The organism is Paraburkholderia bryophila, from assembly GCF_003269035.1.
In the GTDB taxonomy this organism is placed as follows: Bacteria; Pseudomonadota; Gammaproteobacteria; order Burkholderiales; family Burkholderiaceae; genus Paraburkholderia; species Paraburkholderia bryophila.
This window is the reverse complement of the sequence record NZ_QLTK01000006.1, coordinates 57,672-115,342: the sequence shown is the minus strand read 5'-3', so window position 1 is coordinate 115,342 and position 57,671 is coordinate 57,672. Positions and strand designations below refer to the sequence as shown.

Genomic DNA, 57,671 nt, shown 5'->3' with positions numbered 1-57,671 from the left:
AACTCGGTCGACTGGATACGCTCGCCGTTGAGCGCCTGCTGCGACGCAAGGCGGCTGCGCTTGAGCGAGGCATCGGCCGCGTCGTACGCGTTGTCGATCCCGCGCGCGCCGCGCTCGCGCAGCACAGCGTCGACGTGGTCCGCGGCCTGTTGCTTTTGCAACAGGATTTCCTGCATCGCGAATGCGCGGTCGAGTTCACAGTAGAGCGTCACCAATGCGACTGTCAGCGTGAGGCGCGCCTGTTCCGCGTCGATGCGAGCGGCGTCGCGCGTGGATAACAGACTGCGTGTCAGCGCGGCATTCTTGCCCCACAGATCGAGCTGATAACTCAACCCGGCGATCACCGCAGACGGCGACACCGTCGAATCGTTGAACAGTTGCACCGGAATCTGCTGGCCGCCGACCGACACGTTGGCCACGTTGTCCGGCTGCGGCAGCCGGGTTTTGCTGACCGACGCCACTGCCGTGCCGGTCAAGCCGGTCAGCGACGCGAACTGCTCCAGCTGCGCCTGCGCTCCGCCGACTCGCGCCCTGGCGATCTGTAGATCGGGATTGTTCTGCAACGCTTCGGCGACGAGTTGGTTCAGTTGCGGATCGTTGTAGCGCCTGACCCAATCGGGCGCGGGCCACGCGCCGTTCGCGCCGGGGCCTACGGTGTGCGCGAGCGCATCGGCGGACGGTGTGAGCGGCGCCACGTTCGTGTGCAGGCCGCTATCGCTCACGCAGCCGTAGAGCGCCGCGGCAAGCAGCAGCGGCAACGCATTTCGCGTGAAGACGAGGTTTCGCAAGCGTGGGCTCATGTCGTGCGTCTCGCGGCGCGTCAGGAATGGCGCGGCTGGTGCAACGCGCGCTCGCTCGCGGCCGGTGTAAGCGCAGCGCGCGCCCGCGCCGCCTTGGCCGCGAGCCGTGGACGCGTTTGTTCGAGCGGTCCCATGTGCCCGAACAGACCGTCCCACAGGCCTAATGCAATCGCATCGAGCTTCGCCAGCTTGTCGTGCTCGGCCAGCACGATCTGTACGATCTGCCACAACGTCAGCAGATTCGGCACGACGGCAACGGGCAAACGCAGTCCGTATTGCAGCGCCAGTTGCATCGCGTTGCGCGCGCTGTAATAGCGGCGAAAGCCGGGATGATTCATCGTCGTCATTTCGAATGCGCCCAGTTTGTGACGGCGCCGCGCGCCGATCCGATGCGACAGCACCAGTTGCGGCACCACGTACAGAGGCACGTTGCGCAACAACGCGCGCAGACAGTATTCGGTATCGACATGGTCGATGAACAGCGCCTCGTCGAAACGGCCAAGGCGCGAGAACGCATCACGCGAAATCACGCAGCCCGACGAGATCAGAAACGCGCAGCGTTGCAAGGCGGCGTCGGCGCGCACCGACAGCCGTTCGACCGCGAGGCCGCTGGTGGCGAGTTCGGGCAGGAAGCGCTGGTCGTTTTCGTCGAAGATACGCGGGCCCAATAAATACGCGTGGCCGCCGAGCAGCGCGCAACGTTCGCGCATCACCGTGAAATAGTCGGCGGGGGTCTCCGAGTCCTGATCGAACAGTGCGACCGCATCCACGCCTTGCTCGAACAGCGCGTGCAGGCCGCCATTGAAGGCTCCGGCGATACCGTGGCGGTTGCCATGGTGCAACAGCGCGACGCCCACCTCTTTCAGCAACGACGCCGCGCGCGGATCGGGCTGCGGCGAGTTGTCGACCACCAGCAAGCGATCGCACAGGTGACGCATGGCCACAGCGCGCGCGAGTTGCTCGTCGCTCGGATGAAACAGCACGATCAGTGCGCCCAGCGTCGTCATCGCGATCTCCTCAGTGCCCCATGGTCATGGCCGCACCCCGCTTCGGGCGGGTGAGCCACATCATCGCGGCGAGCACGAGACAGGTGACGCTCGCCATCTGGAACATATCGCCGGTCGCCATCATGTAGGCCTGTTGCTGCACTACGTGATGCAAGGTGGCGAGTTCGCGCGCACCGTCGATCCCCATGCCGTGCAGGCTCTGCACGAAACGCTGCGTATTGCCCGACGCTTTCGTCACGGACTGCGCGACGACGTCGTAGTGATACAGCGCGCGGTTGTCCCATAGCGTGACGCTCATCGCCGTGCCGAACGCCGCCGATAGCGTCCGCAAAAAGTTCGACAGGCTGGAGGCGGCGGCGAGTTTGTCGTCGGAGACACGCGACAGCGTCGCGGCCGTGAGCGGAATGAAGAAGCACGGCAGACCGATGCCCTGGATCAGGCCCGGCGTGATGATCTGCGTGAACGTCATGGTCAGTGTGAAATGCGCGTCCCACCACAGCACGGCCGCAAACACGAGAAAGCCGAACGTGGCGAGCACGCGGGCGTCGAAACGCGCCGCGTAGATGCCGACCAGTATCGAGAACACCAACGCCAGCACACCGAGCGGCGCGGTGGCGAGCCCCGCCTGATACGCGGTATAGCCCATCACGGCCTGCAGCCACAGCGGAAAGATCACGCCGACCACGGAAAAGCTCATCATGCCGAGCGAGATGATCAACACGCAAAACGAAAACGTGCGATCGCGAAACAGGCTCAGATCGATCACCGGGTGCCGTTCGCCCGCTTCCCAGATCAGCAGCGACACGATTGCCAGCGCGGCGACGATCGCCAGCGTCAGGATCAACGGCGAATCGAACCAGCCACGGTCGTGGCCGAGGTCGAGCACCACTTGCAACGACCCGACGCCAATGATCAGCAGCACGATACCCGGCAGATCGATCGGCGCGGCACGGGCGGCGCCGGGGTTGCGCGCGTCGACGCGCAGCAGCGTCGTGCACACCGCGAACGAGAAGATGCCGATCGGCAGATTGATCAGGAAGATCCACGGCCACGAGAAGTTATCGATAATCCAGCCGCCGACCACCGGACCGAAAATCGGCGCGAGCAGTACCGTCATCGCCCACAGTGCCAGCGCCACGATCCGCTTGTCGGGTGGGAAGGTGCGTAACAGAATGGTTTGCGACAGCGGCACCATCGGCCCCGAAAAGAGTCCTTGCAACGCGCGACACACCACCAGCAGGTGAAAGTCGCCGGCCACGCCGCAAAGCAGCGAGGTCAGCGTGAACAGAATCACGGCCGCGAGAAACAGCCGCGTTTCGCCGAGTCGTCGCGAGAGCCAACCGGTCAATGGCACTGCAATCGCAGCGGCCACCGAGTACGAACTGATCACCCAGGTGCCCTGGCTGTTGGACACGCCCAGACCGCCGGAAATGGCGGGCACCGCGACGTTGGTCACGGTCGAATCCAGCACTTCGATAAAGGTCGCTAGTGAAAGCGCGAAGGTCAGTAACGCGAGCCGCGCGCCGTGCAAGCGAGGCGCGCTGCCTGCATCGCCTACGTTGCCCGGCATGCGGTCCGGTTTCCGCTCCGCGTCAAGCCAGCGCGAGCCTTGCGGCCTCGACGTGGCCGCGCTCATACGACGTGCCCGCTCGCCGCCATGGCGAAAGAGGACACACGCTCGCGACCCGGCACGCGCGCACCGCCGCGCATGAACCCTTCGACAAAGCGCGCGGCAGCCTCGCAGCCGTCCGGTGACGCGGCCAGGTGATCCTGCATACGCCCGCATTGCGTCGCGATCGACGGATCGCCGAGCACCTGCTTCAAGACGCGCGCGAGCGCTTGTGCGTGCAACGGTCCGTCGAGCCGCACGCCGCAACCGCTCGCCACCACCCGCTGCGCGTTATCGAACTGATCGTGCGCGAACGGCGTGACGACCTGAGCGATACCCGCGGCATACGCCAGCGCCGCCGTGCCGATGCCGCCGTGATGCACCAATGCCCGGCAGCGCGGCAGAAGCGTCTGCAAGGGCACGTAGCGCCGCTTCAGAAGCACGGTCGGCGCGGACTGCGCGTCGTTCGGCGCCGGTGCTTGCGGCGTCAGGAGCACGCCGCGCAGTCCGCTTTCACGCAGTGCGCTACGCACGGCGTCTTCGTAGCGCTCATGGTCGATCAGCGTCGAGCCGGGCGTGAACACCACGGGGCGCTCGCCCGCGCCGGCAGCCAGAAATTCGTCCAGCTGCGAATCGGGTGGCGGCTCGCCGGTATCGTTGAAGAGCGGAAAACCGCTCAGCCGATGAGGCGTCGGCCAGTCCGGCTGCGGCCGCGCGAACCACTCGGGAAAAAGGCACAGCACGCCGTCGGTGGAGTGAAGCCACTGGCCGAAAATGCGGGTGGCCGGTGCCAGCCTCAGTTGCGCGCGCAACGTATTCAGCGCCGGCCCGCAGACCCTGTCGAGCACCTGCCGCTCGATCACGCGCAGCAGCGCCGCCTTCACGACGAGCGGCAGACCGCGCGGAATGGTTAGACGCGGATGCGTCGGCGGCGCATGCGCGGACAGCAAGGTGGACGGCGACACCTGCACCGACACCAGCGGCACACGATACAACTCCTGCATCAGCCGCGCGGAGAACGCCCACAGCGTGCCGACCAGAATCGTGTCGTCGTCGGTCAGGGACACGAGCGTCTGGAAATGCGGCTGCAAGGTCGGTGCAATCACCGCCCACAACGTGCGGAACGAGGTGCGCGGATTCCATAGCGCCGGGTTCGCCATGGCCGCCGCGTATTCGTCCGCTGTGCCGATCGGCCTGAACGCGAAACCTTGCCGCCGTGCCGCCGCCTCGAAGGGCGGATGGCTGCAGAAAACGATCTCGTGCCCGCGCGTTGCGAGAGCCGCGCCGATACCGAGCAGCGGATGAACGTCGCCCGCCGAGCCGATCGCGGTAATGATGACTCTGGTCATACCGGCAACTCAGAAGAGACCGGGAATCAGGGCGGCCACATCGCGGCGATACTGAGCGTATGCTCCGCCGAAATGACCGGTCAACCAGCGCTCCTCGACGCGAACCTTGTACGCCAGCGACGCGAAGATCAGCAACAGCCCCGCCGCGCCGCGCCATTGCATGCCGATGATGGCCGCGCCGACGAGCGCCAGCAGACAGCCCGTATAGATCGGATGACGCACCAACGCATAGGGCCCGCTGCGCACCAGTTCGTGCCCCTCCTTCAGCGTGACCGATACGCTCCAGTTGGTGCCGAGATGCAGCCGCGCCCACACGGAAAATGCCAGACCGGCCAACAGCACGGCCAGACCCGCGAGTTGCACGCCGCCGATCGACTGCGGATCGAACCACCACGCCGCGCGATTGAAGTCCGGCAGCACGATCAGCGCGCCGCCTGCAATCAGCGGAATCGACTGCAATGTGCGCGAGCGCGAGGCCTCCTTGCGCGCGGTCGCCTTGACGCGATTCGACGTCGCGATCCAATACACGACCCACGCCGTCCACGGCATGACAATGGCAATGCTCTGAGCGAGATTCATGGCAGTTCGACCTGTTGGAACGAGTGATCGGCGCTTGTCTGCAACGCCGCGTTGCCGATGTTGGCCATGCCGGTCACGTTAGCCACGGGGGCCAGCGTCACCGGCAAAAGGGACGATCGTGCGGCAAGCGTCTCGAAGCAATCGAGCGCGCGCTGCACCGGCGGCGGGCCGAAGTAGTCGAGAATCGCCGCGCGCACCTGGCGCAGCGCCGGCTTGCCTTCGAGGTCGAGAAAGTGGCCGGCCTGTCCGATCGTCGCGAACTCGGCGCGCTTCAGATGCATGCTCAACGAACGGGCGTCCTCGGGCGTGGTGTATTCGTCGAGATCGCCGTTGATGAACTTCAGCCCGCAATCGATATTGCGGAATTCATGCAGATACTGCTCGGGACGAATCGCCAGAATCTGCTCGACGTGAAACGCCACCTGTTCCTGCTCTTCGCGCGGCAATGTCGTCAGATAGCGGTAGTTGTAGAGCTTCATGATGCGCGACAGATGCTTGCCCACCGTGTCGTTGAGCAGTTGCGCGGCCTTCAGGTTTTCGCCGGCCGCTATGTAGTCGCGCGCGGCGGTGACATAGGCGGTCATCGCCTCGTTCAGGCGCGGCGAGAACGAAGCGATCACCGCGCGCCTCACACTGGTGCGTTCCCGCGACAGCGCCAGCAACGAGGCCACGCCGCCCCAGGAAACCGATAACAGAAAACTCGGTTCAAATAAGCGTATTAGATAAAGCAGAATGTCGACTTCGTCGTCTTTAGATAGAACGAAGCTGCATTTATTATGCGTTTTCGATTGCCCGGCATAAGGCAAATCAAAACAGATAGGGTTATAGCGTTCGCCGAGATATTTGATTGTCTGACCGAACGAGGCTGTGGTAGCCAGCGCACCGTTGATCAGAATGACACTCTCGAAGGCCGGATCGAATACGTGACGTTCAACGTAGACTTTCAGGCCCGCCGGCAGCGGAACAAGGAGTTTTTCGATGGGCATGGCGTATTCGCATGCACTTGCGTCGAAGCAAATGCGTACCGATACCGCGCCCGCGCTCGCGGACGCCTTGCGGCCGTGCCACCGCGGATCAGGCCCATGCGACTTGCCTTTACGCCGGCAAGTCTGATCCGCGACGACCGCTCCTGCACCGACGCCGTAGCTTGCGGTGCCTCGTGAACTATCTTATATGCACTAATTGAATGCACGCCAGAAACGCCCAACCGTGCTATTCATTGAATACCAGTCTGTCGCTTCTGCGTTAAGACTTGATGTCAATATACGATAGCAAACCGATTTTTAAAACAATTTCAAAACTATTTTTTCATAAAAGCTAATTCATGCAGACGGCATGAGAAATGCGATGTTTAGGCGAATGTAGTCTATTTGTCAGAGTTGCGTATCCAGTAACGGGATGCATTTCTCGATGAGCTTCTCGGTGAGGGGCCGGTGCTTCCAGGCTTCGAACGTGATCTGTTGCGACTGCTTGAGGTCGTCGGCGAACACCGCTGTCTGCTGCTTCGCGAAGTCGCGGTCGTAGATATTCAGATTCGCTTCGTCGTTGAGCTTGAACGAACGGCTGTCGAAATTGGTCGAGCCGACCGACACCAGGTACTCGTCCACCACCAGCAACTTGCAATGGAACATGGTGGGCTGATATTCGAAGATTTCGACACCCGCTTCGAGCAGATCGCCCCAACACGCGCGCGATGCCTCGCGAACCGTGTGCGTGTCGATGCGCTTGCCCGGCGTGATGATCTGCACTTTCACACCGCGTTTCGCGGCCTCGACGATCGCATTGATGGTGAGCTTGTCGGGCACGAAGTAAGCGCTCGCCAGATGAATGCTGTGGGTGGCCGCGGTGATGGCCATCAGGTACATCAACTGCATGTCGTCGCTGCCGCCCGACGGCGAGCTGCTGAACATATGCGCGAGACCTTCGCCGACGTCTTCCACTTCCGGAAAGTAGTCCTCGCCGTGCAGTACCTTGCCCGACGCTTTGACCCAGTTGTCCATGAACACGGCTTGCATGTGACCGACCACGGGTCCGGCCACGCGGAAATGCGTGTCGCGCCAATGCTTTTCATCCTGCGCGTGTCCGGTCCATTCCGGAGCGATGCCCACACCGCCGGTGAAACCGATGCGTCCGTCGATCACCAGCAGTTTGCGGTGCGTGCGATCGTTCATACGACCCAGGCCGGTCCAATGCGGCTTGTGATACTGAATGACTTCGGCGCCGCCGTCGCGCAGCAGATCCAGATAGCGCTTGTCCATTTTCGACGAGCCGACCCAATCGAGCAGAACATGCACCGCGACGCCTTCGCGTGCTTTATCGGCCAGCGCGTGGGCGATCTGCTCGCCTATTTCGCCGGACCAGTAAATGAACGTCTCGAAGGTGATGGTGTGGCGCGCGGCGCGAATGCCTTCGAGCATCGACGGAAAAATACGGTCGCCGTTGAGCAGCATCTCGAAGCGATTGCCCGAAATAACTGGAGGGCCCAGCAACAGCCCCATGGATCGCAGGAATTGCGGATCGTCGCTCCCATAACGGCGTGCAATTTTGTGTTCGATCTTCTTCTCGCCAGTCGAAAGATTGGCAATCAGCAAAACGATAATGAGCGTGACGAACGCGGTGATAGGAATTGTCAGCATGCGTGGCCTCGATGCTCACCGGCGAGGCGTGCCGAATGCGCGCCCTACGGTTCGATGAATAGACGCGGACCCGAACGGCCCGGTTTTTATCACGAACGCAGGACGCATTGCGCGTGCCCGTTGCAGGCCCGCGCCTTGCTACCCAATTGCTTTATCTGACGAGCGAGAAAGCCTCGCGGCTGGCAATTTCACCGGCGCCATAGACACCGACCACCGTATAGTCCGACGCCACGCACTCGAATGTGGATTCGTTGAACGTGATGACGAAATGCCGCTGCGCGGGAATGGGCGACTCGACTGCCGAAATCTCGGCCGCGAGCGACGAGTTCATGACTTCATGAACCGACCAGCCCGCCAAACCTTGCGAGGCGAGCGGATGAATCTCCAGATCGACCTCGCCAGGCGGTCCCAGCCGATGAAATACCGCGTCTGGAAAGAGCACCGTACAGTGGGGATCGTCGTCGGGATCGAATGGCCCGAAGCGTTCAAAGTCGGCTTCCGCGATTGGATAAGCCAGAATCACCCGGCGGGCACTCGCGACAATGAAGGGTTCGGCGGCGTCCGCCGCAGGCTGAGGAACCGAATCCAGCAGGACGACGTGGTCTTCCTGCTGGGGTGATGCAAGCGTGCTGGTCATCTACTTCGCGACTCCGTGGCGCTTATGCGCCGGCTTGCACAGTTGAGGCTTGCGGCGCGGCGGCGGCCGAAGCGGCTGCCTTTGCGGCGGGTTTGCGACCCGGCGCTTTTCTCGCTACGCGGGTTGCAGCGGCTTTCTTCGCTGCGGGTTTCGCTGCTGCTGTTTTTCTGCTCGCCGCGCTCACCTTCTTTGCGGCGGTCTTTTTGGCAGCCGTCGCTTTCTTGGCTACGACTTTCTTTGCCGCTGCCTTCTTGCTCACCGCGCCGGTTGCCGTTGCTTTTGCTTTACCGGCCGTTTTCACCACGGCCTTGCCTGCGTCTTTCGCTCCGGCTGCCGCGCTGTCGATCAGGAATTTGCTCCGGTCTTTAACCGTTGCCAGCCATGCCGGCGCCGGGCCGCGCCCACTCCAGGTCGCGCCGGTTTTCGGGTTGTGGTACTTGGGCGGCTGCGCGCCTTTAGGCTGACCTTTACCGCCTTTCGCGTGCGCGACCGCCGCTTTCGCCACCGACTTCAATTCGCCCGCGCCTTCAATCAGATATTGCGTGCGGTCTTTGACGTTGGCAATCCAACCCGGCGCGCGACCATGACCGGTCCAGGTTGCACCGGTTTTATGATCGCGATACTTGGCCGGCTTACCGCCCGTTACAGCTTTTACCTTACCGTTTCCGCCATGACCGTTCAGGCCTCTTGCCGCGCGTCGCGCTTTTGCTTTGGCTTCGATATCGGTTGTAGTCAGGCCATGCTTGAGCATCAAACCGCGAATCTGGTCGACCGCGTCTTGTGCCTTTCTGGCAATAAGGACGTCGGCTTGCGCCTGGAGCTTCTTAAGCTTTGCTTGGATTTGCTCTAACGAAGGCATGTGATTGCTCCTTATATGTTGATCGATCGAACTATGCCACGAATAACAGGAGAAAGGCAGATCTATGTGGCTATAAAGCAGCAGCTTTATCCGATCATGCATGCCGTGGAGTCCGAACCTTTCGGGTTCTCTACTCGTTACAACTCGATAGCCATCCTTTTATTTCCCTTCCCCTTACCTTGCCTGTTGCCTTTTCCTTTACTTCCGATCAATTTTTCCGAACCACTCAAGCAGGCGTAAACACTACCGCCTGGCGATCGGCAATGTACCTCACGCTGCGAATGAAGCGGTACTGCTGTTCGTCGGCGGTAATCCGGTTGAGTCCCAGGCGGGTCAGCGCCAGCATGTCGTCGGCCAGAGTGGCGGCCACCACACCGTGATCCGTCAATTGCTCCAGTGCGCCGGATGGATCGCCGATATAAACGCTGCGCACGTGCGTACCGATTCGCATCAGGACCACGCTTTCTCCTTCGTCGAGCGCCAGTTCGAGAAAGCCGGCAAGCGTTCGCAACGACTCCGGTGTGCAAGTCCGAGACTGATAGATTGCAGCGTTCGATAACATGATTGGCGTTTCCCCGTGTCACGCGTCAACCGCAGGCAGCCGCCGCGCGCGGCGGCAATAGTCGCTTCTACTATAGGCAAGCATTCGAAGATTCAAAGGAGAGCGGGCGCTTTTTTATCGTTTGGGTGGGTTTGCACGCTGAACGGCTTTAGAAAATCCCATTGCGCGCGAGCCGGGTTGCTGAACGGACTATTGAAATAGCGCTGCCTGTCGCCACCTTGGGACAACTCAACAGAACGGTACTTTCAGATGAAAGCGGGTTACATCAAAACGGCCTTCGCGTCGGTGGCACTGACGTTGGCGGCGGTCGGCACGGCGAATGCCGCCGGTTGTTTCAAGGGGGCAGTCGTGGGCGGGGTGGCGGGGCACTACGCCGGGCATCATGCGGTAGTGGGCGCGGTGGGCGGCTGTATCGTCGGACACCATCTGGCCAAAAAACACGCGCAGGAACAGGCCGCGCAGCGCCAACAACAGATGCGGGCGGAATAGCCGCAAAGTACTGAAAAGCGGGTGCGGCGGCGGCAATTTACCCGGCCGCACCCGCGAGCGGGACAAGGGACGAGTAGCACGCGCGAGCGCGATTACGCTATCCGCACGCCATGAGCCGGCAGAATCTCCTGCGTCGTCACGAAGCGGTGTTCTTTGACCGCGTCATGAAATAGACGGTAGTCGCTTTTCTCAAACGCATCCGTCCACTGCGGCTTGTCGCCCGTGTCGTCATCGAACTGCAATCCGGTGGCGTTGCACTTCCAGGAACCGGGGCCTTTGGCCACATACTGGGGAATCGACTCCTGCAGACCCGGAATGCCGCCTCTACTCACCACGTCGCAAATCGTCTTCAGCCGCTGGTTATCGTCCAGATTCCGATTGGTATCGAGAAGCTCGGTGAGTGCCTCTTTCACGTTCGCCGGCAAACCGGGTTGCGTTTCAAAGTCTTCCCGCTCAGCGACATAGGCACGCACCGCGCGGCAAGCCATCTCGGCCGCCTGCACGAACTCCGGCAAATTGTGTCTTTCAACGAACGCGTTTCTGCCGTCGATGTAATGCCATTTGGCCCACGGCTGGTCGGGATAGTGCAATGCGGCGCCGTGACCGACCGGCAGCGCTATTGTCAAAACGTCTTCTTCGGCGTGTTCGATCAGATGCTGGGTAGCGAGCTTCAATCTGGCAAACCAGCCTTTACGCGTGCAATCTTGCGACTCCAGTAAATGCACCCGGTTAGCGGGACTCTCGATACCGGAGAATCCCTGGTGCGCCCAGGTATCGACGTAGGTATGAAGCGTCACGCCCAGGCGATGCAACGCCGTTTCGGCGCCCCGCTGCCGGATCGCCCGGCGCACCATTTCGCGCGCTACCACGCTATCCGGACGGCACACGGCTTTTTCCTGCAGCGTGTCGCCCTCGCCCGCCGGCAGAAAGTGAAACGGCGCCCACACGAGACGGTTCTGGTCATTCTCCGTGTTGGCATAGTCGAACATCTTGTGCGCAGTGGCGAAGCGCTCGAACGTCTCGCCCCCTTCGAAGCGCAGTATCCCGGCCGTCGTCGCATCGTCGACATACTGGCAGGCATGCGCGACGGTGAGCGCGTCGCCGGCCGCCATACCGCCAATGCGACTCGCGATATAGACCACGCCATAGTGAAAGTCGATATTCATGGCAGGCACTCCAGACACGCGGCAAATGACAGTGGGATCGTTCAGATTGGTGCGGCTTGGCAGAATCCGCGTCGGCGCACGGGTAGAGAGTAAACGAAGAAGTCCCGCCGGACTTTAAATAACGCCTTCTCGCGTCGACACGTTTCAGACGCGCGCACTGCGCCGAATGAAAAAAGCCCCGCTGCGAGTTCCGCAGCGGGGCTTTTTCCTGGCGCGCATCGCGCTTTATTGCTTGACGATGTCGACCAGCTCGACTTCGAACGTCAGGTCGCTATTCGGCGGAATCACGCCGACGCCACGATCGCCATAAGCGGTCGCCGCCGGGCAGGTCAGCTTCGCCTTACCGCCCACTTTCATCTTCTGCACGCCTTGCGTCCAGCACGGAATCACACGGTTCAGCGGGAACGTAGCCGGGCCGCCGTGGCTCGCGGAACTATCGAACTCGGTACCGTTGGCCAGCGTGCCACGGTAGTTGACCTTGACGACGTCGGTCGCGGCCGGTTGGGCGCCGGTACCCTGCTTCAGTTGTTCGACGATCACGCCGGAAGGCAGTTTTTCGGTGGTGGGCGCGGCGGCCATTGCCGTTGAAGACAACAAGGCTGCGGCGACCAAAGCAACGATAGATTTCAAAGCGAGTCTCCAGGTGAAGGGTGCGCCTCATTGTAACGGATCGCCTCGCGCGTACCCCGGGCCGGGTAGTCGACGTCATGCCTGGTTGCCAGTCGATTCCGTGAGAGCGCCAAAGAGATCCATGTTCTGGCAGCGCTTTCACCAGCGTGAATCTATTCGGTGTCGGCGTCTTCGTTTTCGTCGTTGTCAGGCAGCGGACCGCTTTTCGCCATTTCACGCTGATTCAATAACAACGCCTGTTGTTCCATCCGTTTGAGCAGTCCGTCGAGAAGAACCGCTTCTTCATCACTCAGACAGGCGGCGAACTCGGTGTTATAGCGTTGCCCGCTCTTTCGTGCGTGCTCGTAGACCTGACGGCCGGCTTCGGTCAGCGCGAGTACGGTCACCCTCTTGTTCTCGGGCAGGCGCGTTTTCGCAATCAGGCCTTTATTGACCATGTTCGCGACGCAGCGGCTCGCCACCACCATATCGAGCGCCGCCTGTTCGGCGAGCCGGGTCAGACTCGCATCCGGGTATTTACCGACGAAAGCGAGAATGCGCCAGTCACGCCGGGTAATACCGAGTTCTCGACGGAACATCAGGCCGGCACCCTGAACCGCCACTCTCGCCAGGTTATGCAACCGGTACAGCAGGAATTCGTCGATGTGCTCGGGATGCTTCAGCACAGGCGGCAATGAAGGATCGGACACGGTGAATGTAGGGAAATTGTTGGCTCGCCGGCCATTATGACGCGCTTTTCCCGCAGCAGCCCGGCCCTATTGTGCATCCGCACATATATTTGATTAGGTCAATCGTCGCGTTCGTTTCTAGCATCGAACATCTTTCCGGTTCGTTACCGCTTCTTCTCTCTATTCTATTAGGCCGCAAGGCCGCAGACGGTGCTTACAGATGGCGGACACCCGCAACGTTCTCTTTATCATGTGCGATCAGTTACGCCGCGATCATCTCGGCTGTTACGGGCACCCTTACCTGCGAACCCGGCATATCGACGCACTCGCTTCGCGCGGTGTGCGCTTCGACAATGCCTTCGTCAGCTCCGGCGTTTGCGGCCCATCGCGCATGTCGTATTACACCGGCCGCACGATGAGCAGTCACGGCGCCAACTGGAACCGTGTGCCCCTCTCGATCGGTGAAATGACGCTCGGCGAGTACTTGCGGCTCAATGGCCGCTCGCTCGCGCTGGCCGGCAAAACTCACGTCATGGCCGACGCCCACGGCATGGAAAGGCTCGATATCGCCCGGCAAAGTCCGCTCGGCCAACGCCTCTCGACGGGCTCGTTCGACGAACTCGATCGTTACGACGGTCACCACGAGCCCGGCAAGGAAAGCGGCTATCCGGCCTTTCTTCGCGAGCACGGTTACGTGAGCGACAAGCCGTGGAGCGATTTCGCGATCAGCGTGGAAGACGATAGCGGCGCGGTGCGCTCCGGCTGGAAAATGCGCAATGTTCGCTGGCCCGCGCGCGTGGCTGAAGCGCATTCCGAAACCGCGTACATGACCCATCAGGCAATCCGCTATATCGAGCAACAAGGCGACGAGCCGTGGGCCCTGCATTTGTCGTACGTAAAACCGCATTGGCCTTATGTCGCGCCGCGCCCGTATCACAACCTTTATTCACTCGATCAATGTCTGCCGCTCGAGCGCCGGGCCGCCGAATTCGACAACGCGCATCCGGTCGTCGCCGCGTACCGCACCCAGGAAGAGTGCGTCAATTTCGCGCGAGAAGAAGTCTCGAACACAGTGCGGCCGGTGTACCAGGGTTTGATCCAGCAGATCGACGATCATCTCGGCCAATTGTGGGAAACACTCGAACGCCTTGGCCGCTGGGAAGACACGTTGATCGTGTTCACCGCCGATCACGGCGATTTTCTCGGCGACCATTGGCTCGGCGAAAAAGAACTGTTCTACGACACCGTGCAGCGCGTGCCGATGATCGTCTACGATCCGTCCGCCCAGGCCGACGCAACGCGTGGCAGCGTCGAAACACGCTTTATGTCCGGGATCGACGTCGTGCCGACCGTACTCGACGCCCTCGGTCTACCAGCATACGAAGAGCGTATCGAAGGACGCTCGGTGTTGCCGCTCACCCGCAATGAAGCGGCCGGCGCGCAGGGCTGGCGCGACTACGTGGTCGCCGAACTCGACTACAGTTTCCGCGGCGCGCGACTCGCGCTCGGACGTCGAGCCGACGAATGCCGCGGCTGGATGGTGCGCGACTCGCGCTGGAAGTACGTTCACTGGCTCGGCTACCGGCCGCAACTGTTCGACCTGGCGAACGATCCGCACGAATACGCCGATCTCGGTGCCGATGCCGCTCATGCCGCGATTCGCGAGCGGATGCATGCAAAACTGGCGGACTGGTACGGCTCGTTGAAGCAGCGCGTCACGATCGACAATCCGAGCGTGGAGAGCAAGACCAACACGCACAAGGATTGGGGCGTTTTCTTTGGCGAATGGTAGACCGTAATACGAAGTAAGCGGCAATAACAACGAACCCAGTCCGCCTATATGATCACACCGCAGGCGTGCCGCCTGATCCGGCCGGCACGTCAGGAGACACATGATGCAGCGTTCGTCAGACCTCGGGCCCGAAGACGCGATCTATCGCAAGATCGCGCGGCGCATCGTGCCGTTTCTGTTCATGTGCTACGTCGTCAATTTCATCGACCGCGTCAACATCGGCTTCGCGAAGTTGCAGTTCCTGCAAGACCTCAAACTCGACGACGCCGTGTTCGGCCTCGCGGCGGGCATGTTTTTCGTCGGCTATCTGGTGTTTGAGTTACCGAGCAATCTGCTGCTGGAGAAGGTCGGCGTGCGCAAGACGCTGTTGCGCATCATGGTGCTGTGGGGCAGCCTGACGGTACTGCTGATGTTCGTGAAGAGCGCGAATATGCTGTATCTGCTGCGCTTTCTGCTGGGCGCCGCCGAAGCCGGCTTCTTTCCCGGCATCATTCTGTACCTCACCTACTGGTTTCCCGACCGGCAACGCGGACGTATCACGAGTCTGTTCATCATGGCGGTGCCGCTCGCGGGCATTATCGGCGGCCCGCTGTCGGGCTGGATCATGGTGCATTTCCACGACATGCTCGGCTTGCGCGGCTGGCAGTGGCTGTTTCTGATTGAAGGCGTACCGGCTATCGCGCTCGGCATCATGGCCCTGCTCTACCTGGACGATCGTCCCGCGAACGCAAGATGGTTGAGCGACGCCGAAAAGGCCCAGGTGAACGCCGCCCTGGAAGCGGACCGCAAACAACGTGGCATCTATCATGCGCCGCCGGCACGGCTCGCGGATGTACTGCGCAATCCGCGCATCTATCTGCTCTCGGCGATCTATTTCTGCGTGTTCATGGGACTCAACGCGATCGGTTTCTGGATTCCGACGCTGCTACGGCACGTTGGCGTGCAGCAACTCGGTCATATCGGCTGGCTGAGTGGTGGGATCTCGGTGTGTACGGCAATCGGCATTGTCGCGATCGGCCATAGCTCGGATCGTCGCGCGGAGCGGCGCTGGCATGTCGCGGGGTGCGGCTTCGCGGTGGCCGGCAGCTTTTTGTTGCTGCCCCTCGCCGCGCATAGCGTGCCGTTTACGGTTGCGTTGCTGGTGATCGCGTCGATCTGCATTTATGCGACGCTCAGCATCTTCTGGACGATCCCCACCGCGTATCTCGACGGCGGCGCCGCGGCAGCCGGCATTGCGACGATTACCGCGATCGGCGCCATTGGCGGCGCCGTGAGCCCTTCGCTGATCGGCATGCTGAAGACACAGACCGGCAGTGTCTATGCCGGTTTTGCGGTGGTCGCCGTACTGCTGATTGCGGGCATGATTGCGTTGCTGTGGGCCGTGCCCGCACCGCAATCAAAACCATCTGGCGTGGTGCGAGCCGCCGTTTCAAAGTAACTTTCGACGTCACTTCGAAATAACCGCAACGACCGCCCGTGCGTCAGTCCAGGGTGTGCACCGTATAGCTGACAGCCGCCGCTACGTCGCGCGCATTGAAGTCCGCAAGCACCGTTTCGCGTTCGCGGACGTCGGCCAGCACGGCCGGATCGAGTAGCGCGGTAATCACGTCGTCGCGATCGCGGCTCGCTTCCACCACGACCTCGCCGTACGGGCTCCAGACTGCGCTCGCGCCACAGGTCTGCCAGCCGCCGGTCGTGCCGATGTGATTCGACAGCAGGACATACATCGTATTGTCGAATGCGCGCGCCGGGAACCAGATGCGCGACTGATGGTAGCCACTCTTCATGCTGAAGAGCGCGCTCACCAGATAAGCATGCGCGCCGTTCATCGCCGCGAGTCTCGCGTGCTCTGGAAACCCCGAGTCGTAGCACACGCCGAGGGCTAGCCGCCAGCCGTCGAGTTCCAGCATGCAGCCTTGCGTGCCGGGCTGATAAACGGTCGTCTCGCTGCTATAGAGATATTGCTTGTGATACGGCTCGATCTGCTCGCCGGACCGGTTGAATACGAGCGACGAAATATGCAGGGCGTCCGCATGGCGAGTCGCCGCGCCGACGATCACGGCGATCTCACGCCGACGGCACACCTCGCGGATCGGTTCAAGACGCGCGTCGTGGGCTTCGAAAGCGTATTTCGCGGGGTCGCCGGCAATCAGGTCCGGTTCGTAGCCGCTCAGGAATTTCTCGGGAAAAACCACCAGTTTCGCGCCACGATCGGCGGCGAGACCGGTCAGTTCGACTGTTCTGGCGATGTTGGCGGCGACGTCGCCGGATACCGGTTGCGCTTGCGCAGCGGCGATCCGCAGGGACGTTTGCGGCAGCGATGCCTGGTTACGATTCAACGCGAACTCCGTTTTGAGTGGATGACTGGTTGCAGGTTGTCCGCCCGCTTTCTGTGTTGGACATCCGGCGCGCGAGGCCCCAGGCATTTAAACACGGCAATCGGGCCGGCGTCAGTGGGAGGGTAGGATGATGAACTTGCGGCGCGTTCCCTGTGTCCACAGAGAACCTATACCGCGAGGCATTCGTCACGCCGCGAATCCCATGCTAAAGAGCGCTTTCGATGATCGAGCCGGCTGATCCCGACGAGCCCGAGGCTTCCGGGCCCGACGTGCTACCCCAAAGGCGCCGTGCGCCCAGATCCCGCCGCATTCCACGCAGCCGCGAGCAGCAGGCACGGCTCGACGCGCGCGAACCGGCTTTCGAAACGATTCCCTTGGTACTGGACGAGGCGGCCGCGCGCCGCCCCTTCGCCGATAAGCTCGACGCGTGGTTCGAGGCGCGCCGCTGGCAGCCGTTCGAATTTCAACGCGAGGTCTGGCGCGAGATTGGCCGCGGCGCTAGCGGGTTATTGCATGCGACTACGGGTGCCGGTAAAACCTGGGCGGTGTGGTTTGGTGCGCTTGCAACTTTTTCGGGTGCGGGTTTGGAGAACGGCTCAGATACTGCGTCAGGTGCGATTGGGTCCGTTGCGGGATCTGCTGTCAGGTCCTCTATCCGGCGCAGGCCGACACTCACGCAGCCTGTCCCTCTCACCGTACTCTGGATCACGCCGATGCGCGCGCTCGCCGCCGACACCGCTCGTGCCCTGCAAAGCTCGGCGCTCGAACTGGCCGTGCCGTGGAGCGTCGGGCTGCGCACCGGCGACACCTCGTCGGCCGAACGCGCGCGGCAGAACCGGCGCATGCCGTCGGCCCTGGTCACCACGCCCGAGAGCCTGTCGCTGATGCTCACACGACCCGACGCGCGCGTCGTGCTCGCGCAGGTACGTCTGGTGGTGGTCGATGAATGGCATGAACTGCTCGGCAACAAACGCGGTACGCAGACTCAACTCGCACTTGCGCGTCTCGCGCATTGGCGGCCCGAATTGCAGGTGTGGGGCCTGTCGGCCACGCTAGGCAACCTGCCTTTCGCTGCCGACGTTTTACTTGCGCCTGTCAAAACGGCCCGCGTCGATGTGCACGGCGCGCTGCCCAAGGCGCTGATTGTCGATACGGTCATTCCCGACACCATCGAACGGTTTCCTTGGGGCGGCCATGTCGGCATGCGCCAGGTCGGCGCGGTAGCCGACGCGATCGGCGACGCGCAGACCTCGCTCGTTTTCACCAACACCCGCTCGCAATGCGAAGTCTGGTACCAGGCGCTGCTCGAGGCACGGCCCGAATGGGCCGGCCTGATCGCGTTGCATCACGGCTCGCTCGATCAGGACGTGCGCGAATGGGTCGAGCGCGGCCTGAAAAGCGGCTTGCTGAAAGTGGTGGTGTGTACATCGAGTCTCGATCTCGGGGTCGATTTCTTGCCGGTGGAGCGCGTATTTCAGATCGGCTCGCCGAAAGGCGTCGCGCGGCTGATGCAGCGTGCGGGACGCTCCGGGCATGCGCCCGGCAGGCCCTCGCGCGTGACGATCGTGCCGACCCATGCGCTCGAACTGGTCGAAGCGGCCGCCGCCCGCGAGGCCGTCGCGAAACGTCAGATCGAAGGCCGCGACACACCCGACCAACCGTTCGATGTGCTGGTCCAACATCTGGTGACCGTGGCGATCGGCGGCGGGTTCGACCCGCACGAACTGATTGGCGAGATTCGCAGCACGTACGCGTACCGGCATTTGACCCAGGCCGAGTTCGATTGGGCGCTCGGCTTCGTGGAAGGCGGCGGCACCGCGTTACGCGCCTATCCCGACTACCATCGCGTGATGCGCGACAGCGACGGCGTGTACCGTGTGCCGCGCGACGATCTGGTGCGCCGCCATCGCAACAACATCGGGACAATCGTCGCGAACGGCACCTTGCATGTCGCTTATCTATCGGGTGGCAGAATCGGCGCGATCGAAGAGTCGTTCATTTCGAGGCTGAAACCGGGCGATATCTTTACCTTCGGCGGCCGCGCGCTCGAATTGATCCGCGTGCAGGACACGACCGCGTGGGTGCGTCGCGCGACTTCGTCACGCGGTGCGATGCCGCAATGGGCCGGCAGCCGGATGCCGTTGTCGTCCGAACTCGCCGATGCGACGCTGACGATGCTGGCGCGCGCTGCCGCCGGCGTCTACGACGAACCGGAAATGCGCGCGGTACGGCCGCTTCTCGAGTTGCAACAGAAGTGGTCGGCGTTGCCCGAGCCGGGCGTGCTGGTGGTGGAGTTGCTGAAATCGCGCGAGGGACACCATTTCTTTTGTTATCCGTTTGCGGGGCGCACGGCCCATATTGGGCTCGGTGCATTGTTAGCGTGGCGAGTTGCGCGTGAGCAGCCCGGCACGTTTTCGATTTCAATGAACGACTACGGTTTCGAGCTGTTGTCCGCGCAACCATTCGATTGGGCCGCGCAACTCGAAAGCGGCTTGCTCTCTCTCGATGAGCTCGACCATGACATTCTCGCGAGCCTGAATTCGTCGGAACTCTCGATGCGGCGTTTTCGTGAAATTGCACGCGTGTCGGGACTGGTATTTCAAGGGCACCCTGGACAGCAGAAAAGCGCGCGGCAATTGCAGGCGTCGAGTGGTCTGTTCTATGAGATCTTCCGTAGTCACGATAGTGGCAATCTGCTGCTGAATCAGGCCGATGCCGAGGTGCTGCTGCAGGAGCTCGACGCGCAGCGCATTCGCGTCGCGCTCGAACGGATGAATGCCAGCCGCGTGATTGTGATGCGGCCGAAAAAGCCGACGCCGTTTGCGTTTCCGTTGATCGTCGGACGCTTGCGTGAGAAGGTCAGTACGGAAAAACTCGCGGATCGCGTCGAGCGGATGTTGGCGGAGCTCGAGAAGGCGGCTCGTGTATGAAGACGGCTTCGTTGAAGGTGGAGATTGCCGGACACACTCTCATGCTGTCGAGCTTGCGTGCGATTTTCGATCCCGCGCTGCGGTGTTTGTTCGTCGCCGATGCGCATTTCGGCAAGGACGCGGTGTTTCGAGCGCGCGGCATTCCCGTGCCGGTTGGCGCGACTGCGGACAATCTGCAGCGGCTCGATCTTTTGATTGGCGAGTTCGAACCGGTGACGCTCGTTTTTCTCGGCGATCTGCTGCATGCGCGTGAGGCGCATTCCGCCGAGACACTGAACGCATTGCATGGCTGGCGCGCACAACATGCCGGGCTGCAGGTAGTGCTGGTCGAAGGGAATCACGATCGGCATGCCGGTGCATTGCCGGTTTCGATGAATGTTCAATGTGTGCAGGAGCCGTGGCGGATCGGGCCTTGGGCAGCTTGCCACTTCCCGCAGACGGTGCGAGGTGCGTATGCGCTCGCGGGGCATGTGCATCCGGTTTATCGGCTGACGACGCGAGTCGATTCGGTGCGGGTGCCTTGCTTTCGGTTTGGGGCGGGGTGCGGGGTACTGCCGGCGTTTGGGAGTTTTACCGGTGGGGCGCGGGCACATGAGCCGGTGGCGGGGGAGAAGGTTTTTCTGGTGGTGGAAGAAAGGGTGATGGCTGTGGGGAGGTGAGGGAATCGGGGTTGGTCGACAAGGAGCGGACGGTGAGTTGTCCGCTCTTTTTTGTTTGGACGGCCGGGGGTGCCGGCCGTCGCGCGCTGAAGGCGTGCAGGTGAGTTAGTGACCGCGGCCGTGGCCGCCGGAGCCGGAGCTGCTGCTGGAACTGCTGTGGCCGCTGTTGCCGTGGCCGCTGTTGCCGTGACCGCTGTCGCCGTGGCCGCTATCGCCGTGGCCGCTGTCGCCGTGGCCGCTGTCACCGTGACCGCCGTCGCCGTGACCACTGTCGCCATGACCGCTGCTGCCGTGACCGCCGTCACCGTGACCGCCGTCGCCGTGACCGCTGTCGCCGTGACCGCTGCTGCCGTGGCCGCTGTCACCATGACCGCCATCTCCGTGGCCGCCATCGCCGTGGCCGCCATCGCCGTGGCCACCATCGCCGTGGCCGCCATCGCCGTGGCCACCATCTCCATGACCGCCGTCGCCGTGGCCACCATCTCCATGACCGCCATCTCCGTGGCCACCATCGCCGTGGCCGCCATCTCCATGACCGCCGTCGCCGTGGCCACCATCTCCATGACCGCCATCGCCGTGGCCACCATCGCCGTGGCCGCCATCTCCATGACCGCCGTCGCCGTGGCCACCATCTCCATGACCGCCATCTCCGTGGCCACCATCTCCATGACCGCCATCTCCATGACCGCCATCTCCATGACCGCCATCTCCGTGGCCGCCATCGCCATGACCGCCATCTCCGTGGCCGCCATCTCCGTGGCCGCCATCTCCATGGCCGCCGTCGCCGTGGCCACCATCGCCGTGGCCACCATCTCCGTGGCCGCCATCTCCATGACCGCCATCGCCGTGGCCACCATCGCCGTGGCCACCATCTCCATGGCCGCCGTCGCCGTGGCCACCGTCTCCATGGCCGCTTCCGCCCCCCGTCCCGCCACTGCCTGTCCCACCGCTTCCCGTACCACCGCTTCCTGTTCCACCGCTTCCTGTTCCGCCACTTCCTGTCCCGCCGCTTCCTGTCCCGCCACTTCCCGTCCCACCACTTCCTGTCCCACCACTTCCTGCACCGCCACTTCCCGCCCCACCACTTCCTGTCCCACCACTTCCTGTCCCGCCACTTCCTGTCCCACCACTTCCTGTTCCACCACTTCCTGTCCCGCCACTTCCCGTCCCGCCAGTCCCACCCTTCCCGCCATTTCCACTTCCACTGCCATTGCCGCTGCCACTACCACCGTTCCCGCTCCCACCCACCGCCGCCCCGGACCCAAGCCCCGCAGCTGCGCCGTTACCCGAACCACCACCGCTGCCATTCGCACCGCTATCGCCCGTTCCTCCCGACGCGGCCCCGTTGCCGCTACCGCCGCTGCTCTGTGCCCCGGTAGCCGACGTCGCCCCCAAACCGGCCGCTGCCGCGACGCCAACCCCGCCGGTCGTCAGCAAACCACTGCTCTCACGCTTGCAGCCCAGCGTATCGAACGACGGGCAGTCGATCGGCAACGTCTGCGCGACCACCAGCTTCGACGCGCCACCCGACGGCGTGCCCGGCGCCGGCGAGGTCGTTTGCGCACCCGCCATCGTCGCGTACAGACTCACCGCCACCGCCAATACCGCCAGGCGCGATCCAGGAATACGCGCGTCTCCATTGTGTTTTTTCATTTCAGCCTCCTAACTAAATACCTCGAAAGACCGGCCCGAATAACAGATGAATCTGCGTTCACTGTTAAAGATTGAAAATTCAAAGCCCAGTCGGCATTGCCTGGTGTCACGCCGAAACGGCGTCACGAAAGCTATCTCTCTCGCGGAAAATCCCGGTCCGATTCGACGTGATCCGAGAGAAACGACTGGCTGCGCCATAAAATCTGAAATGGCACAGCAGGGCCTGATGGAGGTTCAAGTTATGCGCAGCATCACCCAGCGACCGTGCGCTAGCCCACGCAATGCGAAATCAGCGTGATTTTTTCGATTCAATACGCGATTTAACTGTTAAGAATCGTTAATTACCGAATCTATAAAGACATCGGAAATTTCATCCATTACATATATAGTCCTAACTATTTTTGTTACTTCATCAGATGAATCTGACCGGCAAATAACCTAAGTGTTAATCCGGAGATAAAAGAGCAGCAGCTGCGGCCACAGTGAGCGTCACCATACAGACATCGAATCGGCCAACTCGACGTTGCCGCACGCCCGCTGCGTCACGCAAACCCGGCATCAGCCCTGAATCAGGTGACAATAGGAACATCGTCACTTCATAGACAACAGGGAAACAGATGCTTCTATCCGAACAATGGGTCCTGGTAACGGGCGGCGCCCGTGGACTGGGTGCGGCGATCACGCGCGCGCTGATACGCGAGGGTGCGGGTGTGGTCGTGAATTACCACAAGAGCGAAACGTTGGCGCTCGCATTGAAGGAAGAACTCGGCGACCGCGTGCTGCCGCTGCAGGCCGACATCACCGACAAAGCCGCGGTCGCGCGCCTCTTCGAGCGGGCGCAGACGCAAACCGGGCAACCCATCGTGTCGGTGGTCAACAACGCGCTGGCCGACTTCCGCTTCGACGGCGACGCACGCCCAACGATCGACTCCATCGACTGGACACGCTTGCAACAGCAACTCGACGGCTCGCTGAAGGGCTCGCTCAATACGATTCAGGCGGCCGTTGCGGGTATGCGTTCGCGCGGCTTCGGCCGTATCGTCAACGTCGGCACCAACCTGTTTCAGAACCCGGTGGTCCCCTATCACGACTACACGGCGGCCAAAGCCGCGCTGCTGTCGCTGACGCGCACGGCCGCTCACGATCTTGGCCCCGACGGCATCACGGTGAACATGGTATCGGGCGGCCTGCTGCGCACCACGGACGCCAGCGCGGCCACGCCGGAATTCGTTTTCGACCTGATCGCGAGTTCAACGCCGGTACGGCGCGTCACCACGCCGGAAGAATTCGCCGACGCCGTGTTGTTCTTCCTGTCGCCCTGGTCGCGCGCCGTGACCGGCCAGAATCTGATCGTCGACGGCGGTTTGGTGAAAGGCTAGTCAAACTCGGCGCGCGCCACGGAATACGAGAGCACGACACGGCCATTCGGCCCGCTCACCAAGCAACTCCGATTCATGCGCCGAGGTCAGGCACGCGAAATGCTGGTTAGCAAGCGACGTAGGCTATTGTTGACGTCACGGCACAACCGCTCGCTCGCAGGGCGGCAACAACGACAGCATATAAAGCAAACACAAACTCAATAACGTAAAGGAAACCATCATGCGCAGACGACAATTCATCCTTACCGGCAGCGCCGCTCTCGCTACCGCTGGCCTCAGCCTCGCCGGCTGCACGACGACGTCGCCGTCCTCGAGCGCGTCGCCATCGGCGAACGCGGGCAAACGCGACACGATCAACGCAGGCATCGACTCGACGTTGTCGCGGCTCTATGCCAACGTCGGCGGTTCGCGTGAGCTGGTTGGCAAAGCGCGTGGCGTGCTGGTGTTCCCGTCGGTGATTTCAGCGGGGTTCTGGGTCGGCGGCCAATATGGCGAAGGCGCGCTGCGTGTGGGCGGCCGCACGTCCGGCTATTACAGCACCGTTGCGGGTTCGTTCGGCTTGCAGATCGGCGCGCAATCCAAGGCGCTCGTGTTTCTGTTCATGACGCAGGACGCGCTCGACAAATTCCTCGGCAGCCAGGGCTGGGCAGCCGGTGCGGACGCAACGGTCGCCGTGCTGAAAGTCGGCGCGAACGGTGCGGTCGATACGTCGACGGCCACGAGCCCCGTTGAAGCTTTCGTGTTGACGAACGGTGGTCTGATGGCCGGCGTCTCGCTCGAGGGCACCAAGGTTTCGCGCTTGATGATCTGAGTCTGAGCATCGTGCCACGCAACCGCCAGGCGGCTGCGTGGCCCCCTTCCCGGCCCGCTCAGGCCGCGCGCCATGAAGCGCAAGCCCTGCACAAAACCCGGCGAAGGTAAATTCTCCCGAAGCCTTTTCTTTTTTACGTCATTAGAAATTAGAACCGCAGGCATGCAGCGGAATGCAGCGGACGCAAAAACATCGCGCCGCACGCTGATTGAACGAGCCTGCTAGAAGCCCGGCCCGCCCCGGTCCCGGATGACGAAGTCACCCGCACCTCGAACGCCGAATACCGCACTCAGCGCGGGAGCGGCAACGAGAACACCGCGATCGCATCGGCCAGTTGCCCGGTCTGCGTTTTCAGCACCTCGGCGGAAGCGCTCGCTTCCTCGACCAGCGCCGCGTTTTGCTGGGTCGTCTGATCCATGCTCGCCACCGCGATGTTGACCTGCTCGATGCCGGAGCTTTGCTCGACCGACGCCGCGCTGATCTCGCCCATGATGTCGGTGACGCGGCGCACCGCATGCACGACTTCCTGCATGGTTTCACCGGCGCGCCCCACGTACTGCGAGCCGCCTTCGATCTGCGCCGCGGACTCTTCGATCAACGTCTTGATCTCCTTCGCCGCCGCCGCGCTGCGTTGCGCGAGGCTGCGCACTTCGCCGGCCACCACCGCGAAACCACGGCCCTCTTCGCCGGCTCGCGCCGCTTCGACCGCCGCGTTGAGCGCGAGAATATTAGTCTGAAACGCGATCCCCTCGATCACACCGATGATGTCGCCGATCCGATGCGACGACTGCGAAATTCCGCGCATCGTCTCGACCACCTGACCCACCACTTCGCCCCCACGCGCCGCCGTCTCGGACGCGTTGTGCGCGAGCTGGCTCGCCTGCTTCGCGTTGTCGGCATTCTGTTTGACGGTCGCGGTGATCTGCTCCATGCTCGACGCCGTTTCACCCAGCGCGCTAGCCTGCTGCTCGGTACGCCGCGACAGGTCGGCGTTGCCCGCCGCGATCTCGTGCGACACCGAGGAAATCAGCGTCGCGCCGCTGCGAATCTGCGTAATCGCGTGCGCGAGACGATGCTGCATACGCTGCATCGCGGCGAGCAGGCTGGTTTCGTCACCGGGTTTCGTGTCGACCACGAGATCGAGTTCGCCGTCGGCGATACGCGCGGCAATCTGCGCCGCGTACGCGGGTTCGCCACCGAGTTGCCGCAGGATGCTGCGCAGAATCACACCGATCACCAGCGATACCGCCAGACACAAAATCAACGCCGCGCCCACGTATTGCAGCAGCGTCGAGTAGAACGCGGCGTCGATATCGTCGGTGAAAACGCCGGTCACGATCGTCCAGTCCCACGGTTTATAAAGCCGCACGTAGTTGATCTTCGGCGCCATCTGGTTGGAGCCCGGCTTGAGGAATTGCAGATGGATGAACCCTTCGCCGTCGCGTTCGGCGAGATCCGAACCGTCCTTGAACACGTGACGCCCCTGCGGATCGGTGAAGCCGCTCATGTCCTTGCCCTCGAGGTCGGCGCGCACGCCGTGCATCAGGACCCGGGCGTGCGCGTCTTCGATCACGAGGTAGCCGCCGGCGCCGTCGTAGCGCATGGCGCGCAGGTCGGCCATTGCCGTGCGTTGCGCGTCGGCGAGCGGCATCGTGCCGGCCGCGACGAGGCCGTTGTAGCGGTCGAGCACGCTGTAAGCGACGCTGACCACGCTCTTCAATTCAGCCTGGCGGTCGGCGATCATCGTGTCGCGCGTTTTGAACGCCCCCCATAGGCCGATCGCCAGAATGCCCATGCACATTACCGCTAGCGCGAGCCAGAGCCGCACTTTCAGGCGAAACCGTTCCATCTCCGTGTCCCTTGTCCTTATGATCGCCGCGCGAGGCGGACGCCCCGGCGGTGCATGTCACTCTCCGGATTAACGGCGGAACGGGGAAAAACTTCAGGCTGGGTCGACGGACGCTCTGGCCGCCGCCTTCAGGCGACGGCGTACCGCCCGGAAATCAAGGCGCGCTTCACCTGCCGGCAAGGCATTGTCCATTTTGATTGCGCGTGCAACGATCTGCCAGGCGTCACTCCGCCGGCAGCGTGAGCGCGGCCACTTCGCAGCGCGGCCATTGCCGCAAGACGTCCGGCGCCAGCAGCAGCTTGGCGGCCCGCACACCGGCACCCATGACGATCCGCGAGCGCGCCATTACCTCGGCGTCGACCAGCACGCGCCAATCGTCAGGCAAACCGAACGCCGTGATACCGCCGAATTCCATGCCGCTGTGCTCGACCGCGGCCTCGCGTTTGGCGAACGAAAGCCGTTGCGCGCCAAGCGCGGCCTTCACCGCACCGTTGATGTCGAGCCGCAGCGATCCGAGCGAGACCAGCGCCGCGTAATGCTCGCCGCCGTCTTTCTTATAACGGACCACGATCGTGTTCGCGCAGTCTTCGAGGCCAAAGCCGTACCGCGCGCTGAATGCGGCGGTGTCCGAAGCGTCGTCGCTGACGGCAAAAACCGTCACGCCTTCAGCGGGCAGTTGCTCGACGACACGCGCGGGCAAATGGGCATTCAATTGCCCGAAAGGAATGACGTCGAGCCGTGGGTCGAGTTCGTGCGAGTGCATAGTGATCGATGTGAGTGAGCGTGCCCCGGCATTCTAACCAAGGGGTGCGTTTGCGGTGCATCGCGGCGGCGGCGTGCGCTTGCCGCGCTTGTTATAGTGACAGGCACAAGGTTTGCGGAAGACTTCGATGCGAACCCCGCGTCGAGGCGACCTCAGCGGCTTCTCGCATCCGGCCGTCGCGGCGCCGGAACCCCATTGAGAAACACGATCATGGACATCGATACGCTCTCCACCGAGAACCTTCAACACGTGGCCCGCAGGCAGGCGAATTGGGCCATCGGCGCGTTCAAACAGTTTTCCGACGACCGCTGCGCGGCCATGGCCGCCAGCATCGCGTTCTATGCCGCGTTTTCGCTCGCGCCCACGCTGGTCATGGTGATCGCGGTCGCGGGCTGGTTCTTCGGCGCCGAAGCCGCGCGCGGCGAACTGTTCAATCATATTCATGGCCTGCTCGGCGACCAGGCCGCCGCGGGTGTGCAGACCATCGTCGAGAACGCACATCACAGCGGCAGCGCCGGCGGCGTCGCGGCCATCATTTCGTTCACCATGCTGGCGATTGGCGCGTCGGCCACCTTCTCGTCGCTCAATAGCGCACTCAATATAGTGTGGCCCTACAGCGGGCCGCGTTCGTCGAGCGTGATCGCGCTGGTGCGGGTCCGCCTGATCTCGTTCGGGCTGGTGCTCGGCGTGGCGTTTCTGCTGATCGTTTCGCTGGTGCTAGATACGGTCATCACGTTCATCGGCAAGTGGTTGTGGGGCAATTCGCCGTATGTGGTGATCGGCAACCTGATGCAACTTGCCGTCGGCCTGCTGGTGCTTGCGTTCGCGTTCGCCGGCCTGCTCAAGTTCTTGCCGGACGACAAGGTGCGCTGGCGCGATGCCCTGGTCGGCGGAATCGTCGCGGCTGTTCTGTTTTCGGCGGGCAAGAAGCTCTTTGCGCTCTACATCGCGCACGCCGGCATGGCCAGTTCGTTCGGCGCGGCCGGCTCGCTCGCCGTGCTGCTGATGTGGCTGTACTTTTCGGCGGCCGTGTTGCTGCTCGGCGCGGAATTCTCGGCGGCGCGCGGGCGCATGCACGATCCGCGCGGCGGCTGGGGCATGCAGGACAACATGCCGCCGGGCAGCCGCGCGAAACTGGCTTCGGTGCTGGCGGCGTCGACCGTTTCGGCGAATGCGGCGCCGCATGACGATGAACCCGCAATCCATGACGCGGCGGCCAGACCCGCGACGCGCGCGGCAGCGGCAAGCGCGGCCGCCCTGACCGGTGCAACAGTGCCGCCGACTGCAACTTCCGCGTCGGTATTCCGGGTGAAGCCGCGCACCAGGGCTTCCGCACGTGCCGCCGCGCTGAAGGTGGGACGCACCGTGGTGCAGGCGGAAGCGCAGGCCACCCGCATTGCCGCCGTCACGCTCATCGAGGCAAGCCGCACGGCGGTGGCGGCCGATCGTTACGTCAGGCGGCACCCATGGACCTCCGTGCTCTTCGCCGCTGTCGCGGGACTCGCCGCCGCCACCATGGCGCGCCGCAACGACAACGCCGACGACACCACGCGCGCCCCTTAACGCGCAAGAAGTGCAACCGCGAAGGTTGCACCAGGCGGTCCCCCGAGTTGCTCCTGCTCACACCGCACTACGTCTGTCTAGCGTCCGGTCGAGAGCGCCTATTTAGTTTTTATACGATCGCTACAAAGCGCTCGCGACGACTAGACGACTAACTTACAAAAACCCTCCAAACAAGTGCCAAAAGTGCGAGTACCGGCGCACTCATTGTCTACAAAACAACAATAATGCTTGCTCGATGAATAAATATTGCAAAAATAGAAATAATCGTTAACAGGCTTTAAATACAAGGCTTTGCGTGTTTTGTCAGTTTTTGGAGACAGTCTTTTTTTTCCAGTTCTTGTGGGCAGAGCGCCTGCGCTATTCTCCGTTTCGCAACAACGAAACTAATCATCTGCGTGGAGAAATGGATGAAACGAATCGCACTGTCTACCCTCTCGCTGGCGCTCCTCGGCGCCACCGGCGTGGCACATGCTCAAAGCAGCGTTACCCTGTACGGCGTGCTGGATGACTCGATCCAATACGTGTCCAATGTTGGCGGCAAGAGCCTGTACAACATGGCTGCAGGTAACCTTCAAGGCAACCGTTGGGGCATGAAGGGCACGGAAGACCTGGGCGGTGGCCTGAAGGCGATCTTCCAGTTGGAAAACGGCTTTAACCCGAATACGGGTTCGCTGGGTCAAGGCGGCAAGATGTTCGGCCGTCAAGCGTACGTCGGCCTGACGGGCGACTCGTGGGGTACGGTCACGGTTGGCCGCCAGTACGACCCGCTGGTCGATCTGGTTCAGCCGCTGACGGCTGACAACTACTGGGGCAGCACGTTCACGACCGCAGGCGACGTCGACAACAACGACAACAGCTCGCGCACGAACAACGCAGTGAAGTACACGTCGCCGGTGTGGGGCGGCTTCCAGTTCGAAGGCATGTACGCGCTGGGCGGCGTTGCAGGTCAGACGGGTTCGGGTCAATCGTGGGCAGGTGCGGCAACGTACGCAACGGGTCCGTTCAGCGTCGCAGCCGGCTACTTCCGCCTGGACAATGCGGCTAGCGCAGTTCCGCGCACGACCTGGGGCGGCACGTCGGACGGCACGTTCGACGGCGGCCTGGAAAACAACGCATACCAGACGGCCAAGTCGATCGGTATCGCTTCGGTGGCAGCGCAATACGTCGTTGGCCCGATCACGACCGGTCTGCGTTACAGCAACGTTCAGTACAAGCCGGATGCAGCATCGGGCTTCGGCACGACCGAGAAGTACAACGTCGGCGCTGGCTTCGTGAACTACCAGGTCACGCCGGCAGCTCTGCTGGGCCTGGGCTACACGTACACGCACGGCAACGGCGATGCGACCGCGACGTACCATCAAATTTCGCTGGGTGGCGACTACAACCTGTCGAAGCGTACGGACGTCTACCTGGTCGGCGCATGGCAACATGCTAACGGCAACCAGCGCAATGCAGCGGGTCAAGTCGTGTCGGCAGTCGCTTCGGTGGCCGACTATGGCTTCAACTCGAGCAGCATCAACCAGACGATCGTCAGCCTGGGTATCCGCCACAAGTTCTAATCGAACTTGACGGACTGCTGAAGCACCACGCAGTTCAAAACCAGCCACGGGCGCAAGCCGGTGGCTGGTTTTTTTTCGTCCCGCGGTTTTGTACCGATGCGAGGCGAGCGGCCGCCGCAAAAGAAAAAGGCCGTCAGCCAGCGCTTATCGCGCTTCGTGACGACCCTCTTTGATATCGATCGCGTTACCGTTTTGTGCGCCTTGACCTTGAGGCGCCGCGAATCTACCGCCGCTGCGACTTGCCCTTTTCCGCCTGCGCCAAAGTCTGCGCGGGTTTCGCGTCGAGTTCATGCTCGACGCCGTCGGCGCCGACCGGCGCGCGATGCAGCACCAGCGCACGCTCGCGCTGCAACAGCGGCACGTTCGGCGAATCCTGCCAGTCCGGATCGGGAATCTCGCCGAATACCTGACGCAAGCGCTCGCCCCAGGTACGGTGAATCATCTCGAAGTACGTGTTGTCGTGGTCGATCGAAACAAAGCGCGTGACGCGCAGCGAATCCTTCTGATACACCAGCAGATCGAGCGGCAGCCCGACCGACAGGTTCGAGCGCAGCGTCGAATCCATCGAGATCAGCGCGCACTTGGCCGCTTCGTCGAGCGGTGTGGACGGTGTCAGCACGCGGTCGATGATCGGCTTGCCGTATTTGGCCTCGCCAATCTGGAAATACGGATTCACCGCCGACGCTTCGATGAAATTGCCCGCCGCGTAAATCATGAACAGGCGCGGCCGGTTGCCGGCAATCTGCCCGCCCAGAATAAAGCTGCAATTGAAGTCGACGCCGAATTCCTGCAACGCCTCCGCTTCACGCTGATGCACGCTGCGCACCGCGCGGCCGATCACGCGAGCGGCGTCGGCCATGGTGGGCGCGTTCCAGAGCGTGGGCAGCGTGGGGTCGACCGGCTCGGACAGCTCGTGCAGCACTGCCTGCGTGAGCGAGAGATTGCCCGCACCCAGCAGCACGAGCATGCGCTCGCCGGCCTGCTCGAACACCGACATCTTGCGCGCGGTGCTGATGTGATCGACGCCCGCATTGGTGCGCGTGTCCGACAGGAACACGAGCCCGTCGTCGACGGCCATCGCTACACAGTAAGTCATAGGGAAAGGTACCTGCTAAAAGCCAACTGAACGGCGCTATTGTAATGCGGCGCGCATGCGCCTCTCGTCCGTATTACGGCCTCGGCTCGCCCAAACTGAATAGATGTGTGGGCCGGCGCTCGCTGATGGCGCGGGCCGGACCCTGCGAGGCCCGCCAGCGAGGCCGTTCAGGAGGCCGTCCAGAAGGCCCCTGAGCGCCCTATTGCGCCAACTGCCCACTCACCGTCACCGACACCTTCAACTGCTCCTCCAGCCCGCCTATCCGCCGTCCACGCACCGGCGCGGCGGCTTCGTAATCGCGCGCCACCGCGAGCCGGCAGTAGATTTCGCTGGCAAACGCGGCGTGCGTGACGTCGACGGAAATCCAGCCCTTGCCGTCGAGCCACACGTCGACCCACGCATGGCTCGCCCCGTGCTCGACGTCGCCGGGTTCGATATAGCCGCTTACGTAGCGCGCCGGAATGCCACGCGCGCGGCAGCAGGCCAGCATCAGATGCGCATGGTCCTGGCACACGCCGTTCCCGAGCGCGAGCGCCTGCGCGGCCGTGCTGGTGACTTCGGTCACGCCCGGGTTGTATTTCACGCGCTGCACGATCTGTTCGGACAGTTCGATCAAGTTGGCCGCACTGGCCAGCGCCGGCACCGTGTTGGCCAGTTCGCGGATCGCCGCGTCCGCTTCGGTCAGGCGCGTCGAGCAGGTGAAATGCTCGAGCGGAATCGGCCCGACGCCGTCGGGCAAATGCCCGTCGACCAGCGGGATCGTGTCGACTTCACCCGCCACGTGCAGACGGATCTCGTTGTGCGGTTTGTTGATGACCAGCGTATGCAGCACGTTGCCGTAGGCGTCGAAGGTCGCGTCGAGCTTGCCGGGCGCGTCGATGCTCCAGCGCCGCACCACCTGCGACGCACCGCTTGCCGGCGTCAGACGCAATTGCTGGATCGAATAATGGACCGTCGCTTCGTAGCGATAGGACGTGTCGTGGCGGATTGTCAGGTACATGGAAAACTCCGTCAGGCGACTGGCAGCATCAGATAGGTACGCGCAACCAGATTGCCGAGCTCGAACACGCGAGCAAGGAACTGCGTCAGATAGGCGTGCAGGCCGGCTTCGAAAATCTGCCGGATGTCGGAATACAGCAGTTCGGCGCGCAGCTTGCCGGCGAACCGTTCGCACTGGTTCGAGCCCGAGGTGCGCAGCATCGCCAGATTCGCGCAGACACCCTCGAGCGACGCAAGCAACGACCTCGGCATCTGCTGGTTCAGGATCATCAACTCGACCACGCGCGCGGGCGTCACGACATCGCGATACACCTTGCGATAGATCTCCAGCGCCGACACCGAACTCAGGATCGAGGTCCAGTAATAGAAGTCTTCGAGTTGGCGCGCGGCGTCGCGTGAATTCGGTTCGACGTCCGCGAAACGCACGTCGAGAATCCGCGCGGTGTTGTCGGCCCGTTCGAGAAACGTGCCGAGTTGCGTGAAGAAGAACGCGTCGTCCTGCAACGCAGTGCCGATCGTCACGCCGCGCGACAGATGCGAGCGGAACTTGACCCACTCGAACAGCGCGCCCGGATTACTGGCCGCCTGACCCGAGGCAATGCGCTCGTTGAATTCGAGCCAGGTGTCGTTGATGGTTTCCCACCATTCGGTGGTCAACGTGCCGCGCACGGCACGGGCATTTTCGCGCGCGGCCTGCAGACACGAGTGAATACTCGACGGATTATTCGCATCCGCCACCATGAAATCGAGTACGTGTTCGCGGGTCGGTTCGTCGTAGCGCTGCGCGAACGCGGTTTCGAGTTCGGAGATGCGCAGCACCGAACGTTGCGTGCGCGCCTCCTGCTCGGTTGTCTGCGGCAGAAGCAGCGCTTTCAGGTTGATGTCGAGCATGCGGGCGGTGTTCTCCGCGCGCTCCATGTAGCGGGCCATCCAGAAAAGGTGATCGGCGGTGCGGCTTAGCATGACGGCGTTCCGTATCTGATGACGCGAGGCCTTCGTCGAAAGTAAAAGGCCCGCGCAGGTTATCCGTATGCGCCGGCGGCGAGCATGTGATGCCTGTTGCGTGCTGCCCCGGCGCGCTGGGTTGCAAACGCGTCAGTCGACCATCCACGTATCTTTGGTCCCGCCTCCCTGCGACGAATTGACGACGAGCGAGCCCTCCTGCAACGCGACCCGCGTCAGTCCGCCGGCCACCATCGTGACGGTTTTGCCGGACAGCACGAACGGCCGCAAATCGATATGGCGCGGCGCGACGCCGGCTTCGACAAAGGTCGGACACGCGGACAGCGCAAGCGTGGGCTGAGCGATATAACCCGCCGGCCGGGCGATCAGCCGCTCGCGGAACGACTCGATTTCGGCTTTCGTCGAGGCCGGTCCAACCAGCATTCCGTAGCCACCCGCGCCGTGCACTTCCTTCACCACCAGTTCGGGCAGATGCGCGAGCGTGTAAGCCAGATCGTCGGGCTTGCGGCACTGAAACGTGGGGACGTTGTTGAGAATCGGCTTTTCGCCCAGATAGAACTCGATCATTTCCGGCACGTACGGATAGATCGATTTGTCGTCGGCGATACCGGTGCCCATCGCGTTCGCCAGCGCGACGCGGCCCGCGCGATACGCGGTCAGCAGACCCGGCACGCCCAGCGCCGAATCGTTGCGGAACGCGAGCGGGTCGAGAAAGTCGTCGTCGACGCGGCGATAGATCACGTCGACGCGTTTGGGCCCCTGGGTGGTGCGCATGAACACGTAGTTGTCGTCGACGAAGAGATCTTTGCCTTCCACCAGCTCCACGCCCATTTGCTGCGCGAGGAAGGTGTGCTCGAAGTACGCCGAGTTGTACATACCCGGCGTGAGCACCACCACGACCGGATCGTCGACGCCTTCCGGCGCGACCGAACGCAACGTATCGAGCAACAGATCAGGGTAATGCGCGACCGGCGCAATGCGGTTCTGCACGAACAGTTCGGGGAACAGGCGCATCATCATCTTGCGGTTTTCGAGCATGTACGAGACGCCCGACGGCACGCGCAGATTATCTTCGAGCACGTAGAACTCGCCCTCGTCTCCCGCGCGCACCACGTCGACGCCGGCAATATGCGCGTAAACACCGAGCGGCACATTCACGCCCTGCATCTCGGGCCGGTATTGCGCGTTGGTGTAGACCTGCTCGGCCGGCACGATACCGGCGCGCACGATGTTGCGATCGTGATAGACGTCGTGGATAAACAGGTTGAGCGCCTGCACGCGCTGGCGCAAACCGGCTTCCAGCGTTTGCCATTCGCCGCGCGGAATGATGCGCGGAATCAGGTCGAAAGGGATCAGCCGCTCGGTGCCGGACAGATCGCCGTTCACCGCGAAGGTGATGCCGACCCGGCGAAACAGCAGGTCGGCTTCCGCACGCTTGCGTGCGATCGCCTCGTTGCCCTGCTTCACCAGCCACCGCTCAAAGCGCGCGTAGTGTGGCCGCACGGCATCGTCATGATGACGCATCTCGTCATAGCATCGCATGTCACGCCCCGCTCTTGTTGTCGGATAGAAGGCGAATGCGCTGCGCATTCGGTGTTCGACAATCGATCAAGCAAGCGCTATGCCATTGAGCTTTTTGCGTGCAAAACGACGACACGTGCACGCTAACAGCGCATCCCGGCCGGCATGGCGTCGCTGCCATCGTACTGCGGTGGCCCATGATGCGCTAGTACGGTGCACCCGCAACACGGCGGTGCGCGGCCGGCGCGATTCGCAAACCGTAACGGACACCCATGAAAAAATCCCCGTCGGTTCGCACCGACGGGGATTCGGACAACTTGCATTGCGGAACGGCTCAAGCGTGAGCGATGGTTAAACCCGCGTTGCTAAACCACTGAAGGCTCAACCCGCCAACGCATGAATCACGCTCAGCCTGCAGCAGCGTCTTTCAGCTTCTTCAGCGGACGTGCCTTGATGCGCACGCTAGCCGGCTTGGCCGGGAACCAGCGCTCTTCGCCCGAGAACGGGTCTTTGCCGAAGCGCTTCTTCTTCGCCGGCACTGCTTGCACGACGATCTTCAGAAGACCCGACAGCGTGAATTCACCAGCGCCCTTCTTGTGCACTGCGCCGAGGATCGTGTCTTCGAGCGCGGCCAGCACGGCCTTGGCGGTCTTCGGTTCCACAGCAGCGCGTTCAGCGACGTGTGCAGCCAGCGAGGCCTTCGTGAAGGTGTCCTTGATCGGCGACGGAGCGCTGGACGCCTTCACGGCGACCTTCTTAGCTGCGACGGCTTTCTTCGCAGGAACTTTCTTTGCAGCAACCTTCTTGGCGGGTACCGGGGCAGCAGCCTTCTTGGCCACCTTTTTTGCGGAAGTCGGCATGTTTCTCCTACCTGTTGTGGTCAGTGAATAGCACGAAGCGCACACGGTATGTGCACGCTTCAACGCCGGATTCTACAAGCGCTAATACGATTTGCGCGACTCTTTTGTGTATAACACTCAGGGTTTGTTGCGCGGCGCAGACTGCGAAACGCGTTTTGATGCTTGTTTTAGCGGGTAAACGCGCGTCGACCGGGTCGACAACACCAACTCGTAACGCACGTTACAAGCCGTTTCGATGCATGCATGACGGCACATTTCGAGTCGGCCGGGCGGCGCCCGAGCGTCGGACCGGCGCGGCGAAACGGCAAAAGATAGCTAACGGAAGCACTCGTTACGCCTACGCGTTACACCTCGTCACGCAGCAGAAAAAACACGCCCCCGGCAGCGAAATACGCTGCAGGGGGCGGCTAAATTTGATCTGCGACAGAAAATCGCAGACCGTTTCGACGCGCGATTACTGCCGGCTGACGTGTTTCAGATCGTGCTCGCTTTCCTTCACGTGCGCCCAATATTCGTCGTCGTTGCGCGCCATGCCGAGCTCGCCGTTGCGATATGCGATCGCCAGCGCGAGGTTGGCCTCGGGTAACTCCGCATTGGCGGCGCGCGTGAGCCATTGCAGCGCCAACGCGTCGTCGTGCGGCAGCGTGGTGCCGAAGCGATACTCATTGGCGAGCTGGAATTGCGCGAGCGGCAGACCGGCTTGCGCCGCTCGCGCCAGCCAATGCATCGCCAGCGCGTTGTCGCGCGCGACGCCGTAGCCGTTGCGGTAAAGCGTCGCGAGATCGTACGCGGCCTGGGCGTCGACCGGTTCGCGCAAAGCCGCCGGTGCGAGCCACCGGCGGCTTTGCGCATAATCCGGCGCGATGCCGGGCAAGCCACGCAGCAGCAAGTGGCCGAGCGTGGCTTGCGCGTCAGGCGCGCCGTCGAGCGCCAGTTGGCGATATAACTCGACACCTTCGCGACGTTCGTCGAGTCGCGCCGAACTCACCAGCACGTCGGCCAGCGCCGCACGCGCCGCCGCATTGCCGAACGCCGCCGTCAGCCGCAGCCGCCACACCGGCGAAGCGGCATGCGTGGAGCTGCCCTGCATCTGCCAGTCGTCGATCTGCGCGTGCGACACATGCGTCGCCGCCACCGTCGCGAGCGTACCGGCGCCAATCGCGACGGCCGCCGCCAACGTCAAGGAGAAGCGCGCTTTCATTGGTTGAGGTTCACCGAGTAGACCGCGAGCCCCTTGCCGGTGCCGTCGTCGGCCTGGATCTGCGCGACGTTGGCAATGCCGCTGGCCTGAGCGAGCGCCGCCAGATTCGGCGCCGCCTTGAACGTCACCGGGCCGGCGGTCGCGACCTTCGTGAAACGCCAGCTCCGGTCGCTGCCGTTGTTCGCCGCCTTGATGGCCTGCACCTTCTTGATGTACGCGATCAGCACGTCGCGGCTCGCATCCGGCGACGCGTAAATCGTCTTGCTGCCGTCGAGCCCCGGGAAATTGCCGCCGCCGCTCGCGCGATAGTTATTGGTCGCGACGATAAACGACTGCGTGTCCGAGATCGCGGCGCCCTGATATTTCAGGTTGCGGATCCGGCTGCCCACCGCTTGCGTCACGTCGATTTCGTAGCTGAAATCCTTCGACGTGATCATGTCGAAGTTGTAGCCCGGATAATTGCTGACCAGCGCCTGCGCCGCCGTGTTGGCCGGATCGATCTTGTTGAAGCGCTGGGCGGCGGTTTCGAGCCACGCCTTCAGGCCGGCGCCCGTCACCTTCACCGCGTAGATCGTGTTCGGGTACAGGTAGAGGTCGGCGGCGTTGTTGATCGCCACGTTGCCTTGCGCGACGTCGGTGAAATCGTTGCCGCCGCCGAAGCCGCTCTTGAACGGCGCGCTCACCGACAGCACCGGAATGCCCGCATATTGCGGCAGATTCGCGTTGATGTAGTCCTGCGTGTACGCCGCCTGCGCCTGGTTGACGATCTCGATGGCCGACACGTCGCCCACGTCGGCGAAGTAGGTGGTCATGCGGAAATCGGTCGCGCCGATCGGCGTTTTCACATAGTTGATGGTCGCCGCGTGCTCCGCTGCGATCGCCTGCGAGATCGACGGATCGACCGCGACGTAGCTGTTATCCGCGTTCTGGATCGAACGTGCTTCCGCGGTGCTCGCATTGCGGTCCACCGTCCACGTGCCGCTCGTATAGTTCAGCGCGAGCTTGATGACGCCGAGATGCTTGCCCCAGAAATTCGCCATCACGGTCGGCACGCCGTTGACGGTGCCCTTCACCTTGTCGACGCCCGGCAGATTGAACTGCGAGACCGTGCTGTTCTTGTCCGGGAACACCTGGTGCGAATGGCCGATCAGCATCGCGTCGATGCCCGGCACTTTCGACAGATAGTAGCTGCCGTTTTCCATCGACGGCGAATAGGTCGAGTTGTCGAGCCCGCCGTGCGACATCGCGACAATGATCTGTGCGCCCTTCGCCTTCATTTCCGGCACGTACTTCGACGCGCTCTCCACGAGGCCTTGCGTGTAAACGTTGCCATCGAGCCAGCGTTTGTCCCACGCCATGATCGCGGGCGGCGTGAAGCCGATCACGCCGATCTTCACCGGCGCGCTGACGGTCTTGCCGTCGGGCGTTCTGGCGGTCAGCGTGCGCTCGAGAATCGTGTACGGCTTGAAGATCGGCTGCTGCGATTTCGCGCCGAGCACGTTGGAGAGCACCAGCGGAAATTGCGGTCCCGCGCAGCTCGGCTGCGACGCCACCGGGCTCATGTTCGGCACGTCGAAGGTATTGCCGGTGACTTGCGCGAGGAACGGCAGGCCGTAGTTGAATTCGTGATTGCCGATCGTGCCCGCGTCGTACTTCAGCAGGTTCATCACCTTATAGACGCCCAGCGTGGTCTTGCAATCGACCGGCGCGACCTGCGCCTGATAATCCGCGAGCGCGGTGCCCTGGATCGTGTCGCCGTCGTCGAGCAACATCGTGTTCGGAAATTCCTTGCGCGCCGCCGCGATCAGCGTCGCCGTGCGCTCGAGACCGAGCGACTTGTCCTCGGCCAGCTTGTAGTAGTCGTAGCTGAGCAGATTGGTGTGAATGTCGGTCGTTTCGAGCAACGCGAGCGTCGCGGTCGTGCCGTTCGCCACCACGGCTTGCGACGGCGCGGAATCGAGATTGCTGCCGCATGCGCTCAAACCGATCGCGCTCAATGCGCTTAAAGCGCCGAATGCACCCCACGCGCCCAACGTGCCGCGTGTACGCAGCCCTTGCCCCTGTCCTTGTCCTTGCCCTTGTCCTGCCGTCGACTTCACTCGCATCCTGACTGCCCTCCGGTTTGTTGTGTTGTTGTGCCGGGCTGTGAGACCGGCTTTTCATTACAAACAATTACAGAGGCGCCAGCGTAAGGCCGCTTTGTGACACTGATTTGTAGGGTGTTAGATAGGCTTAAGTAATGTTCAGGTTGGCGCGAACGTGTTATTGCGCGAGGCGCGGCAACGCTGCGGCGAGCCTGGTGAGCGCCGCGTCGATGTGATCGACCGCGATGCTGCCGTAGCCGAAGATCAGCCCTGGCTGCGGCTTCGCGCGCAAATAAAATGGCGCGAGTCCGTACACGCCGACCGACACATCCCGCGCCGCGTTCACCACCGCGTCTTCCGTCCACGGTGCTTTCAGGCGCACCGCCATGTGAATGCCGGCCGCCGGCACGATCGGCTCGAACCAGCGCGAAAGATCGCCATGCAAGTGATCGAGCAGCATCGCGCGGCGCGCGGCGTAGGCCTTGTGTGTGCGCCGCAGGTGCTTGGCGAAATCGCCGTTGAGCATGAACGTCGCGAGCGCCGTTTGCGTGAGCGTGCAGCCATGTCCGTCGACGATCTGACGCGCCTTCAGCAGCGGGCCGCACAGCGACGCGGGCGGCACCACGTAACCCACCCGCAACTCCGGGAAGATCGTCTTTGAAAATGTTCCCACGTAGGCCACCAGGCCCGCACGATCGAGGCTTTTCAACGGCTCCATCGGCCGGCCCTCGAAGCGGTACTCGCAGTCGTAGTCGTCTTCGATAATCACCGCGCCGCGCTTTTGCGCCCATGCGAGCAACTCGACGCGGCGCTCCAGACTCATCGGCATGCCGAGCGGAAACTGGTGCGAGGGCGTTACGTAGACGAGCTTCGCCTTATCCGGCAGCTTGCCGACGATCAGACCTTCGCGGTCCACCGGCACCGGCACGACGCGCGCGCCGGTCGCCTTGAAGCAGGCATGCGCCGGCGGATAAGCGGGGTCTTCGAGCGCCACGATTTCGCCCGGGCCGAGCATAATGCGCGCGATCAGATCAAGCGCGTGCTGCGCGCCTTGCGTGACGATCACGTCCTCCCAATTGCTCGACACCGCGCGGTTGAACGCGAGGTAGCGCGAGATCGCGAGACGCAGCGCCTGCTCGCCGGCCGGCTCGCGATAGGTGCCGGGACTGCGCGCCTGCGAGCGCAGCGCGTGGTTCACGCAGCGGCGCCAGACGTCGAAGGGGAACAGCGTCTTGTCGGTCGCGCCGCCGATGAAATCGTGCGGCGACGGCACCGTGGGCCTCGGCAACGGCAAACTCTGCGGCATCTCGTCCCACAGCGGCCGCGCACGTGCGGCGGTCCTGCCGCCGGCTTGGGTGCGCTCGCGGGCCGCTTCCGCATCGCGCGCCTGCGCGGAGCGCGCCACCGGCAAACGCTCGAGGCCGTCGGCGACGAAGGTGCCCGAGCCGGCTCGGGCGCTCAGATAACCTTCGGCAAGCAGCCGCTCGAATACGTCGAGCGTGGTCTTGCGCGACACACCCAGCTGCGCGGCGAGATCGCGCGTGGAAGGCAAGCGCGTGCCGCCGCCGAGACGGCCTCCGAGTATGCCGGCGCGCAACTGGCGGTAGATCTGTCCGGACAGGTCGTGATGTCCCTCGACGACGATATGAATGTCCATCCGATTGGTTACCTTGAAGAGACGGCAAAGGGTGATGTCGAACGACCATTGACGGCCGTCAGCTTACCCCTGTCGTCACCTGCCAAGCACGGACATCCACGATAAACACAATGTCATGTGGCGCGGCCTGAAAAGCAAAATGGCACACCTTGCCAGGCAAGGTGCGCCATTTCTCGATAGTGCGTCGACGTAGGCACTAAAGCGCTTTCGCGCCATGCGCCATGCTCGTGCGAATTACTCCGCCAGCGCGCCGCTCAATGCCGCATTCTGGCCAGCGTCCGCGCGCGCTTCGTCGGAACAACGCTGATGTTCGCGCGACAGCTTGCGCATCAGCGGCAACAGCAGCACCGCCACCAGCGCGCCCACCGCCGCGAGCCAGCCGAGGCCGGTAAACAGCTTGGTGTAGAGCGGCAACGATTCGAGCGGATCCAGATTGCCGGCCGGCATCTGCGCGAAATTCGCCACCACGCTGCCCAGATACTGCGACACGCCGGTCGCCACGAAGTAAGCGCCCATCATGAAGCCGCTCATCCGTGCCGGCACGTAGCGGGCGATCATCGCGAGGCCGAGACCGCTCACCAGCAGTTCGCCGAGCGAGTACAAACCGTAGCCGCCCACCATGAACCACGACGACACGCGGCCGTTCACCGCGTAGTTACCGCTCGCCGCATAGACGAAGAAACCGGCCGCCACCACGGCGAAACCGACCGCGTATTTCACCGCGACCGGCACGTCCTTGCCGTTCTTCGCGAGCTTCGTATAGAGCAGCGCGAGCAGCGGGCTCAGCAGCATGATCCAGATGGGATTGAGCGCCTGGAACTGCGCGGCGCTCCACGTGAACCACGTCTGGCCGAACAGAATGAAACGCGGATCGACGTTGCGCAACGCGAACAGCGTGAGCGAGGTCGACATCTGCACGTAGAACACGAAGAACAGAATCACCTGGGCCGTGAGAATCAGCGCGGCCAGCAGACCCGAGCGCTCCGAGCGTTCGCACTTCAGCAGCATGTAGCCGAAGATCGCCAGAATCGCGACGCCCGCCGTGTACACGCATGCCACCGCGATCGCCTTGTGCTGCAGCACGAACATCGTCACCGCGCCCAGGGCGAGGCCGCCTAGCGCCACTGCGGCGACGCGCTTCCAGCGAATCGGTTCGGCGTCCGGCGCCGAACCGATGTGAGCGAGCGTGCGGAACATGATGAAGTAATTCAGCATCGACAGCAGCATGCCGGCGCAGCAGACCGCGAACGCCGTGTGCCAGCCCCAATGGTCCTTGATCCACGGCGTGGCGAGCATCGACACCGTCGAGCCGATGTTGACCGCCATGTAGTAAATCGTGAACGCGCTGTCGATGCGCGCGTCGTCGCCTTCGTAAATGCGGCGCACGAGGTTCGCCGCGTTCGCCTTGAAGAGCCCGTTGCCCACCACGATCACGCCGAGCGACGCAAACATGTACGACAGTTGCTCGTTCGGCATCGCTAGCATGAAATAGCCGGCCGACAGCACGCCGGCGCCGAAGATCATCGTGCGGCGCGCGCCGAGAATCTTGTCGCCGATCCAGCCGCCGATCGACGGCGCCGCGTACACCAGCGCCGTAAACGCGCCCCACGTGAGCGTGGCGTGGCTGTCGGTGAAGCCCAGCTTGTCGATCATGAACAGCACCAGCAGCGCGGCCATGCCGTAGTAGCCGAAGCGCTCCCACAGTTCGATCAGAAAGACCGTCGAAAACGAACGGGTCTGCGAGACGCGTGCGCCGGGCGGATTGGATGAAATCATCGTGTACCTCTTGTTCAAACGGTTACGGCGACGCGCGAACTAGCCGCGCGACGCGAAAAACTGGATCTGGAAAAACGGTCGGCGAAACACGCGCTTTGCGGCCTGCGCGCTCGCGAAGTGTCCGGCGCAAGCGGGAACGCTCATGCGCCGATACCAGCAGAAAAACCAGGGAATGGGATGGAGGTACGCCACGCGGAACAAAGCGGTCCCGTCGGGCGGCGGCAGGCTGCGCGCCTGCGGCGGAAAAAATCGGTGGTGATGGTCATGTCCTTAAGCCGGCCGCGGTTCGGATGGAACGCGCCGGACAGTGCTCCACCCCGCAGGATCGCTGCGGGCGGAATGTTAAACAGCGGCCGGCTTCGCATGGAACAACCATGCGCCCGCCGTTCGCCAGGCGGGGCAGATTCTCCGAATAGAAGCCTCTCGCGTCACTCAGGGAATTCACCTAAGCGGAGTCGACGACTCGTCCTTACAAGCCAAGTGTCTTCATCATGCGGACCGACGCCGCCCAAAATAGTCTTGGATGCCATAGATTTACTCTTCTTGATACTCACACTGCATAAATGCCTGAACCGTCATCCAAAACCGCAATTTTTACCGGCCTCATTGCTTCTTTTTCACAATAATCCGGTCGATTTGGCGCGCGGGTTTTCGATTCTGGCAACATAGAGTGTTGTCTCCAAAATGCGGCCTCTTGCGTTTCCGGCGGGCTAAAACGGCCCACGGCCCCACCGGGACCGCAATCAAACCATATTTACTTATATCAAACAAATTTTGACGGGCTAATTTCCTCCTGCTATGGTCACGACAATTCAAAAGAGCAATCCGGCACTCGAAATCGGCAGCAAGATCCGCGCGCTTCGGCATCGGCTGAAACGCACGTTGGACGACACGGCAACCGCCGCGGGTATTTCCAAGCCGTTTCTGTCGCAAGTCGAGCGCGGTCTGGCATCGCCGTCCATTACATCGCTGGCCGGAATTGCTCACGCACTTGGGGTCACGGTGCAGTATTTCGTCGACACGCCTAGCGAAGAACGCTCGGTGTGCCGCGGCGAGCAGTTGAAGTTTTTCGGTTTCGCGGACTCGGCCAATCTGTTCGCTCGATTGACCAATCTCACGGGCGGCCGTCAGCTCGAAGCGATCCTCGTGAGAATGCCGCCCGGGCAAAAACGCTCAGAAGTGACGACGCATGCGGGCGAAGAGTTTGTGTATGTGATCGACGGCGAGGTGTCGTTGACGCTGGAAGGCAAGACGTTCGTGCTGCATGCGGGAGACAGCGCGCATTACGAATCGACGGTGCCGCACAGCTGGGTGAACACGGCTCGGGTCGAGTCGGTGGTCGTCTGGGTGGGCACGCCAAGACTGTTTTAAAGGGCAGGCGCCTTTTCCGGTTGATCCGGCCAGGGTTTGCCTGCATTACAACATGTAAGGAATCCTGTATGTCGGATAAGCAACAAGGGCCGCCCCGGCCCGAGCACCGCGGATAACCGGGCGCCCCGGCGCCAGCGCGTTCTTCTCTCGACCTTTCCTGCGATCTCAACCGATGAAAACCCCGTTCGTCCTCGCGACGGCGCTGTCCGCGCTCGTCCTGTCGTTCCAGCCCTCCGCCTTCGCCGTCACGGTGCCCGCCGGCGTCACCCTCGCTGCCAGCCAGGAGATGACGCGCCAGGTGCCGGGCGAAACAGAATCGCTCGACCCCGCGCATATCGAATCGTGGACCGGCAATACGATCGGGCTCGATCTGTTCGAGGGCTTGACGCGCATGGACGCGAGCGGCGCGATCGTGCCGGGCGTGGCGCAGTCGTGGACGCGCACCGGCCCGACCACGTGGGTCTTCAAGCTGCGCCACGACGCGCGCTGGAGCAACGGCCAGCCGGTCACGGCCGCGGACTTCGTCTACTCGTGGCAACGCGTGCTCGACCCGAAGACCGGTTCGAAGTACACGGTGCTGGTTGAATTCGTGAAGAACGCCAAGGCGATTCTCGCCGGCAAGGCGCCGCTGACGAGCCTCGGTGCACGCGCGGTGGATCCGTACACGCTCGAAGTCACGACCGAAGTGCCCGCCGCCTTCTTCCCGCAACTGGTTTCCATGGCGACGATGACCCCGGTCAATCGTGCGACGGTGACGAAGTTCGGCGGCGAGTGGACCCGTCCGGGCAACTTCGTCGGCAACGGCGCGTACACGCTGACCGACTGGCAGCCGAGCAACCGTCTGGTGGCCACCAAAAGCCCGACGTACTGGAACGCTGCCAAGGTCGTGATCGCGAAAGTGACCTACTTGCCGATCGAAAACGACGAAACGGCCATGCGCATGTTCCAAGCCGGCCAGTTCGACTACACGTACGCGATTCCGTCGGGCATCTATGCCCAGGTGAGCAAGCAGCAGGGCGACGAGCTGAAAACCGGCCTGCAGATCGCCACCTACTACTACAGCCTGAATAACGACGACCCCGCCTTCAAGGACAAGCGCGTACGCCAGGCCCTGGCGATGGTGCTCGACCGCGACCTGCTGACCAAGCGTCTGACGGCCGACGGCGAAGTACCCATGTACGGCCTGATCGCCAAGGGCACCGAGGGCTCGGGTGTGTTCACGCCGGACTGGGCGAGCTGGCCGATGGCCAAACGCGTCGACTACGCGCGCAACCTGCTGAAGGCCGCCGGTTATTCGGACGCGAAACCGCTGACGTTCACGCTCACCTACAACACCAACGACCTGCACAAGAAGGTCGCACTGTTCGCGACCTCGGAATGGCGCACCAAGCTCGGCGTCACCGCCAAGCTGGAAAACGTCGAATTCAAGGTGCTGCTCAAGCAGCGCCACGACGGCAAGGTGCAGGCTTCGCGCGACGGCTGGTTCGTCGACTATAACGACGCCAACTCGTTCCTCGATCTGATCCGTTGCAACAGCGTGCAGAACGATCAACACTACTGCAACCCGCAGGTCGACAAGCTGATCGACCAGGGCAACCAGCAGCTCGACGACGCGAAACGCACCGCGCTGCTCACGCAGGCGCACGACCTGGCCATGAACGACTACCCGCTGGTCGCGCTCTTCCAGTACTCGGCGGACCGCCTGGTCAAGTCGTATGTGGGGGGCTACAAGTCGACCAACTACCTCGACATGCGCGCCACGCAAGACATGTATCTGATCAAGCACTAAGCGCGGGAGCACCGTCATGCTGGCTTACACGCTGCGCCGCACGCTCTGGGCGATCCCGACGATTCTCGCCGTGATCACCGCGTGCTATCTGCTGCTGCATCTCACCCCGGGCGGCCCGTTCGACACGGAGAAACACCTGTCGGCGGCCGTCATGGCGAACCTCAACGCCAAGTATCACCTCGACGAACCGTTGTGGCTGCAGTACCTCCACTACCTCGGTGCGTTGCTGCACGGCGACCTCGGCCCGTCGTTCCGCTACGCCGACTGGACCGTCAACGATCTGGTCTGGAAAGCCTTGCCGGTCAGTCTCGGCGTGGGCGGCGTGTCGGTGCCCATCGCGCTGGTGATCGGCGTGACGCTCGGCACGCTGGCCGCGGTGCGGCGCGACCGTTTCATCGATCACTTCGTGATGGTGCTCGGCAACCTCGGCAACGTGGTGCCGCCGTTCGTGCTGGGCCCGGTGCTGGTGTGGATCTTCGCGATCCTGCTGAAGACCTCCGAAGGCCAGGGCTGGCTGCCGGCCGGCGGCTGGGGCGACGGCGAGTGGCGTTATCGCGTGCTGCCGATCGTGCTGCTCGTCATCATCAACGTCGCCGGGATTGCGCGGGTGATGCGCGGCAGCATGATCGAAGTGCTGTCGGGCAACTTCATCCGCACCGCACGCGCCAAGGGCCTGCCGGGCCGCACGATCGTGTTGCGCCACGCGATGAAGCCGGCGCTGATGCCGGTCGTGTCGCTGCTCGGCTCGATCTGCATCTCGTCGATCACGGCGGCCGTGGTCACCGAGTCGGTGTTCGCGCTGCCGGGGCTCGGCCAACTGGTCGTCAACGGCGCGATCAACCGCGACTACACCCTCGTGCTCGGCCTCGTCGTGCTGACGACCGCCGTCGCCGTGCTGTTCAACCTGCTGGTCGACCTCGCGTATGCGTGGCTCGATCCGCGCATCCGGTACTGATCCATGGCCCGCTCTCTTCAAACGGCTGCCGCGGCGCTCGATCCGCTCGCGGCCATTGCCAACGCCCCGCGTTCGCGCGGACCGCTCGCCACCGCCGCCGCGCGCTTCGTGCGCAACCGCGCGGCGCTTACCGGTTTGATCGTGCTGCTGCTGGTCGTGGTCGCCTGCGTGGCCGGTCCGTGGCTGTTGCCGAACAATCCGATCGACAGCGACTGGAGCGCGATCAGCCTGCCGCCCACGTGGCAGAACATGCACTGGTTCGGCACCGACGAACTCGGCCGCGACCTGCTCGCGCGCGCGCTGCAAGGCGGCCGTGTGTCGCTCGAAGTCGGCCTGCTCGGCACGCTGGTCTCGGGGCTGATCGGCGTCGCGTACGGCGCGACCGCCGGTTTTCTGGGCGGCCGCGTCGACGCGGTGATGATGCGGATCGTCGACATGATGTACGCGATCCCCTACATGCTGATCGCGATCCTGATGATGACGTTGTTCGGCCGCGCGTTCTATCTGGTCGTGCTCACCATCAGCGCGTTCTCGTGGCTCGACATGGCGCGCGTGGTGCGTGGCCAGACGCTGTCGCTGCGCTCGCGTGAATTCATCGACGCCGCCCGCGCGATCGGCGTGAGTTCGCGCTCGATCATCTCGCGCCACATCGTGCCGAATCTGTTCGGCGTGGTGGTGGTCTACGCGAGCGTGACGGTGCCCAATATCGTGTTGACCGAATCGGTGCTGTCGTTTCTCGGCCTCGGCGTGCAGGAGCCGATGACGAGCTGGGGCGTGCTGATTCAGGACGGCGCGCAGAAACTCGATTCGATGCCCTGGCTGCTGCTGTGCCCGGCCGTGATGCTGTGCATTACGCTGTATTCCGTGAATTTCGTCGGCGACGGTTTGCGCGACGCGTTCGACCCGAAGGACCGCTGACATGTCCCTACTCGAAGTCAAAGACCTCAGCGTGCGCTTTACGCGCCGCGAAGGCGCACCGGTCGACGCGGTGCAACGCGTGTCGTTCTCGCTCGAAGCCGGCCGCACGCTCGGCATCGTCGGCGAATCGGGCTCCGGCAAGAGCCAGACCGTGATGGCGCTGCTCGGCCTGCTGGCGGGCAACGGCCGGGTGTCGGGCAGCGCCACCTATCGCGGCGAAAACCTGCTGACCATGAACGAAGCGGCGCTGAACAAGATTCGCGGCGACCGCATCGGCATGATCTTTCAGGACCCGATGACCTCGCTCAATCCGTTCCTGACGATCGAACGGCAAATGACCGAGACGCTGCAACTGCATCGCAAGATGTCGCGCCGCGAAGCGCGCCGCCGCGCGATCGAAACGCTGGAGTCGGTGCGTATTCCCGATGCCGCGCGCCGCATCGCCATGTATCCGCACGAGTTCTCCGGCGGCATGCGCCAGCGTGTGATGATCGCGATGGCGCTGCTTTCCGAGCCCGAAATCCTGATCGCCGACGAACCCACCACCGCGCTCGACGTGACCGTGCAGGCGCAGATCATCGAACTGCTGCGCGAGCTGAACCGCGAACGCGGCACGGCGATCATTCTGATCACGCACGACATGGGTGTGGTTGCCGGCCTGTGCGACGACGTGATGGTGATGTACGCCGGCCAGACCGTCGAGCAGGCGAGCGCCGCCGCGCTGTTCGCCGCACCCACGCACCCGTACACGCTCGGCCTGCTGAACGCGCTGCCGCGTCTGACCGACGACGATGACGACCAGCCCTTGCAAACCATTCCCGGCAATCCGCCGCTGCCCGGTGAAGTCGGCCAGGGCTGCGCATTCGCGCCGCGCTGCGCGTACTGCACCGAGCGCTGCCTCGAAGCCCGCCCGCCGCTCGCGGCCGCGGAAGGCTATCCGGACGCGCTGCGCGCGTGCTTCAAACCGGTCGGCGAAATCCTGGAGGCACAACACGTATGAACGCCACGCCTATCGCAAACCAGGACGCGGCAACGCTGCTGTCCGTGGACAATCTCAAGGTGCAATTCGGCGTGCCGCGCGGCGGCTATCCGTGGTCCGGCAAGGCCACGCTGCGCGCGGTGGACGGCGTGTCGTTCAGCGTGCGGCGCGGCGAAACAGTGGGGCTCGTCGGCGAGTCGGGTTGCGGCAAGTCCACGCTCGCCCGCGCGATCATCGGTCTCGCACCGGTGGCGAGCGGCAGCGTGCGCTGGCTCGGCGAAGAAACCGTGCAGGCGAATGCGCGCCGCGACACCTCGCGCCTGCGCCGTGACGTGCAGATGATTTTCCAGGACCCGCTCGCCTCGCTCGATCCGCGCATGACGATCGAACAGATCGTCGCGGAACCGCTGCTGACGCACGGCCAGAATGTGGCCCGCGCCGATGTGCAGCGCCGCGTGCTGACCATGCTCGAACGCGTCGGCCTCAATGCGCAGCATCTGCGCCGTTATCCGCATGAGTTTTCCGGCGGCCAGTGCCAGCGCGTCGGCATTGCGCGCGCGCTGATCGGCGAGCCGCAACTGGTGATCTGCGACGAGCCGGTGTCGGCGCTCGACGTGTCGATCCAGGCGCAGATCGTCAATCTGCTGCGTGATCTGCAGAGGGAATTGTCGTTGTCGCTGCTGTTCGTCGCGCACGATCTGGCGGTCGTCAAGGCGATCAGTCACCGCGTGCTGGTGATGTATCTCGGCCGCGTCATGGAGTTCGGCGACAAGCGCGACGTCTATAGCGCGCCGCGTCATCCGTACACGCGAGCGTTGCTGTCCGCGGTGCCGGTGCCCGACCCCGCCGTGGAACGCGCGCGGCGTCATCTGCTGTTGCGCGGCGAGATCGCCTCGCCGCTCAGCCCGTCTTCCGGCTGCGCGTTCCGCACGCGCTGCCCGGAGGCGATCGAAGCCTGCGCCTCGGAAATTCCGCAGGCCGTCACGCATGGCGCGAGCGCAACGCGCGTCGCCTGTATTCGCGTGGGGGACGCCTCGAAGTAAGTGTCTTTGAAGTCCTCGCGCTCAGGCAGCGCAACAGTACTCCGCTTCTACCGATAAAACCGTATTCCCGGCGCGACGGGCCGTCGCGCCGCTGGATTCGCTCGCCCTGTCATCAGCAGGGCGAGCGATAAGCGTGGACTGGCTAACCGCCAGCCAAAGTAGCACCACAATAATCAGAGACGTACTCAATGAAAGATAGCCGATCAAAAATCCGGACAAAAAAAACCGGAGCAGCCACCGTTTTTTATTGCGCATTCACGCTTCCCGCACTGACTCTCGCTGCCAGTGCTTATGCCGACGACGGCGTGACGGAGCCCACCTCCGGAACGTCGCGAACCCAGACGCTCGCGCAAGCGTCGCCCTCGCCTACGCCACATTCGCGGGTGTCCCCGGCACAGTCCGCCCAATCCGCCGGCAAACGCCGTGCGGACCAGGGCGGTCAGGTGCGTAACGATCAACCCGACACCACCAACGCCATCGTCAACGCTGAAGCCAGCCAGACCGTCGAGCCGCCCAGCCCGCCGTCGAGCCAGGCCGCCAGCAAAGGCTTTATCGCCGATAGTCATCTGAACCTGCAGTTCCGCAATTACTCCGACTACTTCCAGGCGCCCAATACGACCTACCGACATGCGTGGATTCAGGGCGCGCAAGCCAACTACGAATCCGGCTTTACGCAGGGTCTGGTCGGCTTCGGCGTGGATGCGTCGCTGTTCGCCGCGTTGAAACTCGACGGCGGCAACGGCGCCAGCAACATGGTGCACGTCGGCAAGGACGGCGGCGGCTCACAGCAACTCGCGTGGGCCTACCCCGGTATGTACGACATCAAGGGACGCATTTCGGAAACGGTCGTGAAGTACGGTTTGCAGACCGTCACGAACCCGTTCCTCGAACCGCACGACAACCGCGCGCTGCCGCCCACTTTCCTCGGCGTCTCGATGGTCAGCAACGACCTCGTGCACACCACGCTCGAAGCCGGTAGCTTCACCAGGGTCGACGCGCGCGGCCACACGAACCTGAGCAACCTGACCACCTCGTACGGCGGCACGCGCATCGATCGGCTGACGTACGTGGGCGGCACGTGGCACTACGCGAAAAACGGCGAGATGGCGCTGTATGTCGATCAGGCCGACGATGTCTGGCGTCAGTACTACGGTTCGGTGGCGCAGTCGTTCGGCGATCCGACCACGATCAAGTGGAGCGGCCTCGCCAACATCTATTCGACCCACGACACCGGCGCGTCGAAGCAAGGGCACATCAACAGCAATGCGTACAGCGTGTCGGTCTCCGCGCAGCACGGCCCGCATGCGTTGCTGCTCGGCTACCAGCAGGTGCTCGGCGATCAGTTCTTCGATTACGTCAACGAAACCAACGGTATCTACCTGACCAACTCAATGGACGTGGACTACAACGCGCCGCACGAGCAATCGCTGCAACTGCGCTACACGTTCGACGGCAAGTACGCGGGCCTGCCGGGCTTGAAGGCGATGGTCTGGGGGGAATACGGCTGGAACGCGGATGCCTCGGCGGGCGCGGCGGACAACGCCTCGCCTTCGGCGTCGCTGCACAATCTGTACTGGAAGAATGGCGAGCCGGTGCATGGCCATCATCACGAGTTCGGCTTCATTCCTAGCTATACGCTGCAAAGCGGACGCTTCAAGGATACGAAGATCACGTTTATCGCGATGTGGCACAACGCCCAGTCGCACTACTCGGACGGCAACAACATGGAATACCGCCTGGTGGTGAATGTGCCGGTGAAGGTGTTCTAAGCCGCGCGTTGCGGCTCGATGTTCGATGGTTGAAAGGGCGTCACCGTTCGCGATGCGACGACGTGGCGACGTGACGCCTGGTTTGCTCAAACTTCCCCAGTGATCCGCTCAGTGGTCATGGCCCGCGACAAACCGTGCATGGGCCGGCGCAACGCCACGTCGAACGGATTGGTTTGCGGGCCGATCGCATCGGCCTGACGCCGCAGCAGTTCGACCACCATCGGCAGACGATCGTCGCCCAGACGCGAAGCCAGCGTGCCCACGCTCAACGCCGCCACCGCCAGGCCGGTGCGGTCCAGAACCGGCACCGCCACGCCCGCCATGCCGTCGAGCACACCGGTATTGTTCGCCGCGTAGCCCAGGCGCCGCACGCGTTCGATCTCGGTGCGCAAATACACTTCGTCGAGCACGCCGTAGCCGCGAATGCGCGGTACGTTGAAGCGGATGATCTCTTCACGCTCCGCCTCGGGCAGAAACGCGAGAATCGCCAGACTCCCCTGACCGACCCCTAATGCGACGCGCCCGCCGATATCGCCGGTGAACGAACGGATCGGAAACGGCCCTTCGCAGATGTCGAGACACACGGCGTCGAAACTGCTTTTGACCAGCAGAAAAATCGTGTCGCCAAGACTCGCGCACAGCCGCAGCAACGCCGGGCGACACAGCGTGCGCATGCCGCTCGGGTTGCCCGCTTGCGCGGCCAGTGCGAAGAAGTCGACGCTCAGGCGATACAGCTTGGAGTTGTCGTCCTGCTCGACGATGCCCTCGGCGATCAGCGCATGCAGGATGCGGTGTACGGTGCCCTGCGTCAGCCCCACGGCTTTCGCCAGCCGCGTGACGCGGCCGCCGTCGGGTTGCGCCTCGGACAACGCGCGAATCACCGCAAACGCGCGTTCCAGCATGCCGGGGCCCGGTGCGCCGCCGGTTTCCGCCGGGGTGCTCTCGGTATCTCGTTGGGCGGCAGCTTTCATCTGGGTTGCTCTCATTTATTTCATTGACCGGAACACTATAAAGCGTTTTATCCGGGAGCGGAATAGCGGGCGGATTCCGCTTTGTAGCATGACGAATGCTGATTCATAGGGCTTTTCCGTACGTCACGCAGCGGAACGAATCATAGGTATTACGCAAACAAATTCCGTCTAACGGAATTTTTTCAAATCTTATACCGTTGATCGGAATTTGAAATTGACGTCTCGTAATTTGGCTAGCTAGAGTCGGTTTCATCGAGGCAAGCTCCGCTCGATCCGGTGTCGACTCATCCATAGGCGAGAATCATGTCGTTCCTCACACTCACGGACGTAACGAAATCGTTCGGCGACCTGCACGCTGTTGCCGACGTGAACCTGTCGGTGGAAAAAGGCGAGTTCGTTTCGTTGCTTGGGCCGTCCGGCTGCGGCAAGACCACCACCTTGCAGATGATCGCGGGTTTCGTCGAGACCACGCGCGGGCGTATCACGCTCGACGGCCGCGACATCACGCACATGAAGCCGAACAACCGCGGCCTCGGCATCGTGTTCCAGAGCTACGCGCTGTTTCCGCACATGAGCGTCGCGGAGAACGTCGGCTTCGGGCTGGAAATGCGCAACGTCGACAAGACAGAGCGCAAGGAGCGCGTGCGCGAAGCGCTGGCGCTGGTGCGGCTCGACAGCCTCGCGCACCGCTTTCCGCGCGAACTGTCCGGCGGTCAGCGGCAACGCGTGGCGATTGCCCGCGCGATCGTGATCGCGCCGCCGGTGCTGCTGCTCGACGAACCGATGTCGAATCTCGACGCCAAGCTGCGTGAAGACATGCAGTTCGAGCTGCGCAGCATTCAACGCAAGATCGGCACGACCACCATCATGGTCACGCACGACCAGTCGGAAGCACTGTCGATCAGCGATCGCGTGGTGGTGATGGAAGCCGGCCGCATCACGCAGATCGACACGCCGTACGAAGCGTACGAGCGCCCGGAAAACCGCTTCGTCTCACAGTTCATCGGCAAGGCCAACATGCTGGCGGGCACCGTGGTGGCCTGCGACGGCGAGGCGATCCGTATCGATCTCGGCCACGATATCGAAGCAACCGGCCGCACCGCGCAATGGACGCCGCGCGAACGCTCGGTCGGCGTGGGTGACGCGGTGACCTTATGTATTCGGCCGGAAAAGCTGCGTCTGTGCGCCCCGGACGCCGGGCGCGTGCCGGCCACCGTGACGAGCCGCTTCTTCCTCGGCAGCCAGTGGCTGTATCGCCTCGACAGCCGGCTCGGCGAAGTGCTGGTGTGCTGCCAGAACGAAGGCACCGAGCCGCTGCCCGAAGGCGCGGCGGTCGGCGTGGACTGGAACAGCGAAGCGATCCGCTTCATTCAACGGGACGCACGACATGGCTAGCACGCTCCCCGCGACCGACAAGAACAACACGCAAACCCGCGACGCGCGGCGCGCGCCGTGGCATGCGTTCCTGCCGCTGTGGCTGATGTGCGCGCCGGCTTTTCTGCTGTTCGCGACGTTGGTGCTGGTGCCGCTCGTGATGACGCTGGTGCTGACCTTCTATCGCTTCGACCCGGCCAGCGGGCCGCTCGCCGCGTTCCAGTTCGGCAATTACGCGGAAGTGCTGGGCTCCTCGTATTTCCACACGATCTTTCTGCGCACCTTCGGGATTGCGTTTCTGGTCACGCTGCTGTGCATCGTGATCGGCACGCCGGAAGCCTACGTGCTGTCACGCATGCGCGACCCGTACCGCTCGCTGTTCCTGCTGGTGATTCTCGCGCCGCTACTGGTCTCCGTGGTGGTGCGCGCGTTCGGCTGGAGCATGCTGCTCAACAGCAACGGCCTCGTGAATCAGGCGTTGGGTCTGATCGGTCTCGGGCCGTACAAGCTCGAATACACGACCTTCGCGATCGTGATTGCATTAGTGCACGTAATGCTGCCGTTCATGGTGATTCCCGTGTGGACCGCGCTGCAGAAACTCGACCCGCAGACGGAAAACGCCGCACTGTCGCTGATGGCGTCGCCCGCCACCACGCTGCGCCGGATCGTGTTGCCGCAACTCACGCCGGGCATTCTGTCCGGCAGCCTGATGGTGTTCGGCCTGTCGGCGAGCGCCTTCGCGATTCCGGGCCTGCTCGGCGGACGACGCCTGAAAGTCGCCGCCACCGCCGTCTACGACGAATTCCTCGGCTCGCTGAACTGGCCGCTCGGCGCGACCATCGCGCTCCTGCTGCTGGTCGCGAATCTGATCGTGATGCTCACTTACTACCGGGTTCTGGAGCGTAAGTACGCCAGAAGCCTCGGTTAATTCATTGGCCCTTTGAGTGACATCATCATGAGAAAGAACGGCCCCATTGCACTGATTTTCCACACGCTCGTGATTGCGTTCGTCCTCGCGCCGCTCGTAATCGTCGTGCTGGTCGCGTTCACGCCCGACGAGACACTCACGCTGCCCACGCATGGCGTCTCGCTGCGCTGGTTCCGCGCGATCCTCGACTACCCCGATTTCATTGCCGCGTTCTTCAACAGCCTGAAGCTGGCATTTGCGTCGGCCACGCTGTCGCTAATCGTCGCGCTGCCCGCCGCATTGGCGATCGGCCGCGCGCGTTTCCCGGGGCGCGGCTTTCTCAACGGACTGTTGCTGTCGCCGCTGGTGATTCCGGGCCTCGTGCTCGGCATCGCGTTGCTGCGTTTCTTCGCGCTGATCGGCGCGACCGGTTCGTTCGCGTGGCTCGTGCTCGCGCACATGATCATCATCACGCCGTTCGTGATGCGGCTGGTGCTGGCCTCGGTCAGCGGCCTGGATCGCAGTGTCGAACATGCGGCGCATTCGCTCGGCGCGGATGCGTGGACCACGTTTCGCCGCGTCACCTTCCCGATGATTCTGCCGGGGATTACCGGCGGCTGGCTGCTGGCCTTCATCAACAGCTTCGACGAATTGACCATGTCGATCTTCGTCACGTCGCCGCAAACCGTCACGCTGCCGGTACGCATGTACATGTACGCGACCGAATCGATCGATCCGATGATGGCCTCCGTCTCGGCGCTGGTGATCTTCATCACGGCCGGCGCGATGCTGCTGCTCGATCGCGTGTATGGGCTGAACCGCGTTCTGATCGGCCAGCATTGATATCCTCTTCCGCTTACGTTCCCATGCCGTCCAATCCATCGTCCAACCTGGCGACCGCCCATGCCGACGACACCGCCGGCGGTCGCGCCGAGCCGCAATTCGTTCGCGTCGCCGAAATGCAGCGCGAACCGCTGCGGTTCTTTTTAGATGGCCGTGAAGTCGGCGCGCTCCAAGGCGATACGCTGCTGACGGCCGTGTTGATGCAGCAACGGCGCGTGCGCGACAGCGAATTCAGCGGCGCGCCGCGCGCCGGCTTCTGTTTGATCGGCGCATGCCAGGACTGCTGGATGCGCAGCGAAGACGGCAAGCGCCTGCGCGCCTGTTCGACGCTGGTGACCGAGGGCATGCGCGTGGTGTCGCGCTTCGGCGTTGCAGCCGACAACGCGGCGACTTCGGCGCGCACCCAAGGAGACGGCGCATGACCGACGAACCTCGCATCGTGATCGTCGGCGCCGGACCGGCCGGCGTGCGCGCCGCCGAAACGCTGGTCGCAGCCGGCCTGCGCCCGGTCGTACTCGATGAAAACGCGCGCTGGGGTGGCCAGATTTATCGGCAGCCGCCCGCGAACGGCGGCTTTCAACGCTCGAAGAAAACACTCTACGGTTTTGAAGCGCACAAGGCCGACGCCTTGCATACGACGATGGCCGCGCTGCTGCCGCAACTCGACTATCGACCCGACACGCTGGTCTGGGCCTGCGAACCGGGCCGGCTCGATACGCTGCGCGCGGGGCGCGAGCTGCGCGTGCCGTTCTCGCATCTGATCATTGCGAGCGGCGCGACCGATCGCGTGTTGCCGGTGCCGGGCTGGACCTTGCCCGGCGTCTATACGCTCGGCGCGGCGCAGGTCGCGCTGAAATCGCAAGGCTGCGCGATCGGACAACGCGTCGTGCTGGCGGGAACGGGGCCGTTGTTGTACCTGGTCGCGTATCAATACGTGAAAGCGGGTGCCCAAGTGCTCGCCGTGCTGGACACCAGTCCACTGTCGCGGCAGATCGTGGCCGCGCCGAAACTCGCGCGTCAACCGTCGACACTCGCTAAAGGGCTTTACTACGTCGGCTGGTTGAAAACGCGTGGCGTGCGGATCGAACGCAAGGTGACGCTGGTCGGCATTCACGGCGGACAAGGTGTGCGCGCCATCGAATTTCGCGCTTCCCCGGATAGCGGCGCGCCGACCGAAACCCTCGCTTGCGACGCGGTCGGTATCGGCTTCGGGTTGAAGCCCGAAACGCAACTCGCCGATCTGGCTGGCTGTCGCTTCCGCTTCGACGCCACCAACCGTTGCTGGCTGCCCGAACTCGACGCCGCCGGCCGCAGCTCGGTGCAAGGTCTCTATCTCGCCGGCGACGGCGCGGGCATTGCCGGCGCCGTCGCCGCCGAACTCGCCGGCCGCCGCGTCGCGCTGGCCTTGCTCGACGATCTCGGCATGGCGCATCCACGAGGCGCGGGCCTGCGCGACGCAGCGTCGCTCGAACGCGGTCTCAAACGTATCGCTGTGTTTCGCCAGGGCATCGAAACGGCTTTCGCGCCCCCCGCGCATTGCGCCGCGCAATGGCCCGACGACATGACCGTGTGCCGCTGCGAGGAAATCGACGCGGGTACCTTGCGGCGCTGCATTCGCGCCGGCGAGGCGAGCGAGATCAACCGTCTGAAAGCGCTCACGCGCGTCGGCATGGGACGTTGTCAGGGCCGCATGTGCGGCGAAGCCGCGCTGACGCTGCTGGCCGAGGAAACCGGCAAACCGCTCGCCGAAGTGGGCCGCTTGCGCGGTCAGGCGCCGATCAAACCGATTCCCCTTTCACCGGAGATGGTGGCCGACGACGAACTCGCCGGGATCCCCGAGGAGGCACGCGATGAGTGACACGCAACACTACGACGTCGCGATTGCCGGCGGCGGGCTGGTCGGTTCATCCGCGGCATTGGCGCTGGCGCGACGCGGCTTGCGCGTCGGCCTGTTCGAGCGACGCTATTGCGGCGCGCAGGCGAGCGGCGTGAATTACGGCGGCGTGCGTTGCCAAGGGCGCCCGGCTGAACAGATGCCGCTCGCCATGCGCGCGCGGCGCATCTGGGACCGCTTGCCGGAGTTGATCGGCATCGACGGTGAATTCACGATGTCGGGACACTTGCGGCTGGCGCGCAGCGACACCGATCTCGCGGCGCTGCAAGCATGGGCCGACATGGCGCGCGATCACGGACTGCACGCGCAGTTGATCAGCGGCGCCGCGTTCCGCGAGCGCTATCCGTGGCTCGGGCCGGCGGCCATCGGCGGTTCGCTGTGCGCGTCCGATGGGCACGCGAATCCGCGTCTCG

At 63.2% G+C, this 57,671-nt stretch carries 50 protein-coding genes (2 of these 50 cut by a window edge); 23 read left to right on the top strand and 27 right to left on the bottom strand.

Translation table 11 applies throughout. The annotated features are described in order from the left end of the window. The 10 genes from BX591_RS12515 to BX591_RS12470 form a co-directional block, all read right to left on the bottom strand. A protein-coding gene (locus BX591_RS12515) for an efflux transporter outer membrane subunit (protein WP_420849370.1) crosses the window boundary here: on the bottom strand, nt 1-824 show its 5' portion. The gene continues 748 nt to the left of window position 1, outside the view; only the first 824 of its 1,572 coding nucleotides appear in the window; the start codon lies at nt 822-824; the stop codon falls past the left edge of the window. Beyond that, nucleotides 821-1,807 (bottom strand): glycosyltransferase family 2 protein, encoded by a 987-nt coding sequence (locus tag BX591_RS12510; RefSeq protein WP_111931736.1) that lies wholly within the window; start codon nt 1,805-1,807, stop codon nt 821-823. Before BX591_RS12510 ends, BX591_RS12515 begins: the two co-directional genes overlap by 4 nt. A 10-nt stretch (nt 1,808-1,817) precedes the next feature. Then, nucleotides 1,818-3,377 carry a DHA2 family efflux MFS transporter permease subunit gene (locus BX591_RS12505; RefSeq protein ID WP_111931956.1) on the bottom strand — a complete coding sequence of 520 codons (1,560 nt, stop codon included), beginning with the start codon at nt 3,375-3,377 and terminating at the stop codon, nt 1,818-1,820. A gap of 62 nt (nt 3,378-3,439) precedes the next feature. Continuing rightward, nucleotides 3,440-4,765, bottom strand: a complete 1,326-nt coding sequence (locus tag BX591_RS12500; protein WP_111931734.1) for a glycosyltransferase — start codon at nt 4,763-4,765, stop codon at nt 3,440-3,442. Between the two features lie 9 nt (nt 4,766-4,774). After that, nucleotides 4,775-5,344: a methyltransferase family protein gene (locus tag BX591_RS12495; RefSeq protein ID WP_111931732.1), complete on the bottom strand. Its 570-nt coding sequence runs from the start codon at nt 5,342-5,344 to the stop codon at nt 4,775-4,777. Then, complete coding sequence (locus tag BX591_RS12490; RefSeq protein WP_420849368.1) at nt 5,341-6,330, bottom strand: alpha/beta fold hydrolase; 990 nt, start codon at nt 6,328-6,330, stop codon at nt 5,341-5,343. Before BX591_RS12490 ends, BX591_RS12495 begins: the two co-directional genes overlap by 4 nt. A 387-nt stretch (nt 6,331-6,717) precedes the next feature. After that, on the bottom strand, nt 6,718-7,980 hold the full coding sequence (gene cls, locus BX591_RS12485) for a cardiolipin synthase (RefSeq protein WP_111931730.1): 1,263 nt from the start codon (nt 7,978-7,980) through the stop codon (nt 6,718-6,720). Nucleotides 7,981-8,131: 151 nt separating this feature from the next. After that, on the bottom strand, nt 8,132-8,617 hold the full coding sequence (locus tag BX591_RS12480; protein ID WP_111931728.1) for a hypothetical protein: 486 nt from the start codon (nt 8,615-8,617) through the stop codon (nt 8,132-8,134). A 22-nt stretch (nt 8,618-8,639) separates the two neighbouring features. Continuing rightward, nucleotides 8,640-9,476: an H-NS family nucleoid-associated regulatory protein gene (locus BX591_RS12475; RefSeq protein ID WP_111931726.1), complete on the bottom strand. Its 837-nt coding sequence runs from the start codon at nt 9,474-9,476 to the stop codon at nt 8,640-8,642. A gap of 226 nt (nt 9,477-9,702) precedes the next feature. Beyond that, the gene (locus tag BX591_RS12470) at nt 9,703-9,987 is read right to left on the bottom strand and encodes a hypothetical protein (protein WP_244147119.1); all 285 of its coding nucleotides are present in this window, start codon (nt 9,985-9,987) and stop codon (nt 9,703-9,705) included. 300 nt (nt 9,988-10,287) lie between these two features. Between BX591_RS12470 and BX591_RS12465 the strand changes: the two genes are divergently transcribed. Next, a complete protein-coding gene (locus tag BX591_RS12465) occupies nt 10,288-10,527 on the top strand; it encodes a hypothetical protein (protein WP_111931722.1) in 240 nt (79 codons plus the stop codon). Nucleotides 10,528-10,619: 92 nt separating this feature from the next. On the opposite strand, the gene BX591_RS12460 is transcribed toward BX591_RS12465, so the two are convergent. From BX591_RS12460 to BX591_RS12450, 3 genes are all read right to left on the bottom strand, one after another. Continuing rightward, a complete protein-coding gene (locus tag BX591_RS12460; protein ID WP_111931720.1) occupies nt 10,620-11,693 on the bottom strand; it encodes a DUF6765 family protein in 1,074 nt (357 codons plus the stop codon). Nucleotides 11,694-11,918: 225 nt separating this feature from the next. Beyond that, nucleotides 11,919-12,323, bottom strand: a complete 405-nt coding sequence (locus tag BX591_RS12455) for an FKBP-type peptidyl-prolyl cis-trans isomerase (RefSeq protein WP_111931718.1) — start codon at nt 12,321-12,323, stop codon at nt 11,919-11,921. A gap of 152 nt (nt 12,324-12,475) precedes the next feature. Beyond that, on the bottom strand, nt 12,476-13,012 hold the full coding sequence (locus BX591_RS12450; RefSeq protein ID WP_244147118.1) for a MarR family winged helix-turn-helix transcriptional regulator: 537 nt from the start codon (nt 13,010-13,012) through the stop codon (nt 12,476-12,478). 199 nt (nt 13,013-13,211) lie between these two features. Between BX591_RS12450 and BX591_RS12445 the strand changes: the two genes are divergently transcribed. After that, complete coding sequence (locus tag BX591_RS12445) at nt 13,212-14,783, top strand: sulfatase-like hydrolase/transferase (RefSeq protein ID WP_111931716.1); 1,572 nt, start codon at nt 13,212-13,214, stop codon at nt 14,781-14,783. Nucleotides 14,784-14,883: 100 nt separating this feature from the next. Continuing rightward, nucleotides 14,884-16,221: an MFS transporter gene (locus tag BX591_RS12440; protein WP_244147117.1), complete on the top strand. Its 1,338-nt coding sequence runs from the start codon at nt 14,884-14,886 to the stop codon at nt 16,219-16,221. Between the two features lie 43 nt (nt 16,222-16,264). On the opposite strand, the gene BX591_RS12435 is transcribed toward BX591_RS12440, so the two are convergent. Next, the gene (locus tag BX591_RS12435; RefSeq protein ID WP_111931714.1) at nt 16,265-17,122 is read right to left on the bottom strand and encodes a carbon-nitrogen hydrolase family protein; all 858 of its coding nucleotides are present in this window, start codon (nt 17,120-17,122) and stop codon (nt 16,265-16,267) included. A gap of 221 nt (nt 17,123-17,343) precedes the next feature. Here BX591_RS12435 and BX591_RS12430 point away from each other — a divergent pair, with 221 nt between their 5' ends. From BX591_RS12430 to BX591_RS12415, 5 genes are all read left to right on the top strand, one after another. Then, nucleotides 17,344-20,052: a ligase-associated DNA damage response DEXH box helicase gene (locus BX591_RS12430; protein ID WP_111931712.1), complete on the top strand. Its 2,709-nt coding sequence runs from the start codon at nt 17,344-17,346 to the stop codon at nt 20,050-20,052. Then, on the top strand, nt 20,049-20,711 hold the full coding sequence (gene pdeM / locus BX591_RS12425) for a ligase-associated DNA damage response endonuclease PdeM (RefSeq protein ID WP_111931710.1): 663 nt from the start codon (nt 20,049-20,051) through the stop codon (nt 20,709-20,711). The genes BX591_RS12430 and pdeM overlap by 4 nt, the downstream gene beginning before the upstream one ends. A 156-nt stretch (nt 20,712-20,867) precedes the next feature. Continuing rightward, complete coding sequence (locus tag BX591_RS37140; RefSeq protein ID WP_167444545.1) at nt 20,868-22,439, top strand: hypothetical protein; 1,572 nt, start codon at nt 20,868-20,870, stop codon at nt 22,437-22,439. Nucleotides 22,440-22,981: 542 nt separating this feature from the next. Beyond that, complete coding sequence (locus BX591_RS12420) at nt 22,982-23,743, top strand: 3-oxoacyl-ACP reductase (RefSeq protein WP_111931708.1); 762 nt, start codon at nt 22,982-22,984, stop codon at nt 23,741-23,743. A gap of 220 nt (nt 23,744-23,963) precedes the next feature. Next, on the top strand, nt 23,964-24,554 hold the full coding sequence (locus BX591_RS12415; protein WP_111931706.1) for a BPSL1445 family SYLF domain-containing lipoprotein: 591 nt from the start codon (nt 23,964-23,966) through the stop codon (nt 24,552-24,554). Nucleotides 24,555-24,843: 289 nt separating this feature from the next. On the opposite strand, the gene BX591_RS12410 is transcribed toward BX591_RS12415, so the two are convergent. Both BX591_RS12410 and BX591_RS12405 read right to left on the bottom strand, forming a co-directional pair. Next, entirely contained in the window at nt 24,844-26,403 is a 1,560-nt protein-coding gene (locus BX591_RS12410; RefSeq protein ID WP_111931704.1) for a methyl-accepting chemotaxis protein, read from the bottom strand. A gap of 223 nt (nt 26,404-26,626) precedes the next feature. After that, entirely contained in the window at nt 26,627-27,166 is a 540-nt protein-coding gene (locus BX591_RS12405; protein ID WP_111931702.1) for a YbaK/EbsC family protein, read from the bottom strand. 210 nt (nt 27,167-27,376) lie between these two features. Between BX591_RS12405 and BX591_RS12400 the strand changes: the two genes are divergently transcribed. Together BX591_RS12400 and BX591_RS12395 are read left to right on the top strand one after the other, a co-directional pair. Continuing rightward, the gene (locus BX591_RS12400) at nt 27,377-28,729 is read left to right on the top strand and encodes a YihY/virulence factor BrkB family protein (RefSeq protein ID WP_111931700.1); all 1,353 of its coding nucleotides are present in this window, start codon (nt 27,377-27,379) and stop codon (nt 28,727-28,729) included. Between the two features lie 407 nt (nt 28,730-29,136). Then, nucleotides 29,137-30,288 (top strand): porin, encoded by a 1,152-nt coding sequence (locus tag BX591_RS12395; RefSeq protein ID WP_111931698.1) that lies wholly within the window; start codon nt 29,137-29,139, stop codon nt 30,286-30,288. A 223-nt stretch (nt 30,289-30,511) separates the two neighbouring features. Here BX591_RS12395 and BX591_RS12390 read toward each other — a convergent pair whose 3' ends face one another. From BX591_RS12390 to BX591_RS12350, 9 genes are all read right to left on the bottom strand, one after another. After that, on the bottom strand, nt 30,512-31,384 hold the full coding sequence (locus tag BX591_RS12390; protein WP_111931696.1) for a proteasome-type protease: 873 nt from the start codon (nt 31,382-31,384) through the stop codon (nt 30,512-30,514). A gap of 199 nt (nt 31,385-31,583) precedes the next feature. Then, on the bottom strand, nt 31,584-32,384 hold the full coding sequence (locus BX591_RS12385; protein WP_111931694.1) for a transglutaminase family protein: 801 nt from the start codon (nt 32,382-32,384) through the stop codon (nt 31,584-31,586). A gap of 11 nt (nt 32,385-32,395) precedes the next feature. Continuing rightward, nucleotides 32,396-33,346, bottom strand: coding sequence for an alpha-E domain-containing protein (locus tag BX591_RS12380; protein ID WP_111931692.1), 951 nt, complete (start codon nt 33,344-33,346; stop codon nt 32,396-32,398). A 132-nt stretch (nt 33,347-33,478) separates the two neighbouring features. Then, nucleotides 33,479-34,888 carry a circularly permuted type 2 ATP-grasp protein gene (locus BX591_RS12375; RefSeq protein WP_111931690.1) on the bottom strand — a complete coding sequence of 470 codons (1,410 nt, stop codon included), beginning with the start codon at nt 34,886-34,888 and terminating at the stop codon, nt 33,479-33,481. Between the two features lie 386 nt (nt 34,889-35,274). Continuing rightward, nucleotides 35,275-35,727, bottom strand: coding sequence for an HU family DNA-binding protein (locus tag BX591_RS12370; protein ID WP_035559188.1), 453 nt, complete (start codon nt 35,725-35,727; stop codon nt 35,275-35,277). A gap of 454 nt (nt 35,728-36,181) precedes the next feature. After that, a complete protein-coding gene (locus BX591_RS12365; RefSeq protein WP_111931688.1) occupies nt 36,182-36,928 on the bottom strand; it encodes a tetratricopeptide repeat protein in 747 nt (248 codons plus the stop codon). After that, nucleotides 36,925-38,961, bottom strand: coding sequence for a bifunctional 2',3'-cyclic-nucleotide 2'-phosphodiesterase/3'-nucleotidase (locus tag BX591_RS12360; RefSeq protein WP_244147124.1), 2,037 nt, complete (start codon nt 38,959-38,961; stop codon nt 36,925-36,927). The genes BX591_RS12365 and BX591_RS12360 overlap by 4 nt, the downstream gene beginning before the upstream one ends. 229 nt (nt 38,962-39,190) lie before the next feature. Beyond that, nucleotides 39,191-40,669, bottom strand: coding sequence for a MocR-like pyridoxine biosynthesis transcription factor PdxR (gene pdxR / locus BX591_RS12355; RefSeq protein WP_111931684.1), 1,479 nt, complete (start codon nt 40,667-40,669; stop codon nt 39,191-39,193). 234 nt (nt 40,670-40,903) lie between these two features. After that, nucleotides 40,904-42,445, bottom strand: a complete 1,542-nt coding sequence (locus tag BX591_RS12350; RefSeq protein WP_111931682.1) for a peptide MFS transporter — start codon at nt 42,443-42,445, stop codon at nt 40,904-40,906. Between the two features lie 798 nt (nt 42,446-43,243). On the opposite strand from BX591_RS12350, the gene BX591_RS12345 reads away from it, so the two are divergent. The 6 genes from BX591_RS12345 (at nt 43,244) to BX591_RS12320 (ending at nt 49,500) form a co-directional block, all read left to right on the top strand. Next, nucleotides 43,244-43,816, top strand: coding sequence for a cupin domain-containing protein (locus BX591_RS12345; RefSeq protein WP_035559194.1), 573 nt, complete (start codon nt 43,244-43,246; stop codon nt 43,814-43,816). Between the two features lie 172 nt (nt 43,817-43,988). Then, nucleotides 43,989-45,605, top strand: coding sequence for a peptide ABC transporter substrate-binding protein (locus BX591_RS12340; RefSeq protein ID WP_111931680.1), 1,617 nt, complete (start codon nt 43,989-43,991; stop codon nt 45,603-45,605). A 16-nt stretch (nt 45,606-45,621) separates the two neighbouring features. Next, nucleotides 45,622-46,560 carry an ABC transporter permease subunit gene (locus BX591_RS12335; protein ID WP_111931678.1) on the top strand — a complete coding sequence of 313 codons (939 nt, stop codon included), beginning with the start codon at nt 45,622-45,624 and terminating at the stop codon, nt 46,558-46,560. A gap of 3 nt (nt 46,561-46,563) precedes the next feature. Beyond that, a complete protein-coding gene (locus BX591_RS12330) occupies nt 46,564-47,478 on the top strand; it encodes an ABC transporter permease (RefSeq protein WP_111931676.1) in 915 nt (304 codons plus the stop codon). Nucleotide 47,479: 1 nt separating this feature from the next. Beyond that, nucleotides 47,480-48,478, top strand: coding sequence for an ABC transporter ATP-binding protein (locus tag BX591_RS12325; protein WP_111931674.1), 999 nt, complete (start codon nt 47,480-47,482; stop codon nt 48,476-48,478). Next, a complete protein-coding gene (locus BX591_RS12320; protein WP_111931672.1) occupies nt 48,475-49,500 on the top strand; it encodes an ABC transporter ATP-binding protein in 1,026 nt (341 codons plus the stop codon). Before BX591_RS12325 ends, BX591_RS12320 begins: the two co-directional genes overlap by 4 nt. A 21-nt stretch (nt 49,501-49,521) precedes the next feature. Here BX591_RS12320 and BX591_RS36450 read toward each other — a convergent pair whose 3' ends face one another. Further along, nucleotides 49,522-49,755, bottom strand: coding sequence for a hypothetical protein (locus BX591_RS36450; protein ID WP_167444543.1), 234 nt, complete (start codon nt 49,753-49,755; stop codon nt 49,522-49,524). Between BX591_RS36450 and BX591_RS12315 the strand changes: the two genes are divergently transcribed. After that, nucleotides 49,689-51,269 (top strand): OprD family outer membrane porin, encoded by a 1,581-nt coding sequence (locus BX591_RS12315; RefSeq protein ID WP_111931670.1) that lies wholly within the window; start codon nt 49,689-49,691, stop codon nt 51,267-51,269. The genes BX591_RS36450 and BX591_RS12315 overlap by 67 nt on opposite strands. Nucleotides 51,270-51,355: 86 nt before the next feature. Here the strand turns inward: BX591_RS12315 and BX591_RS12310 are convergent, their stop codons facing one another. Then, nucleotides 51,356-52,240: an IclR family transcriptional regulator gene (locus BX591_RS12310; RefSeq protein WP_111931668.1), complete on the bottom strand. Its 885-nt coding sequence runs from the start codon at nt 52,238-52,240 to the stop codon at nt 51,356-51,358. 303 nt (nt 52,241-52,543) lie between these two features. Between BX591_RS12310 and BX591_RS12305 the strand changes: the two genes are divergently transcribed. The 6 genes in view from BX591_RS12305 to BX591_RS12280 are tightly spaced (at most 27 nt apart) and all read left to right on the top strand, a layout consistent with a single transcriptional unit that may run on beyond the window. Further along, nucleotides 52,544-53,635 (top strand): ABC transporter ATP-binding protein, encoded by a 1,092-nt coding sequence (locus tag BX591_RS12305; protein WP_111931666.1) that lies wholly within the window; start codon nt 52,544-52,546, stop codon nt 53,633-53,635. Next, nucleotides 53,628-54,542, top strand: a complete 915-nt coding sequence (locus tag BX591_RS12300; protein WP_111931664.1) for an ABC transporter permease — start codon at nt 53,628-53,630, stop codon at nt 54,540-54,542. The genes BX591_RS12305 and BX591_RS12300 overlap by 8 nt, the downstream gene beginning before the upstream one ends. 27 nt (nt 54,543-54,569) lie before the next feature. Beyond that, on the top strand, nt 54,570-55,364 hold the full coding sequence (locus BX591_RS12295; RefSeq protein WP_111931662.1) for an ABC transporter permease: 795 nt from the start codon (nt 54,570-54,572) through the stop codon (nt 55,362-55,364). 23 nt (nt 55,365-55,387) lie between these two features. Continuing rightward, entirely contained in the window at nt 55,388-55,786 is a 399-nt protein-coding gene (locus BX591_RS12290; RefSeq protein WP_111931660.1) for a (2Fe-2S)-binding protein, read from the top strand. Then, complete coding sequence (locus BX591_RS12285; RefSeq protein WP_111931658.1) at nt 55,783-57,222, top strand: FAD/NAD(P)-dependent oxidoreductase; 1,440 nt, start codon at nt 55,783-55,785, stop codon at nt 57,220-57,222. The genes BX591_RS12290 and BX591_RS12285 overlap by 4 nt, the downstream gene beginning before the upstream one ends. Further along, on the top strand, nt 57,215-57,671 hold the start of the coding sequence (locus BX591_RS12280; protein ID WP_111931656.1) for an NAD(P)/FAD-dependent oxidoreductase. The gene runs 719 nt beyond the window's last position; 457 of the gene's 1,176 nt are visible here — the first part of the coding sequence; the start codon lies at nt 57,215-57,217; the stop codon falls past the right edge of the window. The genes BX591_RS12285 and BX591_RS12280 overlap by 8 nt, the downstream gene beginning before the upstream one ends.

Excerpts from the sequence above, each read along its gene's own strand:
- BX591_RS12370 (WP_035559188.1), bottom strand. The coding sequence starts at position 35,727 with ATGCCGACTTCCGCAAAAAAGGTGGCCAAGAAGGCTGCTGCCCCGGTA.
- BX591_RS12315 (WP_111931670.1), top strand. The coding sequence starts at position 49,689 with ATGAAAGATAGCCGATCAAAAATCCGGACAAAAAAAACCGGAGCAGCC.
- BX591_RS12415 (WP_111931706.1), top strand. The coding sequence starts at position 23,964 with ATGCGCAGACGACAATTCATCCTTACCGGCAGCGCCGCTCTCGCTACC.
- BX591_RS12395 (WP_111931698.1), top strand. The coding sequence starts at position 29,137 with ATGAAACGAATCGCACTGTCTACCCTCTCGCTGGCGCTCCTCGGCGCC.
- BX591_RS12405 (WP_111931702.1), bottom strand. The coding sequence starts at position 27,166 with ATGCACTCGCACGAACTCGACCCACGGCTCGACGTCATTCCTTTCGGG.
- pdeM (WP_111931710.1), top strand. The coding sequence starts at position 20,049 with ATGAAGACGGCTTCGTTGAAGGTGGAGATTGCCGGACACACTCTCATG.
- BX591_RS12295 (WP_111931662.1), top strand. The coding sequence starts at position 54,570 with ATGAGAAAGAACGGCCCCATTGCACTGATTTTCCACACGCTCGTGATT.
- BX591_RS12375 (WP_111931690.1), bottom strand. The coding sequence starts at position 34,888 with ATGCGATGCTATGACGAGATGCGTCATCATGACGATGCCGTGCGGCCA.
- BX591_RS12475 (WP_111931726.1), bottom strand. The coding sequence starts at position 9,476 with ATGCCTTCGTTAGAGCAAATCCAAGCAAAGCTTAAGAAGCTCCAGGCG.
- BX591_RS12380 (WP_111931692.1), bottom strand. The coding sequence starts at position 33,346 with ATGCTAAGCCGCACCGCCGATCACCTTTTCTGGATGGCCCGCTACATG.
- BX591_RS12385 (WP_111931694.1), bottom strand. The coding sequence starts at position 32,384 with ATGTACCTGACAATCCGCCACGACACGTCCTATCGCTACGAAGCGACG.
- BX591_RS12290 (WP_111931660.1), top strand. The coding sequence starts at position 55,388 with ATGCCGTCCAATCCATCGTCCAACCTGGCGACCGCCCATGCCGACGAC.
- BX591_RS12505 (WP_111931956.1), bottom strand. The coding sequence starts at position 3,377 with ATGCCGGGCAACGTAGGCGATGCAGGCAGCGCGCCTCGCTTGCACGGC.
- BX591_RS12400 (WP_111931700.1), top strand. The coding sequence starts at position 27,377 with ATGGACATCGATACGCTCTCCACCGAGAACCTTCAACACGTGGCCCGC.
- BX591_RS12410 (WP_111931704.1), bottom strand. The coding sequence starts at position 26,403 with ATGGAACGGTTTCGCCTGAAAGTGCGGCTCTGGCTCGCGCTAGCGGTA.
- BX591_RS36450 (WP_167444543.1), bottom strand. The coding sequence starts at position 49,755 with ATGCGCAATAAAAAACGGTGGCTGCTCCGGTTTTTTTTGTCCGGATTT.
- BX591_RS12480 (WP_111931728.1), bottom strand. The coding sequence starts at position 8,617 with ATGACCAGCACGCTTGCATCACCCCAGCAGGAAGACCACGTCGTCCTG.
- BX591_RS12445 (WP_111931716.1), top strand. The coding sequence starts at position 13,212 with ATGGCGGACACCCGCAACGTTCTCTTTATCATGTGCGATCAGTTACGC.
- BX591_RS12345 (WP_035559194.1), top strand. The coding sequence starts at position 43,244 with ATGGTCACGACAATTCAAAAGAGCAATCCGGCACTCGAAATCGGCAGC.
- BX591_RS12490 (WP_420849368.1), bottom strand. The coding sequence starts at position 6,330 with ATGCCCATCGAAAAACTCCTTGTTCCGCTGCCGGCGGGCCTGAAAGTC.
- BX591_RS12335 (WP_111931678.1), top strand. The coding sequence starts at position 45,622 with ATGCTGGCTTACACGCTGCGCCGCACGCTCTGGGCGATCCCGACGATT.
- BX591_RS12390 (WP_111931696.1), bottom strand. The coding sequence starts at position 31,384 with ATGACTTACTGTGTAGCGATGGCCGTCGACGACGGGCTCGTGTTCCTG.
- BX591_RS12285 (WP_111931658.1), top strand. The coding sequence starts at position 55,783 with ATGACCGACGAACCTCGCATCGTGATCGTCGGCGCCGGACCGGCCGGC.
- BX591_RS12330 (WP_111931676.1), top strand. The coding sequence starts at position 46,564 with ATGGCCCGCTCTCTTCAAACGGCTGCCGCGGCGCTCGATCCGCTCGCG.
- BX591_RS12340 (WP_111931680.1), top strand. The coding sequence starts at position 43,989 with ATGAAAACCCCGTTCGTCCTCGCGACGGCGCTGTCCGCGCTCGTCCTG.
- BX591_RS12500 (WP_111931734.1), bottom strand. The coding sequence starts at position 4,765 with ATGACCAGAGTCATCATTACCGCGATCGGCTCGGCGGGCGACGTTCAT.
- pdxR (WP_111931684.1), bottom strand. The coding sequence starts at position 40,669 with ATGGACATTCATATCGTCGTCGAGGGACATCACGACCTGTCCGGACAG.
- BX591_RS12320 (WP_111931672.1), top strand. The coding sequence starts at position 48,475 with ATGAACGCCACGCCTATCGCAAACCAGGACGCGGCAACGCTGCTGTCC.
- BX591_RS12300 (WP_111931664.1), top strand. The coding sequence starts at position 53,628 with ATGGCTAGCACGCTCCCCGCGACCGACAAGAACAACACGCAAACCCGC.
- cls (WP_111931730.1), bottom strand. The coding sequence starts at position 7,980 with ATGCTGACAATTCCTATCACCGCGTTCGTCACGCTCATTATCGTTTTG.
- BX591_RS12305 (WP_111931666.1), top strand. The coding sequence starts at position 52,544 with ATGTCGTTCCTCACACTCACGGACGTAACGAAATCGTTCGGCGACCTG.
- BX591_RS12440 (WP_244147117.1), top strand. The coding sequence starts at position 14,884 with ATGATGCAGCGTTCGTCAGACCTCGGGCCCGAAGACGCGATCTATCGC.
- BX591_RS12420 (WP_111931708.1), top strand. The coding sequence starts at position 22,982 with ATGCTTCTATCCGAACAATGGGTCCTGGTAACGGGCGGCGCCCGTGGA.
- BX591_RS12495 (WP_111931732.1), bottom strand. The coding sequence starts at position 5,344 with ATGAATCTCGCTCAGAGCATTGCCATTGTCATGCCGTGGACGGCGTGG.
- BX591_RS12350 (WP_111931682.1), bottom strand. The coding sequence starts at position 42,445 with ATGATTTCATCCAATCCGCCCGGCGCACGCGTCTCGCAGACCCGTTCG.
- BX591_RS12465 (WP_111931722.1), top strand. The coding sequence starts at position 10,288 with ATGAAAGCGGGTTACATCAAAACGGCCTTCGCGTCGGTGGCACTGACG.
- BX591_RS12310 (WP_111931668.1), bottom strand. The coding sequence starts at position 52,240 with ATGAAAGCTGCCGCCCAACGAGATACCGAGAGCACCCCGGCGGAAACC.
- BX591_RS12510 (WP_111931736.1), bottom strand. The coding sequence starts at position 1,807 with ATGACGACGCTGGGCGCACTGATCGTGCTGTTTCATCCGAGCGACGAG.
- BX591_RS12460 (WP_111931720.1), bottom strand. The coding sequence starts at position 11,693 with ATGAATATCGACTTTCACTATGGCGTGGTCTATATCGCGAGTCGCATT.
- BX591_RS12325 (WP_111931674.1), top strand. The coding sequence starts at position 47,480 with ATGTCCCTACTCGAAGTCAAAGACCTCAGCGTGCGCTTTACGCGCCGC.
- BX591_RS12365 (WP_111931688.1), bottom strand. The coding sequence starts at position 36,928 with ATGAAAGCGCGCTTCTCCTTGACGTTGGCGGCGGCCGTCGCGATTGGC.
- BX591_RS12430 (WP_111931712.1), top strand. The coding sequence starts at position 17,344 with ATGATCGAGCCGGCTGATCCCGACGAGCCCGAGGCTTCCGGGCCCGAC.